Origin of the sequence: Rhodococcus sp. F64268 (assembly GCF_023015605.1) — a bacterium.
Classification (GTDB): domain Bacteria; phylum Actinomycetota; class Actinomycetes; order Mycobacteriales; family Mycobacteriaceae; genus Rhodococcus.
Window position 1 is genome coordinate 1 of the sequence record NZ_JALKAI010000020.1, and the last position, 46918, is coordinate 46918.

Sequence of the window (46918 nt, forward strand, 5' to 3'; positions counted from 1 at the left end):
ACACCAACTGAATCGACACGATCGAATCACCACCGAGCGCGAAGAACGACTCGTCCACACTCACCTTCTCCAAGTGCAGAACCTCCGCGAACACCTCCGCAATGATCTCCTCGACCTCACTACCGGCACCCCGATACTCACGCTCTTCGAACACCGGCTCCGGCAACGCATCACGATCCAACTTGCCCACCGGCGTCAACGGCACCTCATCGAGTACCACCACCGCAGACGGCACCATATGCGGCGGCAACGACCGAGCCACGAACTCCGTCAACCCCGCCACATCCACAGTCCGACCCGCCGCAGGCAACACATACGACACCAACACCGTCGCACCCGACGCGGTCGAACGACCGAGAGTGGTCGCCCAGTTCACGGTCTCGTGCGTGGAGAGCACGGCGTCGATCTCGCCGAGCTCGATACGGAAACCGCGCACCTTCACCTGGAAGTCGCTGCGCCCCACGAACTCGAGTTCGAGACGATCCTCGACAGCACGCCACCGCACCACATCACCGGTGCGGTACATGCGGTCGCCGGCTTCGCCGTACGGGTTCGGGACGAATCGTTCGGCGGTGAGAGCGTTGCGTCGGTGGTAACCACGCGCAAGGGCACGGCCCGCCACGTAGAGTTCACCCGCCATACCGGCCGCGACCGGCCGCAGACGTGAATCGAGCACCAGGGTGGTCATGCCCACGATGGGCTCACCGATCGTGATCGGGCGCTCCGGCACCATCTGCCCGAACGTCGACACGATCGTGGCCTCGGTGGGCCCGTACGCGTTGACGTAGGTCGTGCGCTTCGACCACTCCGACAGCAGTTCCGGCGTGGTGACATCGCCACCGACCGACAGCACCTCGAAGCTGTCGACGCCGTCGGACTCCATCGTCCCCAGCACCACCGGAGTGATGATCGTGTGCGTCACCCGTTCGGTGCGCAGCAACTCCGCGAGATCGGGGCCACCGATGATGGTGGACGGCACGATCACCAACGTGGCACCGAACGAGAAGGCAGCCATCCATTCGAGCACCGACGGATCGAAGCTCGGCGAGCAGATCTGCAGGAACCGCGACTCGGACGTCACGCCGTACAGGTCGGTGACCATGTCCTTCAAACCGGCCAGACCCGAGTGGGTGACGACGACGCCCTTCGGCTGCCCCGTCGAACCCGAGGTGTAGATCAGATAGGCGGGCTGGTGGACGTGAGTGGGGCGCACGCGATCCGTGTCGCTGATCGGTGTGGATGCACGAGCGTCGACCTCAGCGATGAAGTCGGGGTCGTCGACGAGTAGCCATTCCGCGTCGTCGGGCAGACCGGTGGCGTGCTGCGACGACGTGATACCCAGTGCTGCACCGGAATCGGACAGCATGTACCGCACGCGCTCGGCGGGGTACGTGGGATCCACCGGCACATGTGCGGCGCCGGTCTTCGCGACAGCCATGACGGTGACCGCCATGTCGTACGAACGCGGGAACGAGACGGCAACGAAGTCCTCGGCTCCGATTCCCCGATCGATGAGCGTCCGGGCGAGTCTCGACGACGCTTCGTCGATCTCCCGGTAGGTGATCGAACGTCCCTCGTAACGCACTGCGGTGGCGTCGGGATCCATCGTCACACCGAGAGTGAGGAAGTCCGCGAGGGTCTTCGGCTCGGTCAGGACGTCGTGCCCGCGCATGCTGGTGAGCTGCGCGAACTCCTCGTCGCCGAGTAGCGGCAGGTCGCCGACCGGTGTCGCTGTTCCGGCGAGGATGCCGTTCACGAGCCGGGTGAATCGCTCCGCGAACCGCTCGACCGTACCGTGGTCGAACAGTGCGCTCGCATACGAGAACTCAGCGGACAGTCCGCCCGGATCACCGCCGGCGTCGACGTGTTCACGCAGCGTCAGTCCGAGATCGAACTTCGCGATGTCGAGTTCGAACGGCACACCGGACACACTCAGCCCCGGCAGTTCGAGGGCGGTTTCCGGCATGTTCTCGAACGACAGCACCACCTGGAACAGTGGGTGTCGCGCGGTGGACCGCTCGGGTTCGAGTACGTCCACGAGCCGCTCGAACGGAATGTCGGCGTGCGCGAACGCGTCGAGGTCGGCGGTACGCACCCGCGACAGCAGGTCCTCGAAGGTCTCACCGGTATCGACATGGCTGCGCAACACCAGGGTGTTGACGAACATGCCGATCAGGTCGTCGAGCTCACGCTCGCCGCGACCCGCGATCGGCGTGCCGATCGTGATGTCGTCGGAATCGGACATGCGCGCGAGGAACACCGCCAACGCGGTGTGCAGGACCATGAACATGGTCGTTCCGGTCCGGCGGGCCAACGCAGCCAGTTCACGATGCGTGGACGCATCGAGCGCGAACTCGACCTTTCCTCCGGTGAACGACTGCACCGGAGGGCGCGGGCGATCCATCGGCAGGTTGAGCTCGTCCGGGACACCGGCGAGGGTGTCCTTCCAGAATTCTGCCTGAGCCGAGAGCACACTCTCCGGGTCGTCTTCGCTGCCGAGCACCTCGCGCTGCCAAATTGCGAAGTCCGCGTACTGCACGGGCAGCGGCGCCCAGGCCGGGGCCTCGCCCGCCGCGCGGGAAACGTAGGCGGTCATGACGTCGCGCGTGAGCGGTGCCATCGACCAGCCGTCGGAGCTGATGTGGTGCGCGACGAACGCGAGCACATGATCAGTAGCATTCTCCGCGTCGCTTCCGCTGTCGGTCAGTGCGAACAGCGCAACCCTCAACGGAATCTCGGACGTGACGTCGAAACCGGCCGACACGACCTCGCCGACACGCGCGAGGAGGTCGTCCTCGGTGACGACTTCGGCGACGACCTCGGGTGCGGCCTCGGCTGCGGGAACGATCAATTGGTAGGGACGCCCGTCGATCTCCGGGTAGATCGTGCGCAACACCTCGTGCCGCACCAGCACGTCCCGCACCGCATCCTGCAGCGCGGGCACATCGAGTTCACCGGTCAAACGCACAGCGACCGGAATGTTGTTGACCGACGAGTCGGTGTCGAAGCGGTTGAGGAACCACATGCGCTGCTGCGCGAGCGACAGCGGCACCATGTCCGGACGCGACTGCGGTACGAGTGGCGTCCTCGAGTCGGTGTCGGCATGCTGCTCCGCAGCGACAGCGAGCGCACCGACAGTCGGAGAGTCGAACACGATACGGACCGGTACGCGGGCACCCAACGCTGTGCCGATACGCGAGACCACCTGCGTTGCAAGCAACGAGTTGCCACCGAGTTCGAAGAAGTCGTCATCGACCCCCACCCTCGACACACCGAGCACGTCCGCGAACACACCCGCAACGATCTCCTCGACCGGTGTACGCGGCGCCCGGAACTCACGCACCTCGAATACCGGCTCCGGCAACGCCTTACGGTCGAGCTTGCCATTCACATTCAACGGCAACCCGTCGAGCACCATGAACGCAGCGGGCACCATGTACGACGGGAGGCGGGAGCCCAGCGCCGTCTTCAGCTCGGCCGTATCGAGTTCCACGCCCGCCACCGGCACCACATACGCCACCAACTGCGCACCGGTGCGCTCGTCCTCACGCGCGATCACCGCAACCTCGCGGATGTCGTCCTGCTCGCGCAACGCCGACTCGATCTCACCGAGCTCGATCCGGAAACCACGAACCTTCACCTGGAAATCGGTCCGCGACAAGTAATCCAGCTCACCCTGCGCCGTCCACCTCACCAGGTCGCCGGTGCGGTACAACCGCTCCCCCGCCCCGAACGGTGACGCCACGAAACGCTCCGCGGTCAGATCCACCCGACCGTGATAGCCCCGCGCCAACTGCGCACCCGCAAGATACAACTCACCCGGCACACCCACCGGCACCGGGTTCAGCCGCTCGTCGAGGACGAACGCCCGGGTGTTCCACTCGGGTACACCGATCGACACCGACGTACCGGACGGCGCGATCACCTCACCCGCGGTCACCGACACCGCAGCCTCGGTCGGGCCGTACAAGTTCACCAACCGCGCGGTGTTGTGCTCGACGAAACGCTCCGCCGTCGCCACCGGCAACGCCTCACCGATAGCGAGGATGCGGCGCAGCGACCCGGCCAACCGGCCGTCACCGTCGATCATCAGCGCCTCGAGCATCGACGGCACCACGTGCAACGTCGTCACCCCGTGCTCGGCGATCAATGCGTTCAGATACGCCGGATCCCGATGGCCTTCCGGCGAGGCGATCACCACGCGACCGCCCGACACGAGTGCCGACCAGAACTCCCACACCGACAGGTCGAACGTCGCGACCGTCTTGAGCAACACTGCATCGTCTGCACCGAGGCCGAAGTGTTCTCGCTTCCAGAGCATCTGGTTGACGATCGCCGCGTGCGGAACCGCCACCCCCTTCGGGCGACCGGTCGAACCGGACGTGAAGATCACATACGCGGTGTTCGACGAACGCAACGGCATAACGCGGTCCGCATCCGTCACCGGCTCCGTCGAGAACTCCGACAGATCGGCCGTATCTATCAGCACGGTGGAGACAGAGCTCTCCTCGGGCATGACGAATTCGTCGCGCTCGGTCGTCAGTACCACCGCGGGCGCAGCCGCTTCGACGATGAACGCGTTGCGCTCATCCGGTTGATCCGGATCCACCGGCACGTACACACCGCCCGCCTTGGCGACGGCATACATACCCACTAGTAGTTCGACCGAGCGGCGGATGGCCAGCACCACCGTCGACTCGGGCTCGACGCCCATCGAGATCAGTCGCCGGGCAAGCTGGTTGACACACGCGTCGAAGTCACCGTAGGTCAGCGAACCACCGTCGAACACGAGCGCTGTGGCGGCCGGATCCTCGCGTACCTGCCGGTCGAAAAGATCTACGAGGGTGGCGTCGCCGTCGACCCCGTACGCGGTGTCGTTCCACGACTCGAGGATCCGGGTCTTCTCGACCTGATCGAGCAGGGGCACATCACCGACCGGCATAGCCGCGTCGGCAACCACTGCTTCGAGCACCCGGGTGAGCCGATCGGTGAACTCTGCCACCGTCGACTCGTCGAACAGATCGGTCGCATAGGTGAAGAAACCGGTGATTCCTGCGGCTCGTCCGTCGACGTCGTATCGATCGGTGACGATCAGGTGCAGATCGAACTGCGAGATCGCCATATCTGCGTCGATCCCCGTGATCGTGAGCCCGGGCAGTTCGAGCGACGACTGGGCGAGATTCTGGAACGACAGACCCACCTGGAACAGCGGGTGCCTCGCGGTCGAACGCGCGGGGTTGAGCACCTCGACGAGACGCTCGAACGGAACGTCAGCGTTCGCGAACGCCCCGAGATCCGCCTCGCGGGTCTGCTCGAGGAGTTCAGCGAAGCCCGCTCGACCATCCACACGGGTGCGGAAGACCAGAGTATTCGCGAACATACCGATCAGGTCGTCGAGCTCACGTTCGGCCCGGCCCGCGATCGGAGTGCCGATCGCGATGTCGTCGCTCCCCGACATCCGCGCGAGGAACACTGCAAACGCTGTGTGCAGCACCATGAACAACGTCGTGTTGGTCTGACGGCCGAGATCGGTCAACCGCTGATGCAGATCGGCGTCGACAGTGAAATCGGCACGTGCACCGTGGAACGACTGCACTGCGGGACGCGGACGATCGGTCGGAAGATCCAACTGGTCGGGAAGACCGTCGAGAGCCTTTTTCCAGTAGTCCACCTGCTTGGACGCGAGCGAGCCGGGATCGTCCTCTGATCCGAGCACCGTTCGCTGCCACACTGCGTAATCCGCGTACTGCACCGGCAGCGGCTCCCACGTGGGGACATCTCCTTGGGAGCGCGCCACGTACGCCTGCATGAGGTCGCGGGTCAGCGGGCCCATCGACGATCCGTCCGCTGAGATGTGGTGGACGACGAACGCCAACACGTAGTCCGAATCTCCGACCTGGAAGAGCTTCGCAGCGAGCGGCACTTCGTCGGTGACGTCGAATGTGGTGGCTCCCACGGCGGTCACAGCGCCGATGATCTCGCGTTCGGCCACTCGTACCGGGCGCAGATCCGGAGTGACTTCGGTGGCGGGGACGATCTGCTGGACCGGGCCGTCGACGGACTCCGGATAGTAGGTGCGCAGCGATTCGTGACGTGTGACGACATCCGCTACCGCAGCCTGCAGCGCATCTACATCGAGATCGCCGCTCAGCCGAATGGCCATCGGCACGTTGTACGCAGCCGTGTCGGTGTCGAAACGGTTGAGGAACCACATGCGTTGCTGAGCGGGCGAGAGCGGGATCCGGTCGGGCCGGTGACCGGCTTCGAGCGGCACGCGGATCTCCGTGTCCTGCGACTCGGCCACCGCGGCGAGCGCTTCGACCGTCGGCGTTTCGAACAGGGCGCGCACCGGAACCTTCGTGCCGAGCGCAAAGCTCAACCGCGACGCCACCTGCGTCGCGAGCAGCGAGTTACCGCCGAGCTCGAAGAAGTCGTCGTCGAGACCCACTCGGTCGATTCCGAGTACCTCGGCGAACACCGCCGCCACCGATTCCTCCACCGGTGACACCGGGGCACGGAACTCACGAGCCTCGAACACCGGCTCCGGCAACGCCTTCCGATCCAACTTGCCGTTCGCATTCAATGGCAACGCCGGGAGAAGCACGAACGCCGACGGCACCATGTAGGACGGCAGCCCCACTGCCAGGGCAGCTTTCACATCGGCCACCGCGAGCACGACACCCGGCTCCGGCACCACGTACGCAACCAATTGCGCGCCGACCCGTCCGTCTTCACGAGCGACCACCGCCACGTCGCGGACACCGGCCACGTTGTGCAACGCCGACTCGATTTCACCGAGCTCGATCCGGAAGCCACGCACCTTCACCTGGAAGTCCGTGCGCCCCAGATAATCCAACGCACCGTCTGCCGTGAATCGGACCAGGTCGCCTGTGCGGTAGAGCCGCTCCCCCGACCCGAACGGCGACGCAACGAAACGGTCCGCGGTCAGATCCACCCGACCGTGGTAACCCCGCGCCAACTGCACACCCGCCAGATACAGCTCACCCGAGACACCCACCGGCACCGGATGCAGTCGATCATCGAGAACATAGACCCGGGTGTTCCACTCCGGTACACCGATTGACACCGACGTACCCGACGGCTCCACCACCTCACCGGCAGTCACCGACACCGCAGCCTCGGTCGGACCGTACAGGTTCACCAACCGCGCGTCATTGGACGCCACGAACCGCTGCGCCGTCGAAGGCGGCAACGCCTCACCGATCGCCAACACCTGACGCAGGGACGACGACAACTTCCCACTCGACTCGATCATCAATGCTTCGAGCATCGATGGCACCACGTGCAGCGTCGTCACACCCTGATCCACGATCAGGGCATTCAGGTATGCCGGATCACGGTGCCCTTCGGCGGAGGCGATCACCACGCGCCCACCGGAGACCAGTGCCGACCAGAACTCCCACACCGACAGGTCGAACGTCGCAACAGTCTTGAGCAGCACCGCATCGTCTGCTCCGAGACCGAAGTACTCGCGCTTCCACAGCATCTGGTTGACCACTGCGGCGTGCGGCACCGTCACACCCTTGGGCCGACCGGTCGAACCCGACGTGAAGATCACGTATGCGGCGTTCGACGAACGCAGCGGTGCGCGACGCTCCGCGTCGGCCACCGGCTCTGCGGAGAGCCCCGACAGGTCGACAGCATCGATCTCGACAACGGCGACAGGACGACCACCCGAGGCGCCGGTGAACCCGTCCCGGGTCGTCGTCAACAGCGCGACCGGTGCGGCGGTGTCGAGAATGTACGCGTTGCGCTCGGCCGGCTGAGCGGGATCGACGGGCACATAGGCACCGCCGGCCTTCGCTACGGCGTACATGCCCACGAGCAGTTCCACTGATCTGCGCATCGCCAGCACAGCCGTCGAATCAGGCCCGACTCCGAGCTCGATCAGGTGCCGCGCCAAGCGATTGACCCGGGCATCGAACTCGCCGTAGGTCAGCGATTCACCTTCGAACACCACCGCGGTCGCGTTTGGGTCGCGTCGGACCTGCACGTCGAACAGATCCGTCAACGTCGCGGACGAGGTGACCTCGTGCGCGGTATCGTTCCAGGTCTCGAGCGTCCGGATCTTCTCGGCCGGTTCGAGCAGCTCGATATCGCCGACCGGGATCGTCGGGTCCTCGACGACCGCTTCCAGGATCCGAACGAAACGGTGCGCGAAACCGTCGACCGTGGGCTCGTCGAACAGATCGGTTGCGTAGGTGAAGGTGGCGTCGATCTGCTCCGGCGCGCCGTCGTCGTCGTAGTGATCGAAGACGGTGAGCTGAAGATCAGTCTTGGCGAGCTGGAGTTCGAAGTCGGTGGACCTGACGGTCAGCCCGGGCAGTTCGAGCTCCGTGCGCGCCAGGTTCTGGAACGACAGACCCACCTGGAACAGCGGGTTGCGTGCAGTGGAACGGACCGGATTGAGTACCTCGACGAGACGCTCGAAGGGTACATCCGCGTTCGCGAACGCACCGAGGTCCGACTCGCGGGTCTGCTCGAGAAGCTCGTCGAAGCTTGTGCTGCCGTCCACTCGGGTGCGGAACACCAGGGTGTTGACGAACATGCCGATCAGGTCGTCGAGCTCACGCTCACCGCGACCGGCAATGGGCGTACCGATCGCGATGTCGTCCGTTCCCGACAGCCGGGCCAGCAACGTCGCGAATGCGGCATTGATCACCATGAACAGGGTGGCGTTCTTCGAACGCGCGAGGCCTTGCAGCCGGCCGTGGAGTTCGGGCGGGAGGCTGAACTGCAGGGATTCACCGCGGAAGCTCTGACTCGGCGGCCGGGGTCGATCCGAGGGCAGATCCAGCTGGTCGGGCAACCCGTCCAGCGCGCGTTTCCAATGGTCGACCTGCCTCGCGGCGAGCGACTCGGGGTCGTCCTCCGAGCCGAGGATCTCACGCTGCCAAAGCGCGTAGTCGGCGTACTGCACAGGGAGCGGATCCCACCCGGGGGCATCGCCCTGCGAACGCGCCGCGTAGGCCCGCATGAGGTCGCGGGTCAGTGGTCCGACCGATGCTCCGTCGGCCGACACGTGATGGACCACGAGCGCGAGAATATGTTCGTCCTCGCGCACCCGGAAAATACGGACGGCAACCGGAACTTGTTGCGTCACATCGAATGTGGTGGACATGAAGGCAACGATCTCGCGTTCGAGCTCGTCGTCGGTCACGTTCTGGATCGCGAGATCCGGCTCCACCCGATCCATCGGGATCACGACCTGGTGCGGTCCGTCCGGTGAGTCCGGGTACACCGTGCGCAACGACTCGTGGCGTGCGATCACGTCGAGAGCTGCGGCGTGCAGGGCTTCGACATCCAGTTCACCCAGCAGACGCACCGCGATCGGGATGTTGTCGACAGCAGACGACGCAGTGTCGAACTGATTGAGGAACCAGTAGCGCTGCTGAGCCAGGGACAACGGAATCTGCGCGGGCCGTTCGCTCGCCACCAGCGGACGCCGCGGCCCGCCCGCGTCTCCGTGCTCGAGACGAGCCGCGAGACACTCGACGGTCGACGCCTCGAACAGCAGACGCAGCGGCACCGTCGAGTCGAGCGCTGCACCGATTCGCGACACTACCTGGGTCGCGATGAGGGAGTTGCCGCCGAGAGCGAAGAAGTCGTCGTCGAGACCGATGCGGTCGACACCCAAAACTTCCGCGAACACACCTGCGACGATCTCTTCGAGCATCGTCGTGGGCGCTCGGAACTTCTTGACCTCGAAAACCGGATTCGGGAGGGCCTTGCGGTCGAGCTTCCCGGACGCACCGAGCGGCAGAGCGTCGAGCACAACGTAGGTGGCGGGCACCATGTATGCCGGTAGCAGCGACGACAGGTCCCTGCTGACCGCGGCATCATCGAAGGTCGACCCCGAAGCAGGCACGACATATGCGACGAGCTGTTCCTGACGGACCAGCACGACTGCCTGAAACACGTCGTCCCGCTCGAGCAGCGCCGATTCGATCTCACCGAGTTCGATGCGCAGACCACGCAGTTTGACCTGGAAGTCGGTGCGGCCGATGTATTCGAGTTCGCCGTCGGCCTGCCACCTGACGAGGTCGCCGGTCCGGTACAGCCGCTCTCCCGATCCGAGCGGCGATGCGATGAAGCGCTCGGCCGTGAGATCCGGTCTGCGGACGTAGCCTCGGGCCAGTTGGACGCCCGACAGATACAGCTCACCTGCAACGCCCAGCGGAACCGGTCGCAATCGATCGTCGAGGACGAACACCTTCGTGTTCCAGACCGGAGCGCCGATCGGCACAGAGACGGTGTCCGCGTCAGTGACCTCGTGATAGGTCACGTCGACGGCCGCCTCGGTCGGGCCGTAGAGGTTGTGGATTCCGACGGTGGGCAGCGTCGATCGCACGCGGGCGGCAAGGGTTGCAGGAAGCGCCTCACCGGATGCAAAGATGTATCGCAGCGCCGACAACTCCGAGACTGCGGGTTCGGCCGCGAATACCGCGAGCATCGATGGCACGAAGTGCGCCACCGACACCGACTTCTCGCGCATCGTCGACACCAGGTACCGAGGGTCCCGGTGACCATCGGGCACAGCGATCAGGAGACGAGCGCCGGTCTGCAAGGGCCAGAAGAACTCCCACACCGATACGTCGAACGTGAAGGGGGTCTTCTGGAACACGACGTCAGCGGGGCCGAGTTCGTATTCACCCTGCATCCAGTGCAGGCGGTTGACGATGGCCTCGTGGGTGACTGCCACACCCTTGGGGCGACCCGTCGACCCGGAGGTGAAGATCACGTAGGCCGTATCGGAGGCGCGTAGCCGGGCGGTACGTTCCGCGTCGGAAAGAGGCTCGGCTGTCTCACCGGACAGATCGAGCGTATCGATCAGTACGATCGGGGCAGAGCCTGGGGCCGGCGCTTCGAAGCCGTCACGCTCGGTGGTCAGCACCACCACGGGCGCCGCAGTCTCGAGAATGTAGGCGTTGCGGTCGGCAGGCTGATCGGGGTCGAGTGGCACGTACGCACCACCGGCCGTGGTGATCGCGTACATGCCGACCAGCAGATCGATCGAACGCCGGATCGCCAGACCTACATGGGCTTCCGGACCCACTCCGAGCGCAACCAGGTGACGTGCAAGACGATGGACACGGTCGGCGAACTGCGCATAGGTGAGCGTCTCGCCGTCGAATTCGAGAGCTATGGCATCCGGCGTGCGCAGTGCCTGAGCTTCGAACAGCTCGACCAGCGTCGACGAGGTGCCCGACGGGTGGTCCGTGTCGTTCCACTCCTCGACCATCCGGGTGCGCTCGTCGGCGTCGAGCAGGCAGACGTCACCGACCGCCACGGACGAATCGGTGACCACCGCGTCGAGGACCCGCACGAAGCGGTCGGCGACACCGGCGATGGTGAACTCGTCGAACAGGTCGGTCGCGTAGGTCAGACCCACCGAGTACGTTGCCGAACCTTCAGAATCCCGAGCCTCGGTGACGACGAACTGAAGGTCGAATTTGGCTGTGGTGGTGTCGATATCGACGCCCGACACCACGAGTTCGGGGAGTTCGACGCGCTCGGCCGCAAGATTCTGGAACGAGAGCATCACCTGGAACAACGGATGCCGCGCCGTCGAACGCTCCGGATTCAGCACCTCCACGAGACGCTCGAACGGCACATCAGCGTGCCCGAACGCATCCAGATCGCTACCCCGAACCCGGGAAAGCACCTCGTCGAACGACTCACCACCGTCGACGCGTGCCCGCAACACCAACGTGTTGACGAACATCCCCACCACGTCGTCGAGTGCGGCCTCACCGCGCCCCGCGACCGGCGTCCCGATCGCGACATCGTCGGTACCGGCCAACCGTGCCAACAGCACCGACAACGCAGCGTGCACGACCATGAACGGCGTCGCAGCGCGTTCACGTGCGAGACGCAGAATTCCGTCATGGGTGTGTGAGGCGATGGTGAACTCGTATTGGGCACCACCGTTGCTGGCGACGACGGGGCGCGGCCGGTCTGCCGGAAGATCCAGCTGCTCGGGGATACCGGCCAGCGTGTCGCGCCAGAACGCCACCTGCGACGAGAGCACCGAGTCCGGATCGTCCTCCGAACCCAACACCTCCCGCTGCCACAGTGCATAATCCGCGTACTGCACCGGCAACGACTCCCACGCGGGTTCGCCGCCTGCGGCGCGCACCGAATAGGCCGTGACGACGTCGCGCGTCAGCGGCCCCATCGAGAATCCGTCCGTGGCGATGTGGTGCACCACGAATACCAGTACATGCTCGGATGCCGAGAGCTCGAACAGCCGGACGCGGATCGGCACGGTCGTCGACACGTCGAAGCCTGCCGAGATGAGCGACCGCAGATGCGACACCAGATCGGACTCCGAGACCGCCATCGGCGACAGGTCAGGAGCGACCTCCGACACCGGCAGCACCCGCTGATACCCGACACCGTCGACATCCGGATACACCGTCCGCAACGACTCGTGCCGACCCAGCACATCCGACACCGCAGCCTGCAAGGCCGCCACATCCAACGACCCCGACAACCGGATCGCCACCGGAATGTTGTTCACCGCAGAATCCGGCTCGAACCGATTCAAGAACCACATCCGCTGCTGCGCCAACGACAACGGCACACGCTCCGGACGCACCTGCGCCACCAACGGCACACGTCCGTCACCACCGGCTCGTTCCACGCGGGCAGCGAGATCTTCGACACCGGACGCTTCGAACAAGGCGCGCACCGGAACGGTGGTCCCCAGTGCTGCGCCGAGGCGGGCCACCACCTGAGTGGCGATCAGCGAGTTGCCGCCGAGGGCGAAGAAATCGTCGTCGAGGCCCACCCGGTCGAGGTCCAACACGTCCGCGAAGACGCCTGAGACGATCTCTTCGATCGGTGTCGTGGGAGCACGGAAACGGCGGGTTTCGAAGATGGGCTCGGGAAGTGCCTTACGGTCGATCTTGCCTGAGGTGCCGAGCGGCATGGCATCGAGCACGACGAATGTCGTGGGGACCATGTACGCGGGCAACACCGAGGACAGTGCTTCCTGGGCGCGCGCGCTGTCGAACGTGTCGCCTTGCGCGGAAACGACATACGCGACCAACTGCTCGTGACGTACGTCGGCTGCCGCCTGGGTTGCGGGGGTGCGTTCGAGGAGCGCCGACTCGACCTCGCCCAGTTCGACGCGCAGACCGCGCAGTTTGACCTGGAAGTCGCTGCGGCCCAGGTATTCGAGTTCACCGGCCGATGTCCACCGGACGAGGTCGCCGGTGCGGTAGACGCGTGCGCCCTTCTGGAACGGTGAGGCCACGAAGCGTTCGGCGGTCAGATCCGGCCTACCGAAGTATCCGCGTGCCACCTGGATACCCGACAGATACAGTTCACCCACCACGCCCGCCGGAACGGGCGCGAGGCGCTCGTCGAGGACGTAGGCACCGGTGTTCCACACCGGCGCCCCCATCGGCACGGAGCCCGCGGTGAGATCACCCACCGGCCGCGCAGTGGCGTGCACGGTGGCCTCGGTGGGTCCGTACAGGTTGTGTAGTTCGGCATCGCTGACGCGCGCGAACTGCTCGGCAACCGACACCGGGAAGGCTTCACCGGCGACCAGGACGACGCGGAGGGACTCGCATTCCTCGCGCGACACAGCACCGGCGAACACCGCGAGCATCGACGGCACGAACGATGTCGCCGTCACGTGCCGCTCGCGAATCACCCGTGCGAGATACGCGGGGTCGCGGTGACCGTCGGGAGTGGCGATCACGAGTCGGGCACCGACCGCCGGAGCGCCGAACAGCTCCCACACCGACACGTCGAAGGTGAACGGCGTCTTCTGCAACACAACGTCGTCGGGGCCGAGGTCGTATTCGGAGGTCAGCCACAGCACCTGGTTGACCGCGGCAGCGTGGGAGACAGCGACACCCTTCGGGCGGCCCGTCGAGCCGGACGTGAACAACACATACGCCGCATTCGACGAGCGCAGCGGCGACAGGCGATCCGCATCCGTCAACGGCGCATCCGACAATCCCGACACATCGAGCGCGTCGAGTTCGACCGAAGCCACACCGTCGTCAGTGAACCCGTCGAGCGAGGTCGTCAGCACGACGATCGGAGCGGCGGCCTCGAGGATGTAGGCGTTGCGCTCGGCAGGCTGATCCGGATCCAACGGCACATACGCGCCACCGGCTGTGGCGATCGCATACATACCGACCAACAGATCCGAGGATCGACGCACCGCAAGGCCCACCGTCGACTCCGGTCGGACCCCCAACGAAACCAGATACCGCGCAAGACGATTCACACGGGAACCGAACTGCGCATACGTCAGCGTCTCGCCCTCGAACTCGAGCGCCACCGCGTCCGGAGACCGGCGCGCCTGCGCCTCGAACAGTTCCACCAACGTCGACGACTCGACTTCGTGTGCAGTGTCGTTCCACCGCTCCAGCACCAGAGACCGCTCATCAGCGTCGAGCAGATCGATGTCGCCCACCACGATCTGCCGATCTGCGACGACCGCCTCGAGTACCCGCACGAGACGATCGGCGAAAGCAGTCATCGTGGACGCGTCGAACAGGTCGGTCGCGTAGGTCAGGTCGACGAGGTAGCCGTCGGCAGCATCGTCCGACACGGTGACCTGCAGATCGAACTTGGCCACTGAGGTGTCGGCGTCGAGCGCAGACACGGTCAGAGCCGGGAGTTCGAGCGACTCGACGTCGAGGTTCTGGAACGCGAGCATCACCTGGAACAACGGATGCCGCGCCGTCGAACGCTCCGGATTCAGCACCTCCACGAGACGCTCGAACGGCACATCCGCGTGCCCGAACGCATCCAGATCACTACCGCGAACCCGGGAAAGCACCTCGTCGAACGACTCACCACCGTCGACGCGGGTCCGCAACACCAATGTGTTGACGAACATCCCCACCACGTCGTCGAGTGCGGCCTCACCGCGCCCCGCGACCGGCGTCCCGATCGTGACATCGTCGGTACCGGCCAACCGCGCCAGCAACACCGACAATGCAGCGTGCACGACCATGAAGTCGGTGGTACCGGTGCGACGCGCAAGGTCCGCAATATTCGCACGAAGGTCGGATCCGAATGTGAACTGCTGTGCCGCACCGCGATACGATTCCACCAGCGGGCGGGGCCGATCGGACGGCAGATCCAGCTGTTCCGGGGCGCCCGCGAGCGTGTCGCGCCAGAACGCCACCTGCGACGAGATCACCGAGTCCGGATCATCCTCCGAACCCAGCACCTCCCGCTGCCACAACGCATAATCCGCGTACTGCACCGGCAACGGCTCCCAGGCCGGCGCGTTGCCGGCCGAACGGGAGGCGTATGCCGTGACGACGTCGCGCGTCAGTGGACCCATCGAGAAGCCGTCGGCCGCAATGTGATGCAGAACGAGAACCAGCACGTGCTGGGTGTCCGACAGTTCGAACAGCCGGACGCGGACCGGCACCGAAGAGGTGACGTCGAAGCCCGCCGAGACGAGTTCGGTGATCTTCTCGACCACGTCCGACGGGTCGACCGCCACCGGCGACAGGTCAGGAGCGACCTCCGACACCGGCAGCACCCGCTGATACCCGACACCGTCGACATCCGGATACACCGTCCGCAACGACTCGTGCCGTCCCAGCACATCCGACACCGCAGCCTGCAATGCCGCCACATCCAACGACCCCGACAACCGGATCGCCACCGGAATGTTGTTCACCGCAGAATCCGGCTCGAACCGATTCAAGAACCACATCCGCTGCTGCGCCAACGACAACGGCACACGCTCCGGACGCACCTGCGCCACCAACGGCGCACGCCCGTCACCACCCGCGGCGATCGCGGTGTCGATGAGGGAGGACAGTTCGGCTGCGGTGGGCGCGTCGAAGAATTCGCGGACGTCGATGCGCACCTTGTGATCGGCGTTGATGCGCGCCACCACGCGAGTCGCGCTCAGGGAGTTACCACCGAGCTCGAAGAAATCGTCGTCCACACCGAATTTCTCGACACCGAGCACCTGCTCGAAAGCCGCGACCACGGCGCGCTCGGTCGGCGTACTCGGTGCGCGGTATTCGCGTGCGAGAGAGCTGAAGTCGGGCTCGGGAAGAGCCTTGCGGTCGAGCTTTCCGCTTGCACCGAGCGGGAATTCGTCCATCTCGACGAACAGCGACGGCACCATGTAGTCGGGCAGCCGGTGACGTACTGCATCGGCGAGCTCGGTCCGCTCGATGTGGCTGCCGTCGGTGACCAGGTAGGCGACGAGGTGATCTCCGAGGCCGGGGTCGGAATGCACGACCACCACCGACTGCCGCACACCCGGATGATCGAGCAGAGCGGATTCGATCTCGCCGAGTTCGATACGGAGTCCGCGCAGTTTGACCTGGAAGTCTGTCCGGCCGATGTAGACGAGTCGGCCTGCGTCGTCGAGTACGACAAGGTCGCCGGTGCGGTACATCCGGTCGCCGGGTTCGCCGAAGGGATCAGCGACGAACCGGTCGGAGGTGAGGTCGGGGCGACGGAGGTAGCCGCGTGCAAGCTGTACACCCGCGAGATACAACTCTCCCTCGACACCCGCGGGTACAGGCCGCAGGCCTTCGTCGAGTACGTACAGACCGGTGTCGGCCACCGCGTCACCGATCGGCACGACGGTGTTGTCGGCAGCGGTCGCGAAGTAGGTGACGTCGACCGCGGCCTCGGTCGGGCCGTAGAGATTGTGCAGACCCGCGGAGCTGATCTCGTAGAAGCGGGCGACTGTCTGTGGCGGCAGAGCTTCACCGGATGCGAAAACGTAGCGCAGGGTGGTCACCGATGCCGCGGTGGGTTCGGCGAGGTAGACGGAGAGCATCGACGGCACGAAGTGTGCGATGGTCACGCCCCGGTCGATCATCGTCCGGGCGAGGTAGGCGGGGTCGCGATGCCCGTCCGGGATCGCGATGCAGAGCGTGGCGCCCACCTGGAGGGGCCAGAAGAACTCCCACACCGACACGTCGAACGTGAACGGCGTCTTCTGCAGTACGACGTCGTCGGCGCGCATCACGTATTCGGACTGGCGCCACGCGATGTTCGCGGTGATCGCACGATGTTCGACCGCCACGCCCTTCGGCCGGCCGGTCGAACCCGAGGTGAAGATGACGTAGGCGAGGTGGTCGGCGGTCAACGCGCCGGTCCGCTCGTCTTCCCCGATCGGACCGTCGGCGTAGCCGGACACGTCGAGGGTGTCGATCTCGACGACCGGCACGGTTCCGGGTAGGTCGACGGCATCGCGCGCGGTGGTGACCACCGCGACCGGTTCGGCGATCTCGAGCACATAGGCGCTGCGGTCGGCGGGGTGATCCGGGTCGAGGGGGACATACGCACCGCCGGCCTTGACGATGGCGTACATACCGATGAGCAGGTCGAAGGATCGGCGGATCGACAGACCGACCCGGGTGTCCGGACCGACACCGAGCTCGATGAGGTGACGTGCAAGGCGGTTGGCGCGCGCATCGAACTCTCGATAGGTGAGGGTCTCGCCCTCGAACTCGAGCGCTGTGGCATCAGGGGTTGCCGCGACCTGCGCGTCGAACCGCGCAACGAGCGTGTGCGGATCGGCTGTCACGGGGGCAGATGCGTCGTCGCCGAGGACCTCGGATGCATCGGCGAGCAAGGTGTCGACGACTCCCGGCAGGCCGGCACCCCCCAGGAGTCCCGGCGCCACGTTGGACAGCACGACGGGAAGAAGCGCATCGAAGCCGAGCACACCGCCCATTGCACCGTCGAGAGTGGTGATCTCCTGCTGCAGCCCGGCATAGGTGAGCTGCGTGTCACCATCGGAGAGCGCGATGCGGTCGGGGTCGACGTCCACAACTGCGGCGAGCAACCGGGGAAGATCCTCGATCGTCAGCGCCGGCTTGCCCGCCATACCACCCGTCATCTACGTCATCCTCCTGAAAATAGCCTGCGACCGGCGTATCACCGCGCGCTCCGCTGTTCGACGCCGTCCGGGGACGGTACGCCCCCGGACGTCCGAACGACAGTCGATCCTCCATTATCCCGAACCGACCGACAGGCGGCTAATCCGTGCCCGTGACCGCCTCCGCAGAAGCAATCACGTCGCGGATCAACCGACCGAAACCGTCCGCGCCGAGTTGCGGCAGCATCCCCGGGACGAGCCCGTTGAGTACTACCGAGACCAGTGCTTCGGCGGTGAGTGCACCGCCCGTCGTCGACGCCATCGTCTCGAGCCGCTGCGCGAACTCTCCGAACGTGACGTCGCGGTCGCCGTGGCCGAACGCGACGGCATCCGGTGCGGCCGCAGCCGCACTGGCCACCAGATCCGGCAGGTCGGCGACCGTCCGGGCCTTCCGCGGGCGGACGGCGCGTGCGCGTTCGTCGTCGCTGCGTAGATCGATGGAGCGCAGCACGACCTGCGGGTCGTCGGTCACGACGTCGAGAACGCGGCGGAACCGTTCGATGAACACCTCGATCGTGCTGCGGTCGAACAGCGCAGTCGCGTAGGTGAACGTCACGTCCATGTCGCCCAGGAGGCCGCCGTCGGTGAACCGTTCGACGACGGTGCACTGCAGATCGAACTTCGCCTGATCTGCACCGGTCTCGAGCGGCTGCACGGCGAGCCCCGGAAGCTCGAGGACACCGGTGTCGATGTTCTGGAAGGTGAGCATCACCTGGAACAGCGGAGTGTGTGCGCTGGTGCGACGCACCCCCAAGGTGTCCACGAGCCGCTCGAATGGGACATCGGCGTTGCCGAATGCCGCCAAGTCCTTTTCCTTCGCCTGCCCGAGCAGGTCGGCGAACGTCGAGCCGCCCGCGACTCGGGTGCGCAACACGAGGGTGTTGACGAACATGCCCACGAGGTCGTCGAGTGCCTCTTCCCCGCGGCCCGCGGTCGGGGTACCGACCATGATGTCCTCGGATCCGGACAGTCGCGACATCAACACCGCGAAGGCCGCATGCATCACCATGAACACGGTGGCGCCCTGATCACGCGCCGTCTTCTCGACACGTTGCGCGAGCGCCTCCCCCACGGCGAACGTGATCGACTCGCCGTCGGTCGACTGACGCGCAGGCCGCGGCCGGTCGGTGGGCAGGGCGAGCACCTCGGGCGCACCGGAGAGTTCGCCGGTCCAGTACGCGAGCTGGCGCGCGAGTTCACTGTCCGGATCCGTTTCGTCGCCGAGTACCGACGACTGCCACAGCGTGTAATCGGCGTACTGGACGTCCAGCGGAGCCCAGTCCGGCGTCGTTCCTTCCACACGCGCGAGGTACGCGACCATGACGTCGCGGATCAGCGGGCGCATCGAATAGCCGTCCGCACTGATGTGGTGGGCGACGACAGCGAGCACATGCTCGCCGTCATCGGCGACCCTGAACAGCGCGACCCGCACGGGCGGGGTCTGTGCGGTGACGTCGAAACCGGTGCCGAGCACCTCGGTGAGTCGTCCGACGAGATCACCGGCCGACACCGCGATCGGTTCGAGGTCGGGCATCGCCTCCGCGACGGGGAGCACGACCTGGACCGGACCGTCCTCGGTGTCGGGGTACACCGTGCGCAACACCTCGTGCCGGGCGACGACGTCTGCGACCGCGGCGCGGAGCACGTCCGTGTCGAGGGCGCCGGTGAGCCGCACCGCGACCGGGATGTTGTAGACACCCGACTCGGGGTCGACCCTGTTGAGGGTCCACATGCGTTGCTGTGCCAGCGACAGCGGGATCCGATCGGGCCTGGGCCCCGCAACGAGCGCGGCCCGTGCACCGCGTCCGACGGACGGCTGGATGTGCGCCGCGAGTGCCACGATCGTCGAGGCCTCGAACACGGTGCGCACCGCGACACGAGTGTCGAGGGCCGCGCCGAGCCGAGCGCATAGCTGCGTCGCCAGCAGCGAGTTGCCACCCAGTTCGAAGAAGTCGTCGTCCAGTCCCACTCGTTCGATACCGAGCAGTTCCGCCACGGTCGCTGCGACGACTTCCTCGACCGGTGTAGTCGGCGCCCGGAAGGTACCCGCTTCGAGTTCAGGTTCGGGCAGTGCCGCACGGTCGAGCTTGCCGTTGGTGTTGAGCGGCAGGGCATCGAGCACGACGAACGCGGACGGCACCATGTACGACGGCAGGCGCGCCCCGAGCCGCACCCTGAGGTCGTCGACGTCGACATCCTCGTTCGACGGCACGACGTACGCGACGAGACGATCGCCGACGTGGGCGCCGCTGCGCACGAGCACCGCGACGTCGCGCACTGTATCGAGGTCGCGGAGAACTGCTTCGATCTCGCCCAGTTCGATGCGGTAGCCCCGGACCTTGACCTGGAAGTCTGCACGCTCGAGGTATTCGAGGTGGCCTTCGCGGTTCCAGCGCACGATATCGCCGGTGCGGTACATGCGGGCACGGCCGAACGGATCGGCGACGAACCGGTCCGCGGTGAGGTCGGCGCGGTCGTGATAGCCGCGTGCGAGCTGGATGCCCGCGAGGTACAGCTCACCGGCGACGCCCGGCGGGACCGGCCGTAGCCGGTCGTCGAGAACGTACACGGCGGTGTTCCACTCGGGCACACCGATGGGCACCGTTACGGTGTCGTCGTCGCACACTTCGTGGACGGTGACGGAGACCGCTGCCTCGGTCGGCCCGTACAGGTTGAACAGGGCCGCCTCGTTCGATGCGCGGAACTGCTGGGCGACGGGTGCCGGAAGCGCCTCACCGATGGCGAGCACCCGTCGCAACGACGGCGATACTTCGTCGTGTGCGACGGTCATGAGCATCGACAGCATCGACGGCACCGTGTGCAGGGTCGTCACACGCTGCTCGCGCAGCAGAGTCAACAGATAGTCGGGGTCGCGGTGACCGTCCGCCGTCGCGACCACGAGACGCGCCCCCGAGGTGAGGGCCGACCAGAACTCCCACACCGACAGGTCGAACGTCGCGATGGTCTTGAGCAGCACCGCGTCGTCCGGCCCGAGATCGAACGCCGAACGTTTCCACTCGAGCTGGTTGACGATCGCAGCGTGCGGCACCGCGACACCCTTCGGCCGTCCGGTCGAGCCGGACGTGAAGATCACATAGGCGGTGTTGTGTGCCCGCAGCGGCGACGTGCGGTCGCGGTCGGTGATCGGCGCGTCGGAATAGTCCGACAGATCGAGGTCGTCGAGCACCACCTCGGGCACACCGGGATGCTCGACCCGGTCTGCCGCCGTGGTGACGACCGCTGCGGGAGCCGCGGTACCGAGGATGTACGAGTTGCGTTCGGACGGCTGGTCCGGGTCGACGGGCACGTAGGCGGCGCCGGTCTTGGCGATCGCGTACATGCCGATGAGCAGTTCGGGTGAGCGGCGGACGGCGAGCGCCACGCGGTCTTCCGGCCCGACTCCGAGACCGATCAGGTACCGAGCGAGACGATTGACGGCCGTGTCGAATTCGGTGTACGTCCACTGTGCGCTCTCGTACACGAGTGCCACTGCGCCGCCGTCACGCCGGACCTGCTCGTCGAACATCTCGACAAGCGTGCGCGAACCGTCGAGGTCGTGATCGGTGTCGTTCCATGTGGTGAGCACGTCGTCGCGCTCGCCGGGGAGCAGCACCGCATGATCACCGAGCGGGGCGTCGGGTGCCTGCAGGACGGCACCGAGGAGCTGTTCGAACCTGGCTGCCACACCGCGGGCGGTGACATCGTCGAACAGATCGGTGGCGTAGGTGAGAATCGCGTCGATACCCGCGGCCGCACCGTCGTCGTCATAGCGGTCGGCGACGATCAGATGCAGGTCGAACTGGGCCGTTCCGCCCTCGAGATCGAGCGGAGCCACCGAGAGTCCGGGCAGCTGCAACTCCGTCCCGGCTTGGTTCTGGAATGAGAATCCCACCTGGAACAACGGGTGCCGGGCCGTCGACCGCGCCGGGTTGAGCACCTCGACGAGCCGCTCGAACGGCACGTCGGCGTGTGCGAACGCCTGCAGGTCCGTCTCGCGTGCCGCTGCGAGCAGATCGGCGAACGATGCTCCCGCGTCGACCTCGAGCCGGAGCACGAGGGTGTTGACGAACATGCCGATGATGTCCTCGACGGCCTGCTCGTTGCGACCCGCGATAGGGGTGCCCACCGCGATGTCCGAGGTTCCGGACAGTCGTGCGAGCAGCGCTGCGAACACCGCGTGCACCGCCATGAACACGGTCGCGTTCTGGCTGCGGGCGAGGTCTCGGAGCGCTGCGTGCGCCTCGGCGCCGACGACGAACTCGATGCGGTCACCTCGGAAGGTCTGCTGCGCAGGCCGAGGGCGGTCGAGCGGCAGATCCAGCTGGTCGGGCAGATCGACGAGGGCGTCGCGCCAATAGTCGAGCTGCTGTGCCGCAATCGATTCCGGGTCATCCTCCGAGCCGAGGACCTGTCGCTGCCACAGCGCGTAGTCGGCGTATTGCACCTGCAGCGGGGCCCACACCGGATCGGTGCCTGCGGTATGCGCCGCGTACGCAGTGACGAGGTCGCGCACGAGCGGGACCATCGACGAGCCGTCGGCACTGATGTGGTGCACCACGACCGCCAGCACGTACTGATCGTCGGCGATGCGCAGCAGCCGCATGAGCACCGGCACTTCGGTGGTCACGTCGAAGGTCGTCGCGGCGATCTCCCGCAAGCGCGTCTCGAGGTCGCCCGCGGTGACGTCCATCGGGGTGAGATCGACGGGCACCTGCGAGGCCGGGAGAATCTTCTGCGCGGGACCGTCGCCGGTCTCGGGATACTCGGTGCGCAGCGACTCGTGCCGCGCCACCAGGTCGGCGACCGCGGACTGCAGTGCTGCAACGTCCAGCTCACCGGTCAACCGCAAAGCAAACGGAATGTTGTACGCCGTCGACTCCGGATCGAACCGGTTCAAGAACCACATCCGCTGCTGCGCCAACGACAACGGTACCCGCACCGGACGCGGCCCCGCCACGAGCGGAACCCGCCCACCACGACCCGACTCCTGCTCCACCCGCGCAGCCAACGCCGACACCGTCGACGCCTCGAACAACGCACGCACCGGAACCTGCGCATCCAACGCCGCACCGAGCCGCGACACCACCTGCGTCGCAATCAGCGAATTACCACCGAGAGCAAAGAAATCATCATCCGCGCCCACCCGCTCCACACCGAGCACATCAGCGAACACACCCGCCACGATCTCCTCGATCGGCGTGGACGGCGCACGGAACTCACGCGTCTCGAACACCGGCTCCGGCAACGCACGACGATCCAACTTGCCATTGACCGTCAACGGAATCGAATCGATCACCACGAACGCAGACGGCACCATGTACTCGGGCACCACCGCACCCACACCGTCACGCAACACATCCAGCTCGACCGAAACACCTTCGGCAGGAACCACATACGCAACGATCCGCGCAGCACCGGGCGCATCCTCACGCACGATCACCGCAGCCTGCGCCACCTGAACCTGCGCCAACACCGCCGCCTCGACCTCACCGAGCTCGATACGGAAACCACGGATCTTCACCTGGTCATCAGCACGCCCCAGATACTCGAGATCGCCCGAGACAACCCAACGCGCCACATCACCGGTGCGATACAACAACGCACCGTCCGACGAGAACGGATCGGCCACGAACCGCGTCGACGACAACTCGGACCGGCGCAGATAACCACGCGCGAGCTGACCACCGCCGACGTACATCTCACCCGCGACACCCACCGGCACCGGCTGAAGCCGCCTGTCCAGCACATACACACGCAAGCCCGCGATCGGCACGCCGACCACACTGGCAGACCCCACCTCGGCGAGCTCAGCACCGATCTCCCGATACGACACATGCACCGTCGTCTCGGTGATCCCGTACATATTGACCAAACGCGGCGACGTGTCGCCGTACCGCTCGAACCACCCCGCCAACCGCCGCGGCTCGAGTGCCTCACCACCGAAAATCACATACCGCAGCGCGAAATCCGCACCATCGGACGCCACACGATCGGCCTCGGCAAGCTGATAGAACGCCGACGGCGTCTGGTTCAACACCGTCACCCGCTCACGAACCAGCAACTCCCGGAACGCTTCCGGCGACCTCGACGTGAAGTAGTCGACCACCACCAAGGTCCCGCCGTACAACAACGGACCCCAGAGTTCCCACACGGAGAAGTCGAACGCATAGCTGTGGAACATCGTCCACACATCCGACGAACCGAACCCGTACACCGACTCGGTGTTGACCATCAACCGCACCGCGTTGCGATGCGGAATCAACACACCCTTCGGCCGGCCCGTCGAACCCGACGTGTAGATCACATAGGCGAGGTTCGTCGAACCCAACGTCGCTCGACGCTCCGCGTCGAGGATCGGCGCATCGTCCACACCGGACAGATCGACCCGGTCGAGTTCGATGATCAGAACACCGCTCGGGAACGAGACATCCTCACCGGAATGCGTCACGACCGCGACAGGCTGCGCATCCGACACCAGGAACTCGATGCGCTCGGCAGGCGAGTTCGGGTCGACCGGCAGATAACCACCACCGGCTTCGAGCACCGCAAGCAGCGCCACCACCAGATCGACCGACCGCGGCAGCGTCACCGCCACCAACGACTCCGGCCCCACCCCGACATCGATCAGATGCCGCGCCAGACGACGCACCCGCGAACCGAGTTCGCGATAGGACACCGACTCGTCACCGAACCGCACCGCCACCGCATCACCACGTGCAGCAACCTGCGCCTCGAACATGTCCACCAGCGTCACATCCGCCGGCGCCACATCATCACCCAGCGAATTCCACCGCGACACGACGAGTTCACGCTCGAAATCATCAAGAATCCCGATGTCACCGACTACAACCGCCGAATCCTCCACCACCGCCCGCAGAATCCGCAGCAACTGCTCCGCGAACGCAGCGACGCGCAGGTCGTCGAACAGATCGGTGGCGTAGGTGATCGCGAAATCCATTCCACCTGCGCCGTTGTCGGCAACTATCGATCCTGCACCGACCGAGTCGGCGAAGGTGAACTGCAAGTCGAACTTCGCTATGGGGGCTTCGTATTCGAACGCGCTCGCGGTGATCCCATCGAGTTCGAAATCCACTGCGCCCGTGTTCTGGAACGTCAGGGCCACCTGGAACAGCGGATGCCTCGCCTGCGACCGTTCGGGGTCGATGATCTCCACGAGCCGTTCGAACGGAACGTCGGCGTGCGCGAAAGCGTCGAGGTCGGTCTCGCGGACCTGGGCGAGCAGTTGCTCGAACGGCACGTCGTTCTCGAAGGTGGTGCGCAGCACCAGGGTGTTGACGAACATGCCGACCAGGTCGTCGAGCGCTGCCTCGCCGCGACCGGCGATCGGTGTGCCGATCGCGATGTCGTCGGTGTCCGACAGCCTCGACAACAGCACGCTCAGGGCCGCGTGGATCACCATGAACAACGAGGTGTTGTGCTCGCGCGCGAGCGTGTGGAGGCGTGCATGCAGCGTGGGGTCGATCCGGAAACTGCTGGTCCGGCCCTCACCGGTGGCAGTCTCGGGCCGCAACCGGTCCGAGGGAAGATCCAGCTGATCCGGAATTCCGGCGAGCTGCGAGGTCCAGTACTCGATCTGCTTCGAGAGGACCGATTCGGGGTCGTCCTCGGAGCCGAGCACGTCGCGTTGCCACAGGGAGTAGTCGGGGTACTGCACTGTGAGCGGCGACCAGGCAGGCGGCTCGCCGTACGTCCGCGATGCGTAGGCCACCATGATGTCGCGTGCGAGCGGACGCAGCGAGAATCCGTCGGATGCGATGTGGTGCACCACGAGGAACAGCACGTGGTCGCGTGGGCCGAGTTCGAACAACACCACTCGCATCGGGACCTCGACCGTGACGTCGAATCCCGTTGCGGTGAGTTGCTCGGCTCGCACGAGCAGCGACGCGTCGTCGACGCTCTCGGTTGTCAACTCCACAGCATGCGCGGCGAGCACGGACTGATGCCCGACACCGTCGACGTCCGGATAGATCGTGCGGAGCGATTCGTGACGCTCGACGACGTCGCCGAGCGCGGCGGACAACGCTTCTACGTCGAGGGTGCCGGTCAGTCGGACACCGACCGGAATGTTGTTCACCGCAGAAGCGGTGTCGAACCGGTTGAGGAACCACATGCGCTGCTGAGCAGGAGACAGCGGAATCAGCTCCGGGCGGGAACGGCGGACAAGCTCGGGCCGGGTCGCGGTTTCGTCGCCATGCTCGACGCGCAGCGCGAGCGCTTCGACGGTCGGTGCGTCGAAAAGCGCGCGCACGGGTATCCGTGTGCCCAGCGCTTCACCGAGGCGAGCGACCACCTGCGTCGCCACGAGCGAGTTACCGCCGAGCGCGAAGAAATCGTCGTCACGGCCCACTCGGGGAATCCCGAGTACCTGCGCGAAAATTCCCGCGACGATCTCCTCCACAGGAGTGCGCGGTGGCATGAACTCGCGGACCTCGAAAGTCGGGGCGGGCAGCGCATTTCGATCGATCTTGCCGCTGGCGTTGAGCGGGAACGCGTCGAGGACCACAATCGCCGACGGGACCATGTAGGACGGCAGCACCTGCGCGAGTTCGGTCTTCATGTCGAGTGGGTCGACGGTGGTCCCGGACGTAGGCATCACGTACGCCACGAGCTGCGGACCGGCGCCCGGGTCATCGCGGACGATCGTTACGGCCTGCCGCACCCCGCTCACTCCGACGAGGGCCGACTCGACCTCGCCGAGCTCGATCCGGAGGCCGCGCAGCTTGACCTGTCGATCGGTACGGCCGAGATATTCGAGTTCCAGCGTGTCGATCGACGGAGAGCCGGGCTCCCCGGACGTAGCCGGGACCCATTTGACGAGGTCGCCGGTCCGGTACATGCGCGCACCGACCGTCGAACGTGGATCTGCCACGAATCGCTCCGCGGTCAGATCCGCTCGGCCATGGTAGCCGCGGGCGAGCTGAGCACCGGTGAGATAGAGCTCTCCTGCCACGCCGACCGGAACCGGGCGCAGTCGCGAGTCGAGCACGAGCACATCGGTGTTCCACACTGGGCGACCGATCGGCACGACCCGATCCTCACTCGCCCCTGCGGTCCGGAATACGGTTTGCACTGTCGCTTCGGTCGGCCCGTAGACGTTGTGCACGGGCGCATCACCGAGTTCCGCGAACCTCGCGGTGCTGTTGGCCGAAAGCGCCTCGCCGCCGCAGAACACATGGTTCAGCGAGGCCGCCGCTGTCTGCTCGAGGTGTTCGAGGACCGCGTCGAAGACAGTGGGCACGAACTGCACCACGGTGGTGGCGGTATTGGCGATCTCCGCCGCCAGTCGAGCAGGATCACGGTGGAGATCCGGGGATCCCACGACGATGGAGGCACCGGTGTGCAGCGGAAGGAATACTTCCCAGACCGACGCGTCGAAGGTCACGGGAGTCTTGAGCAGGACTGCGTCGGACTCCGTGAACGCAAACCGGTCCTGCATCCACAGCATCTGGTTGACCACCGCAGCGTGGGTCACGCCGACCCCCTTGGGCCTGCCGGTGGATCCTGACGTGTACAGCACGTACGCGAGGTTCTCGGCACGCAGCGGTGCGATGCGGTCGGCGTCGGTCAGCGGCGTGTCGTCGAATCCGGAGAGGTCGAGTGCATCGACGTCGCACGTGGCAGCCGACGTCTCGGCGCCTGCAGATGCCGCAGCCCCAGCGGTGAGGAGCAGCGACGGTGCCGAGGACTCGAGAATGTATTCGATGCGTTCGGAAGGCTGGTCGGGATCGACCGGTACATACGCACCGCCTGCGGCGATCACCGCGTGTATGGCGATGACCAGGTCGACCGAACGGCTCAGCGCGACCCCCACACGGACATCGGGACCGACGCCGCAGTCGACGAGGTAGCGAGCGAGTCGGTTGACGTCGCGCCCGAACTCCCGATATGTCCGCGGTGCGCCGAGCGCGTCGGTGCCCGGGATCAGCGCCTGAGCATCCGGAGTTCGTGCCACCTGCCGGTCGACCAGGACGGGCAGCGTGACCGCGGAGTCGATGCGGTGTTCGGGTCCGTGGGATGCGGACTCGACCGCCGCGAGTTCGTTGCCGGTGAGCAGCGGAAGGTCGCCTACCGGCAATGCCGGTGTGCGCGTGACCGCCTCGAGCAACGCGAGGAAACGCTCGCCCATGCCAGCGACGGTCGGGGAATCGAACAAATCTGTGGCATAGGAGAATTCGACCGAGTATCCGCCGTTCGAGCTGTCGAGTGGGACGTCGAGAACGGTCACGACGAGATCGAACTTCGACATGCCGCTGTCGAGCGGAATGTTGGACACGGTCATGCCCGGTAGTTCGAGCGACACCTGGCCGACATTCTGGAATGCGAGCATCACCTGGAACAACGGATTGTGGGCCTGGCTGCGGACGGGCGCGAGCACATCGACGAGCCGCTCGAACGGGATCTCGGCGTGCGCGAAAGCGCCCAGATCCGACTCACGCACGTGCGCGAGGAGTTCGCCGAAGGTTTCCGCCGGGTCGACATGTGTGCGCAGTACGAGGGTGTTGACGAACATACCGATCAGGCCGTCGAGGGCCTGTTCACCGCGACCGGCCACCGGGGTACCGATCGTGATGTCGTCGGAAGCTCCGAGTCGTGCAAGAAGGACCGCGAGCACGGCGTGGACCACCATGAATTCTGTGGTGCGCTGCTCGTGTGCCAACCTGTCGATCGCGGCTCGCAGATCGGCACCGATCTCGAATCGGTGCACCGCCCCCGCGTTGGTGGCCACCGCCGGGCGAGGCCGGTCGGTGGGCAGTTCGAGGCTCGCGGGTACTCCGTCGAGCGCGTCGATCCAATACCGGATCTGCTGGGAGATCAGCGAGTCCGGATCGTCTTCGGACCCGAGGATTTCGCGTTGCCACAGCGTGTAGTCGGCGTACTGCACCTCCAGCGGTTCCCAAGCCGGATCGTCCCCGGTCGAGCGTGCCGCGTAGGCGATCATGATGTCTCGCGTGAGCGGAACCATCGAGAACCCGTCCGCTGCGATGTGGTGCAGGACCGCCACCAGCAGATGCTCATCCGGTCCGAGCTCGAGGAGGCAGACAGCGAAAGGAACTTCGTGCGCCACGTCGAACGCGATACCGGCAAGCCCACGCAGCGCGTCGGGGACGTCGGCTTCGGTCGTGGGAACGCTCTCCAGCGCGATGGCGACGTCGCCCGGTGCGAGGATCTTCTGGTAGCCGTAACCGTCGACATCCGGGTAGATGGTGCGCAGCGATTCGTGTCGCGCGACGACGTCCCGCAGTGCCTCCTCGAGCGCTGGCACATCGAGTTTGCCCGACAACCGCACCGCAACCGGGATGTTGTTCACCGAGGAGTCGGGGTCGAACCGGTTGAGGAACCACATTCGTTGCTGCGCCAGCGACAGGGGTACCCGGGCCGGGCGATCCTGTGCGATCAACGGGATCCGGTCCGCCTCGGCGGAGCCGGACTCGGCAGCAACGGCGAGTGACTCGACGGTCGACGCCTCGAAGATCGTGCGCAGCGGCAGGCGATGACCGACAGCTTCACCGATCCGCGAGACCACCTGCGTCGCAATCAACGAGTTACCTCCGAGAGCGAAGAAGTCGTCGTCGAGTCCGACTCGATCGAGCCCAAGCACCTCAGCGATGACCGTGGCCACGATCTGCTCGACGGGTGTGCTCGGGGCCCGGAACTCCTTGACCTCGAAAACGGGCTCCGGCAGGGCTTTACGATCGAGCTTGCCCGCCGGGCTCAGCGGGAGCCGGTCGAGTACGACATACGCGGTAGGCACCATGTACGCGGGCAACCGAGTCGTCAGAGACCGCGAGATCGCCGCAGTATCGAGCGCAGCGTCGGGCCGACCGACGAGATATGCGACGAGTTGCTCGCCCGAACGCGGATCCGATCGCACCAGGACCACAGCGTGGGTGACGTCCCCGGTTTCCACCAGGGCGGCTTCGATCTCACCCAGCTCGATCCGCAGTCCCCGCAGCTTCACCTGGAAATCGGTGCGACCGATGTACTCGAGTTCCCCAGAACGCCGACCCCACTTGACGAGGTCACCGGTTCGGTACAGCCGCTCCCCCTCCACATACGGCGAGGCGACGAAACGTTCGGCGGTCAGATCCGGGCGCGTCACGTATCCCCGCGCCAACTGAACGCCCGACAGGTACAGCTCGCCCGCGACACCCACTGGAACCGGTTGGAGCCGGCCGTCGAGTACGTAGACGCCGGTGTTCCACACCGGGACACCGATCGGAACGGACACCGAGTCGGCCCGGGTGACCTCGTGGTAGGTCACATCGACCGCAGCCTCGGTGGGTCCGTACAGATTATGCAGGCGCACCTGGGGCAATGCCGTGCGCAGGCGATCCGCAACCGCCGCCGAGAGCGCCTCGCCGGAGGCGAACACGGCCCGCAGTGCCGAGACCTCCTCGACTCCGGAGGCCGCCACGAACACGGCGAGCATCGACGGCACGAAATGCGCCACCGACACCGAAGTCTCGATCATCGTCCGCACCAGGTAATCCGGGTCGCGATGACCGTCGGGGGCGGCGATCACGAGGCGGGCGCCCACCTGGAGCGGCCAGAAGAATTCCCACACCGACACGTCGAATGTGAACGGCGTCTTCTGCAGAACGACGTCGTCGACGCCGAGCCCATACTGGTCCTGCATCCACAGAAGGCGGTTCACGATCGAGGCGTGCGAGATTGCGACGCCCTTCGGTCGGCCCGTCGACCCCGACGTGAACAACACGTACGCCGCATTCGACGAACGCAACGGCGCCGAACGGTCTGCGTCCGTCACCGCCGCATCGGAGAACTCCGACGCATCGAGTACGTCGAGTTCGACCGAAGGCACACGATCGTCGCCGAACGCGTCGCGAGAGGTCGTCAACACGACGATCGGAGCAGCGGTGTCGAGAATGTACCCGTTGCGATCGGCAGGCTGATCCGGATCCAATGGCACATACGCGCCACCGGCCTTGACGATCGCATACATCCCGACGAGCAGATCCAACGATCTGCGCATCGCCAGACCCACCGTCGACTCGGGCCCCACACCCACCGAAATCAAATAACGCGCAACACGATTCACGCGAGAATCGAACTCTGCGAACGTCAACGACCGACCCTCGAACTCGAGCGCCACCGCACCCGGAGTCCGGCGCACCTGCGCCTCGAACAGATCCACCAACGTAGACGACGACTCGACCTCGCGCGCGGTGTCGTTCCACCGTTCCAGCACCAGAGACCGCTCATCACCATCGAGCAGATCGATGTCACCGACCCGCACGGCCGGATCCGCGACGACCGCTTCGAGCACCCGCACGAAACGATCGGCGAAGCCCTGAGCGGTTGCGGCATCGAACAGATCGGTCGCGTACGTGAACGCGGCTCCGAGTCCGTTGGGCGTACCGTCGCCGTCGAACGCCTCGGTCAGGGTGAGTTGCAGATCGAACTTCGCGACGGCCGAGTCGATGTCGACAACGTCGAGGGTCAGTCCCCGCAGGTCGATACGCGACGCACGAAGGTTCTCGAACGAGAGCATCACCTGGAACAACGGGTGCCGCGCAGTCGAGCGCTCCGGATTCAGGACCTCGACGAGACGCTCGAAGGGCACATCCGCGTGCCCGAACGCACCGAGCGCACTGTCGCGGGCCCGAGCGAGATGGTGGATGAACTCGTCGGCCGGGTCGACCTCGGTGCGCAGCACGAGGGTGTTGACGAACATGCCGATCAGGTCGTCGAGTGCCTGCTCACCACGGCCGGCCACGGGGGTACCGATTGCAATGTCGTCCTGTCCGGACAGACGCGACAACATCACCGACAGGGCAGCGTGCACCACCATGAACAGCGACGCATTACGCGTGCGCGCGAGATCGACCAGGTCTCGGTGCAATTCGGGATCGATCCGGAACTCCACCGTCGCCCCGGCGTACGACTGCTGACTCGGCCGCGGCCGGTCCGCAGGAAGGTCGAGCTGGTCGGGGATTCCTGCCAGGGTACGACGCCAGTAGTCGAGCTGACGCGAGATCAGCGACTGCTCGTCATTCTCGGAGCCGAGGATCTCCCGCTGCCACAGCGTGTAGTCGGTGTACTGAACGGGCAACGGCGCCCACGAGGGCTCTTCCCACTCGGTCCGCGCCGTGTACGCAACCATGATGTCGCGCGCCATCGGACCGATCGACCAGCCGTCGGCAGAGATGTGGTGCACCACAACGACGAGGACATGCTCCAAGTCGCCGAGTTCGAAGAGCTCGGCCCGGATCGGGACATCGGAGGTCACATCGAGGCCCGTGGAGGCCAGGCGACGAACGGCCTCGGGCAGTTCGTCGGCCGCGATCACGGTCGGAGTCAGGTCGGGAACAACTTCAGCGGCGGCCCGAACGACCTGGTTCGGCCCCTCGGGCGAGTCCGGGAAGACGGTACGCAGCGACTCGTGACGGTCGATGACATCCATGATCGACACCTGCAGGGCAGCGACGTCGAGTTCGCCGCGCAACCGCAGCGCCATCGGCAGGTTGTAGGTCGCCGATTGCGTGTCGAAGCGATTGAGGAACCACATGCGCTGCTGCGCGAGCGAGAGCGGAACCCGTTCGGGCCGAGGCATCTTCGCCAGCGCGATACGCGCACCGCGGCCGGCTTCTTGCTCGACCCGCACGGCCAGTGCAGCGACGGTGGTGGACTCGAACAGAGCCCGCACCGGAACCTGAGCGTCGAGCGCGACTCCGAGTCGCGAGACCACCTGCGTCGCGAGCAAGGAGTTACCGCCGAGTTCGAAGAAGTCGTCGTCGAGCCCGACGACCTGCAGGCCGAGGACGTCGGCGAACACCGTTGCGACGGTCTCTTCGATCGGGGTGGTCGGCGCCCGGAACTCGCGGTAGGTGATGACGAGTTCCGGTTCCGGCAGTGCCCGCCGGTCGAGCTTCCCGATCGGAGTGAGGGGAACCTCGTCCAGAACGATGATCTGGGCCGGAACCATGTAGGAGGGCAGCGAGAGACCCACGTGGCGTGCGAGGTCCACAGTGTCGACACCGGTGGCGTCGACACCGGGAGCGGCATGCACGTACGACACCAGAGCCGTTTGACCCGAGGGCATTTCGTGGCCGACGGTGGCCGCGAAGTCCACCAGGTCGTGGGTCAGCAATGCCGCATCGATCTCACCGAGTTCGATGCGGTAGCCGCGGACCTTGACCTGGAAATCGGATCGGCCGGTGAAGACCAGCCGATCGTCATCGTTCCAGCGCACGACGTCGCCGGTGCGGTACATACGATCGCCGAGATCGCCGAACGGGTTCGCGACGAAACGATCTGCCGTGAGCGACCCGCGACGATGATAACCGCGAGCAAGCGCGTGCCCCGCCAGATACAGCTCGCCCGACACGCCGGCAGGCACCGGCCGCAGACGTCGATCGAGTACATAGGCGACCACTCCCGCGACAGGAGTGCCAACGGTGATCGGGCCGTCGACCGTCAGCTCAGCGCGGGTGGACACGATTGTCGTCTCGGTCGGTCCGTAGGCATTGAAGAAACGGCGACCCGGCGCCCAGCGGGCGACGAGATCCGCGGTGGAAGCGTCACCACCGACATTGAGGGTGCGGAGCGACTCCAGACCGGCCGGGTCGACCGATCCGAGTACCGCCGGGGTGATGACGGCGTGGGTGACCTTCGTGGCCTCGATGAGCGCGCGAAGCTCACTGCCGCCGTAGATCGTGGGCGGAGTGACGACGAGTTCGGCGCCCGTGGCTCCCGTGAGCGTCCAGTCGAGCACCGACGGGTCGAAGCTCGGCGAACAGATATGGAGGATCCGCGAATCCGCGGTGACCTCGTAGAGTTCGACGGACTCACGGACGAGTCCGGACAGCCCGGTGTGGGTGACCGCGACGCCCTTCGGTCTACCCGTTGAACCCGAGGTGTAGATGACGTACGCGGTGTGGTCCGGACGGAGCGTGCGGATCCGGTCAGCGTCCTCGACGGGAGCACTGGAGAGGGCAGCGCATTCTGCGACGAACGCATCGCTGCCGAGATCGATCCAGTCGACGACAGCGGGGAGCATGCTCATTCGCTCGGCCGTCGTCAGACCCGCCAGGGCTCCCGAGTCGTCGAGCATGTGGGCGATACGCTCGGCCGGATGTTCGGGATCGACGGGTAGATACGCTGCACCGGTCTTGGCCACCGACCAGACACCGAGAAGCATTTCCCAGGAGCGTGGAAATGCCAGCGCCACAATTTCTTCCGGTCCGGCACCTCTGGCGATCAGGTAGCGTGCGATCCGACTCGACATGTCGTCGAGCTCGCGGTAGGTGATCGCCGTACCGCCGTCGCGCACCGCGATGCGGTCCGGATGCAGGCGGCCCCCTTCGACCAGGAGGTCGACAAGGGTGACGTGATCGGTGACGGCGGCGCCGTGGGTCGCGACCAGTCGGTCGACCTCACCGGGAGACAAGATCTCGAGGTCACCCACGGGGGTTGTGGGGTCGGTGACGACACCGTCGAGAATGCGAACGAATCGCTCACCGAACGTGGCGACGGTGGCCTCGTCGAACAGGTCGGTGGCGAACTCGAAGACCGCTCCGAGCCCCGCCGGTCGCCCCGCATCGTCGAGCCGCTCGGTGACCCAGAGCTGGATGTCGAATTTCGAGATGGGCATGTCGAGTTCGGTGCCCACAGCATGGACGCCGGCAAACGACACGTCACGCGCGTGCGCCGGTTCGAGCGACAGCGCTGCTTGGAAGAGCGGGTGCCGCGCGGTGGATCGGGTGGGGTTGAGTACCTCGACGAGCCGCTCGAACGGAACATCGGCGTTCGAGAACGCGGTGAGGTCCGTGCCGCGGACGTCACCGAGGAACTCTTCGAACGAGGAGCCGGGATCGATCCGGCTGCGCAACACGAGGGTGTTGACGAACATGCCGATCAGGTCGTCGAGTTCCTTCTCGCCACGACCCGCGACAGCGGTTCCGATCGCGATATCACCGGATCCGCTCAGCCGGGAAAGCAACACCGCGTAGGCGGCGTGCACGACCATGAACAGTGATGCGTGGTGAGTACGTGCGAGATCAACGAGGCGCCTGTGGGTTTCGGCGTCGATGTCGAACCTGTGCTTGGATCCGCCGTAGCTTGCGACCGCGGGCCGCGGACGATCGGACGGAAGGTCGAGTTGATCGGGGAGCCCGTCGAGCTCCTCGACCCAGTAGGCGATCTGCTTTGCAGCAGCCGATTCCGAGTCGGATTCGACGCCGAGTGCGTCACGTTGCCATATCGCGTAGTCGGCGTACTGGATCGGCAGTGGCGCCCACTGCGGCGCGTGCCCCTCCGCGCGCGCCGAGTAGGCAGTGACGACATCACGAGCGAACGGACCGAACGACGATCCGTCGGACGCGATGTGGTGCAACACCATCGCGAGGACGTAGGTCCCCGACGGGACACTGCTGTCGGGCGCGATCCGGTACAGGGCCACCCGGAAAGGAACATCGGTCGTGACGTCGAAACCACGGCCTGCCATCTCCAGGACGGCAACCTCGAGCCCGGCTTCGTCGACCTCCAACGGTTCGAGGACCGAGGTGATCTGATCGGCGGGCAGGATCACCTGCCGGGGTTCACCGTCGACCTCGGGGTAGACGGTCCGCAGCGTCTCGTGTCGATGCACTACGTCGGCGAAACCGTCGGACAGCGCGCGCGGGTCCACATCACCGGTGAGGCGGACAGTGAACGGCAGGTTGTATGCCGCGGTCGTGGTGTCGAACCGGTTGATGAACCAGATGCGCTGCTGCGCGGTCGACAGAGGCAGGACCTCGGGCCGTGGGCGCGCCACCAACGCGCTCCGCGCACCCGATCCGATCTGCTTCGCGACCCGGGTGGCGAGACCCACCACGGTGGAGGCTTCGAACAGCGCGCGCACCGGAATCCGGGTATCGAGGGCGGCACCGATTCGGGAGACGACCTGGGTGGCAACGAGAGAGTTTCCGCCCAGTTCGAAGAAGTCGTCGTCGAGACCCACCCGTTCGACACCGAGGACCTCGCCGAACGCAGCGGACACCGCCCGTTCCGCAGGGGTCCGGGGTTCACGGAAGGTGCGGCTACTACTGAAGACCGGCTGCGGCAACGCTTTACGATCGAGCTTGCCGCTGGTGTTGAGCGGCAGTTCCTCGAGCACCATCAGCGACGCCGGAACCATGTACGACGGCAATGCGCGCTCTGCGTGATCTGCGAGGTCGGCGACCTCGATCGTCGCTGCCGGGATGGGCACCACATACCCGACGAGTTGATCCCCGGTGGGCGTCTGCACCACGAGCACGACGGCTTGCGAGACGGCGTCGTGGGAGAGCAGAACCGCTTCGATCTCACCGAGTTCGATGCGCTGACCGCGGAACTTCACCTGGAAGTCGGTGCGCCCGATGTAGTCGAGGAGACCGTGGTCTCCCTCGGGCGACACCCAGCGCACCAGGTCGCCGGTTCGGTACATCCGGTCGCCCGGCGCCCCGAAGGGATCGGCAAGGAACCGATCGGAGGTCAGGTCCGGCCGGTCGAGGTACCCGCGGGCGAGCTGAACGCCGGTGAGATAAAGCTCTCCCGGGCGCCCCACCGGGACGGGACGGAGACGGCGGTCGAGGACGTAGGCACGGCTGTTCCACTGCGGAATACCGATCGGCACACTGTGCACGTCGCCCGGTCCGGCGCGATGATAGGTGATCGAGACCGCGGCTTCCGTCGGCCCGTAGAGGTTGTGCAGGTCTGCAGAGCACAACCGGGCGAAGTCGGCAGCCGTCTCCGAGGGCAACGCCTCGCCGATGACGAAGACATGGCGCAGCGTGTCGCAACTGCCTTCGGGGGCATTGGCCACGAACACGGTGAGCATCGAGGGTACGAAGTCGGTGAGCGTCACCCGGTGCTCGGCGATCTTGTTCGCGACATAGACGGGGTCGCGGTGCCCCTCGGGGGTTGCGATCACGAGAGTCGCGCCCACACGCAACGGCATGAAGAAGCCCCACAATGACACGTCGAACGTGGTTGCGGTCTTCTGCAGGTAGACGTCGGTGGAGACCACGTCGTACTGGTCGTTCATCCACTGGATCTGGTTGTCGATCGCAGCCTGTCCGACTGCGACGCCCTTGGGGCGGCCCGTGGATCCGGACGTGAAGATCACGTACGCGGTGGTGTCGGGTCGCACGGGTCCGAGACGTTCCGAGTCGGTGAGCGGACCACCGTCGCGCGAACGATGGTCGAACGTGTCGATCTCGACTATCGGCGCTGCGTCGGGGAGCCCGGCGCGGTCGCGCGAGGTGGTGAGTACTGCCACCGGTTTCGCGGTGTCGAGAATGTACTCGGTGCGGTCGGCGGGGTGGTCGGGGTCGAGCGGTACCCACGCGCCGCCCGCTTCGAGGATGGCGTACATGCCGACCAGGAGCTCGAGGGACCGGCGAACGGACAGACCGACGAGCGATTCCGGGCCGACGCCACGGTCGATGAGCTCGCGCGCAAGCGAGTTGGCCCGCTGCGCGAACTCGCCGTAGGTCAGTGACTCGCCCTCGTAGACCAGCGCCGTCGCATCGGGAGTCGCGGCAACTCGGTCCCGGAACTCGGCGAGCAGTGTGCGCTGCTGGGTCGGGTGAGCGGTGCGGTTCCAATCGACCACGACACGGTCGAGTTCGGTGTTTCCGGCGAGCGGGATGTCCCAGACGAGCCGATCGGCGTCGGACGCGACGAATCGGTCGAAGAACTCGACGAATCGCGCATGGTTGGCACGTGCCTGTTCGGGCGCGTAGAGGTTGGGATTGGACTCGAAGTCGATGTGAACGCGGTTGCCGCCGCTCTTGTAGACGTTGACTCCGAGGTCTTCGATGAGACCGGTCGACAGGATGTTGATGTGTCCGACCATGTCGCCGAGGCGAATTTCGTTCTCGAACAGCATGATGTTGACCCACGGACCGAAGAACGTCGACTGCGCCCCGGCCGAATTGTCACGATCGCGGACGATGTCCTCGTGCCGGTATCGCTGGTGCCTCAAGGCTCCGGACACTGCGGCACCCGAGGCGGCGATCAGATCGTGGACGGTGGTGTCGTCGGTGACATCCAGCCGCAGCGGAACAACGTTCGAGACCATGCTGCCGGACCGGCGCAACACCGCGGTCGTCCTCGCGGCGACAGGCAGGCTCAGCACGACATCGGTACGACCCGTCATCTGCGCGACGTACGCCGCGAACGCGGCCACGACGGCCGTCGCGAGACTTGCCCCCTCACGCTCGGCGAGTACGTCGACGTGACGTTCGGTGTCGTCGGTCAGCGCGGCGCTGTCGATGCGGCTGACGGGGGCCGGCGCTGCCGTGCGGTCGGCCAGACTCGACGGTTCGTCGATACCCTCGATCTGCCCCGCCCAGTACTCGCGATCGTCGGCGAACCGTTTCGAGTCGCGGTAGTCCATCTCGACGTCGTAGACCTTGCGCAGGTCCGACGCCCGGTTCGGGCTGGCCTCGATCCCTTCCACGGCCGCGGTGTACAACTCCGCGATCCGGGTCATGAAGGTCGCGGCAGCGAACCCGTCGAGTGCGAGATGGTGGACGCGGTTGTACCAGAAGTAACGGGTCTCGTCGATGCGGAGCACCGTTGCGGATATGAGCCGATCACGGAGTACGTCGACAGGCCGACTGCGGTCCTCGCGCATCCACGTGAGCGCAGCCTGACGAGGATCTTCTTCGCCACGCAGATCCACGTATCCGAGCGGGGCGTCCAATGCGGGATCGACGAGCTGATAGGGATGCGCGTCCACCTCGATGAAGCGGAGGAACCCGGACCCGGTTTCGAGGGCAGCACGGGCACTGGAATCGCGAAGTACGTCGAGATCGAGATCCCCATCGAGTTCGACATACTGGGCAATATTGGCTGGCACCGTCGGGTCGACGTGCTGGGCGAACCACATACCCAGCTGTGCCGGCGAGAGGGGAAACGCACCGGGCGGCACCGCTGCCGCACTCGTCCTCTTCGTTTCCGAGCCGCCGATACCCAGCGAGTCCAAACCCCAACCTTCCTCTCACCGTCGGACGACGACCGACCTGCGCACCGACCTGCGGAGCACATCACCGTACCCCGCGTATATCTGCAGATCAGGTGAGGATCGTTACGGCGAGCCCGGCAGCGGGATGCCCCACTGGCCCGACGACACAGCCCACAAACCCTACCGACCGGCAACAACCGTTCGAGACAGGTTACTCGCCGGTCATCTCAGGCGCCCTTCGCATACACACCGGCCCAATCTACAGGGTTCGGACCAGCACACGAGCGGTCGCGCGCCGGACACGAGGTCGCCGCCGAAACGATGAGAGAAGGATCACCACACGACTGCGATGATCACGTTGAGGATGCCGAGTCCACCCGCGGTATGCGCGAGCACAGCGGTCGAGCCGGGGGTCTGCTTCTCCTTCTTCACACCGATGATCGCGACGGCGAGGATGACCAGTGCGATCACCAGCTTGATGCCGATCTTCATGTGGTTGACGTCTGCATCGTTCGCCTCGTTGAGACCCACGAGAGCGAGACCCGTCACCACCTGAAGGATCGCACCGTGCAGCATGCCCATCACGACACGCGGCTCCTTGATGACCGCGAGCCACGAGCCGATGATTCCGGCGAGGCCGATGAAGTGCAGGATCAGAAAAATATCGATGGCGACGTCCATGGCCGCAATCCGAACATTTCAGGCGCTACCTGTCCAGTAAGGCAGCACTCACGACGTGGTGTACTTCACCCCTGATCGCGGTACCACTCGAGGAGTTCCGGAACGTCGATCGCGGTTCGCTCGACGGTCGCCGCGGTGTCGGCTCCCTGCAGGATCCGTTTGATCGGAACCTCGAGTTTCTTACCGGTTCGGGTATGCGGCACGCCTGGTGCGGCGAGGATCTCGTCCGGTACATGTCGGGGCGAGACCCGAGCCCGGAGTTCACCCCGGATCCGCTCGCGAAGAGCCTCGTCGAGGGTCACCCCGTCGGCGAGGACAACGAACAGGGGCATCCAGTATTCGCCGTCGGGCCGCTCGACTCCCAGCGCGAGCGCCTCGACTATCTCCGGTAAGGCTTCGACCACCTGATAGATGTCGGCCGTACCGATCCGGACCCCGTGCCGATTCAGCGTCGCATCGGAACGCCCGTGCATCAGGGCAGAGCCGCGCTCGGTGATGGAGATCCAATCTCCGTGCCGCCACACACCCGGGTAGACGGAGAAGTACGCCTCGCGGAGCCTGGTGCCATCAGAATCGTTCCAGAACCGAACCGGCATCGACGGCATCGGCGCGGTGACCACGAGCTCGCCCACCTCGCCGCGCACGGGACGGCCCGCGGCGTCGAAGGCATCGACGGCGACGCCGAGGCACGGCACCGACAGCTCCCCCGGCCACACCGGCACGGTCCGGACCGATCCGATGAACGCCGACACCACGTCGGTGCCGCCGGTGATGGACATGACCTGGACCCGCTCACCCGCGTTCTCGCCCAGCCACAGCGAGGATGTCGGCGGCAATGTCGAGCCGGTGACACCGACCCCGCGGAGAGCGGAGAGGTCGTGTTCTCGACGCGGGACGATGCCCGCTTTCATGCACGCAAGGACGTAGCCGGGGCTCGTCCCGAAGACGGTGACGTGTTCGTCGGCCGCGATCCGCCACAGCCGGTCGACGTCCGGGTAGGACGGTGCTCCGTCGTAACAGACGATCGTGGCGCCGACCTGTAGTCCCGCCGCGAGGAAGTTCCACATCATCCAGCTCGGGCTCGTGTACCAGAAGAATGTGTCGCGGTGACCGATGTCGAGATGCAGCGACAGTGCCTTGAGATGCTCGAGCAGCACTCCCCCGTGCCCGTGCACGATGCCCTTGGGCAGGCCTGTGGTGCCGGACGAGAACACCGTCCACAGCGGGTGGTCGAACGGCACCGGGACGGGCTCGAGTTCATGTTCGCCTGCGGTTGCCTCTTCCCAGGTGAGAATGCCCGGGTCGAGCAAGGTGTCGCCGGAGGTCTCGCTGCGGGCGACGAGCACCGTCATCTCGAGGCCGGACATGTGTTCACGCAACCACGCGACCTCGGCGACCCGATCATGTCGACGGCCGTTGTACCGGTAGCCGTCCGCGGTGACGAGGACCTTCGGTTCGAGCTGGCCGAGCCGATCGAGCGCGCCGGGGGCGGCGTAGTCCTGCCCGCAGGCGGACCACACGGCACCGATTGCTGCGGTGGCAAGCAGTGCAACGATCGCCTCGGGAATGTTGGGTAGATAGCCGACGACCCGGTCGCCTGCTGTGACCCCGCACTCACGGAGTGTGGTTGCGAGGGCGGCGGTCTCCCGGTGCAATTGTGCCCAGCTCGTCTCTCGACGCTGTCCGTCCTCGTCGATGTGGACGATCGCCGGGCGATCCTCGCGAGCATTGCGGAAGACGTACGCAGCGTAGTTCAGTCGGGCCCCGGGAAACCACACTGCTCCGGGCATCGTGGCATCGGCGAGTGCACGTCCGGGGTCGGTGCCCCCGCGGATGTCGAACCAGTCCCACACGGCCTGCCAGAACTCGCAGGAATGGTCGATCGACCACTGCCAGAGTGTGTCGTAGTCCGGCAGCTGCACGGCGTGTCGTCGTTCGACGAAGCGGCCGAATGCCGTCACCCTGGCTTCCGCGGAGTCCACCTCGGTGGGCACCCACTGTGGCCGGATCATCACCGTCACCTCCGTTCCGGCTCGACCTCGGTACGATCCGATCGGTAATCGTTGGCGCGGGCCTCCACCGATCGGTGAAGGATCTGTTCGGCGTGACGTAGCACGGGCGCGTCCACCATCTGTCCCTCGAACCGGAATGCGCCTCGCGACTCGGGTACGGCCGCGAGGACTCTGCGAGCCCACTCGACAGACTCACTGCTCGGCGCATATGCGGCGCGGATGACGCCCACCTGATCGGGGTGGATCGCGACCTTCGCATCGAAACCGACGGCGGCCGCATCGAGAGTCTCGCTGCGGAGTCCGGAATGGTCCCCGATGTCGGGATGGGCAGCGTCCAGTGCCCAGCGGCCGTACGCCTTGGCCGCGAGCAACACCGAGGACCTGACATGCTTTGCGACGTCGCGGTAGGTGCCGTCCGCGTGCCGGATGCTCTGTCCGCCGAGCGCGACGGCAAGCCCCTCTGCACCCCACATGACACCGATGGTGCCCATCGCCAGAGCGATCTCGGCGACCGCGAGTACGCCGCGTGGCGAATCGACGAGCGCGACCACCTCGAGCGGGGCAAGCGCCGTTACCTGCTCTGGTGATTCGCATCGTGCGAGCATCACCCGGGTGTACGGGGTGTCGGCGAGGGCGCGAAGGTCGCGGTGATGCTCGTCGGTGCCGGACGGACCGACTCGGATGACCGTGCGCGCCGGATCGAGCGACCGGTCGAGAAGGGACCGGCGAGCGTAGTCCTTGTCGGCGGGTGCAACCGAGTCGTCGAGATCCAGGACGACGACATCTGCGGTCGCGGCGGCCTTGCCGTAGCGCTCGGGCCGATCTGCCGGGCAGAACAACCACGCCGGTCCCGGAATCACGCTCATGTGGTCGACCTCCTCGTGCACGGTTCGTCCACTTCCGATCATCCCGCGCCCGGCCTGTCCGGTCACCGTTTCGTCGCGAGTGATGGAACGACCGATGGCCCCGCCCGAAAGGGCGAGGCCATCGGCTCGATGTTGTCAGGAGTAGTGGCTCAACTCTTCGCCCTGGTCATCGATGTGTAGAGCAGAGTCAGGACGACTGCGGCCGCGATACTGATGATCCACCGGATCCAGTCGATTCCGCCGGTGTCCGTGTTGCCTTCGGATGCGATCATGCCCCAGACCCAGTAACCGATCAAGGCACCGACGATGCCGATGATGATGGTGATGATCCAACCCATGGCCTGCTTGCCCGGGATCACGAGTCGGGCCAGCACACCGATGACCGCACCGAAGATGATGGTGCCGATGATTTCTCCCATCGGGAGCTCCTCTCGTAAACGATCTTGCCGCGACGAACTGTATGCCAGTTTGTTCTCCCCGGGTGGTTCTACGAGTGAAATTCCGGAAATCGTCCACCGAACGTTGCGCGGCCGGAGTCCGTTCACGATGCGTGGACGATCACTCCACGCAGGTTCTTGCCGTCGCGCAGGTCCTGGTAGCCCTGATTGACTTCTTCGAGGGTGTATCGGGTGGTGATCAACTCGTCGAGTTTCAGTTGTCCCGCGTCGTAGAGGCGCAGCAGCCGCACGATGTCGTACTGCGGGTTGGCGGATCCGAACAGCGAGCCCTTGATGGTTTTCTGGAACAGTGTCAGATCGGTGCCCGACACGTGGACGGTCAGCTTCTCGGGGTTCGCCAAGCCGGTGATCACGACGGTGCCGCCCTTGCCGATGACCGCCGTCGCCGCTGACACGACTTCCTCGTCGACCGTGCCCACCAGGATCAGCGCAGCGTCGGCACCCTGTCCCCAACTCAACTCGTTGACCTTTTCCGCAGCTTCCGCCGCGGTCGCGAACGCGTGGGTGGCTCCGAATTTCAGCGCCGCGTCGCGCTTCATCTCGACGGGGTCGACCACCACGACGTACTTCGCTCCTGCATGGACCGCGCCTTGGACGGCATTGATCCCCAGACCGCCGATGCCGTAGATGACGACGATGTCGCCGGCACGCACGTCACCCGAATACACCGCAGTGCCCCACCCGGACGGCACACCGCAACCGACGAGCACTGCCGTCTCGAGTGGGAGCCAATCGTCGACCTTGACCACCGAGTGCTGCGAGATCGTAGCCCGCTCGGCGAACGTACCCAGCATGCACATGGCACCGAAATCGGTTCCGCCCGAATGGAAGCGAAAGGATCCGTCCGGCATGCATCCCTCGAGGATGGTGGCACCCATATCGCACAGGTTCTGACGACCCGTGGAACAGTATCGGCACGTTCCGCAGTTGGGAATGAAGCTGCACACCACGTGGTCTCCGGGCTTGACCTTGGTGACGCCGGGTCCGACCTCCTCGATGATGCCGGATCCTTCGTGACCGCCGACGATCGGATAGCGCGGGGGGAGGTCTCCATCGGTCAGATGCAGATCGGAGTGGCACAGGCCCGCAGCGGTGTACTTGATCAGGACCTCGCCTGGGCCGGGCCCGTCGAGTTCGAGCTCCATCAGTTCGAACGGCTTGCCCGCTTCGAGCAGTACTGCGGCCTTCGTCTTCATCTCGTCCTCCGTTGTCTCGCTGTTGTTTCAGTGCATATGCGGTCAGAGCCTGTGGATTCAGAGCACAATGTTCACGGCTTCGGTCTGCGTGTAGAGATCGAGTGCGCTCGCGCCGAGTTCCGTCCGCTCACGTTCGGCTGCGTTCGTTCATCGTGGGCCACGGGCCGCGATCGAACGCGGAGCGGGCCGCGCGCACAGCACGGTCGATGTCCTCCGCGCCGCCGTGAGCGACGTCCACGAGCTTCTCGCCGGTAGCGGGATCGTGGGTAGCGGAAAGGAACTCTCGGACACGCGGGGCGACGGTGTACTCGGCTACGGCAGACATACGCACCTCCAGAAGTAGTGTGACACGAGTCACATATCCGGAGGGGTGTCTTCGAACTGTCCAAGGTTTGGACACTCGCCAGGGCACGCCAGGCGTCAGAAGATGCCGAGTGCCTTTTGATCCTGCTGTACAGCGTGGTGCGACTGATGCCGAGCCGCGCCGCGGCATGAACCTTGTACCCGCCGCTGTCGCGCTCCCCCGGGCGCCCGATGCACGTGCTCGCGGTCTGCACGTCGACACAGATCCCGCCGTCCTCGCGGACCTGCCCACAGACCCCGAGATCACGGCGTATCTGGACCGGCTCGACTACGTCGTCCAGCAACTGCACACTGCGCGGTGCGGCGCACAGAGTCGTGGTCACAGGTGAAGAGCAATGTAACCAGGACCAATAGCAGGAGCCGTCGTCGGTAGCCGCTGTACCGCCGGGCAATTCAGTCGTCCTCCCAGACCAGCGCATCACTTCAATCAGGGCAGGATCGCGCTCGTCGATGACCCGTAAACGAATCAGACCAGCCACCGACTCGGGCATCCACATCGGGGGGTTCCGGCAGCCGATCTGCTACCTAGATGTAATTCCCAGACACCCGATGGCGGCGCCGCGGCCTTGGTGGGCGGCAGACCCTCCGATCGGCGATCAGGCACGGTCGCTCGGGGTGTACCGGAGGACATTGGAGTCCTGCGCCTCGAAGCCGAGCCGGCGGTAGAGGCGATTGGCCGCCTCCCGCGAGGCACGCGAGGTCAGGTCGACCGTCCGCGCGCCGAGTTCGGCTGCCCGGTCCAGCGCGGCGCGGGTCAGCTCGGCACCGGCCTGCTGCCCCCGTGCTTCGGCGTCGACCACCACGTCTTCGATCCAGCCCGGACTCCGGTCGGGATGGGGAAGACCACCAGGGTCAGGGTGCCGACGACGCGACCGTCCAGCCGGGCGACGAAGAGTGTGTTCGCCGGGCACCCGACGACGTTGCGGAGTGTTTCGACCTCACCGGTGCGGCGGAGCTCGACAGTTGGGAATCAGACGCGCGAAGGCGGCGGAGATCTCCTCGGTGACGTCGCTGACCTGCTCGATTTCCACAGTCATGGGTTCTCCTCAGTAAATTGCGGATGACGCCGCGTCGGATTCGGATTCCGGGGAGCGGCCCGGCGGACGCACGATATCGATGCAGCGAACCCGCGTTGACCGTGGCCCCGAGCGGCACCCGGGGGACCTCTTCTACTTGAACCTCCTTGCGGCCGGATGGATCCGCACCGCACGACATACCGAGCTTTGGCAAGGTCCCGAAGAACAGCGGCAACACCCGAAGCCCGCTCCTGGCGCAGACGCCCCCGGGGCCAGGATCAGTTCTCACCCAGGCCCAGTTCTTCGGCACGAACGAACTTGGTGTACTGCGCGGCCACACGCTGAGGAAAGGTGCCCAGTGTATCGGGGGAGATGTCGTCGAGGGGCCGACGCCCGGACAGCTCGGCCATGTACCGGCCGTACACCATCAGGCACACCGACATCCGGCCGGTCGCGACATCACCGGTCCAGCAGGTGGTGCCGGGCACGTTCTGCGGAGCCGAAGCGTCTTCGATCAAGTCCGGATAGTTCTCGAGCGTGATCTCGGCGAACTCGTCTCGCAGGGTCAGTGCACCCTCGTCACTACCGGTGCGGTAGACGGTCGAATTGAGCATGGCGACTCGATCGGTGCCGGTGCCCTTGAACACGGCGCGGGTGCGGGCCGGATGGGAGGCGAAGTGCAACCATCCTGCCGGCCCGTAGACCGCAGCGTCGGAGTAGTACGCGGGTTCACTGTCGAGGAACCCGACGGCGCGGCCGAGGACCTTGTCGACATCGATCGACAGAGTGGCGATCTGTTCGGTGGCGGTGGCCGGGAACCGATCGAGCAGAACTTGCTGCTGCTGCACGGCACGCACGGTGGTGTCGGTGGCCCACGTTGTGTCCGGGTCCTCGTCGTCGGTGACCGTCTCGTCAACTTGGGTGTAAATCACGAACGTTCCCCGCGCAGTGAATGTCCTGACCGTGTGAGTCTCTCCGGGAAGATAGGACTTCTCGTGCCGGTACGTGCTGGCGAGAGTTCCTGGGACTTGTGGTAATGCGACCGAGGTTTCCGGCCCCAGGGACAGACCATCGGTGACGTCATACCGACTGAGAAGGGTGTCGTGGAGGACCTGCGTGGCGCTGCCGGCGTTCTGTTCGGTGGGAAAACGCCACACCGCAATGCCGAGTTGCCGGGAGTGGTCGGGGGTGCGGCGGAAGCTGTGGAAACCACTGATGAGCCCGAACGGTTCGATTGCCTCCTTCGCATCGTAACGCAGGAAACCATCGGTACCGTCGACGGTGACCCCGACACCGTTGACAGTGGTCAAGGCAGGGTCGATGGCGTGAGGGTGGATGACGTACTCGGCGAGACGCTGGCCTTCCACGGCGGGACCGTAGTCCCCGGCCAGTAGACCCTCGGCGGCGTAGTCCCGCGGTTCGGTCCTATACT

At 65.7% G+C, this 46918-nt stretch carries 10 protein-coding genes and 1 pseudogene; 1 reads left to right on the forward strand and 10 read right to left on the reverse strand.

Features of this window, described 5'->3' with window-relative positions; genetic code table 11:
* The 8 genes and pseudogenes from MWU77_RS24180 to MWU77_RS24215 form a co-directional block, all read right to left on the reverse strand.
* On the reverse strand, positions 1-17881 hold a 17881-nt coding region (locus tag MWU77_RS24180), incomplete at its 3' end, for a non-ribosomal peptide synthase/polyketide synthase (RefSeq protein ID WP_247274998.1).
* A gap of 139 nt (positions 17882-18020) precedes the next feature.
* Positions 18021-38915 (reverse strand): non-ribosomal peptide synthase/polyketide synthase, encoded by a 20895-nt coding sequence (locus MWU77_RS24185; RefSeq protein ID WP_247274999.1) that lies wholly within the window; start codon positions 38913-38915, stop codon positions 18021-18023.
* Between the two features lie 312 nt (positions 38916-39227).
* Positions 39228-39575 (reverse strand): hypothetical protein, encoded by a 348-nt coding sequence (locus tag MWU77_RS24190; RefSeq protein WP_169689915.1) that lies wholly within the window; start codon positions 39573-39575, stop codon positions 39228-39230.
* A gap of 65 nt (positions 39576-39640) precedes the next feature.
* Positions 39641-41587, reverse strand: a complete 1947-nt coding sequence (locus MWU77_RS24195; protein WP_247275000.1) for an acetoacetate--CoA ligase — start codon at positions 41585-41587, stop codon at positions 39641-39643.
* A gap of 5 nt (positions 41588-41592) precedes the next feature.
* Positions 41593-42453 carry a CoA ester lyase gene (locus tag MWU77_RS24200; RefSeq protein WP_169689917.1) on the reverse strand — a complete coding sequence of 287 codons (861 nt, stop codon included), beginning with the start codon at positions 42451-42453 and terminating at the stop codon, positions 41593-41595.
* A 149-nt stretch (positions 42454-42602) separates the two neighbouring features.
* Complete coding sequence (locus tag MWU77_RS24205) at positions 42603-42872, reverse strand: GlsB/YeaQ/YmgE family stress response membrane protein (RefSeq protein ID WP_169689918.1); 270 nt, start codon at positions 42870-42872, stop codon at positions 42603-42605.
* Between the two features lie 122 nt (positions 42873-42994).
* A complete protein-coding gene (locus MWU77_RS24210; RefSeq protein WP_169689919.1) occupies positions 42995-44107 on the reverse strand; it encodes an NDMA-dependent alcohol dehydrogenase in 1113 nt (370 codons plus the stop codon).
* Between the two features lie 133 nt (positions 44108-44240).
* A pseudogene (locus tag MWU77_RS24215) lies at positions 44241-44432 on the reverse strand (aldehyde dehydrogenase family protein); the annotation flags it as partial.
* Positions 44433-44598: 166 nt separating this feature from the next.
* Here MWU77_RS24215 and MWU77_RS24220 point away from each other — a divergent pair.
* Positions 44599-44799: a hypothetical protein gene (locus MWU77_RS24220; protein ID WP_247275001.1), complete on the forward strand. Its 201-nt coding sequence runs from the start codon at positions 44599-44601 to the stop codon at positions 44797-44799.
* Between the two features lie 267 nt (positions 44800-45066).
* On the opposite strand, the gene MWU77_RS24225 is transcribed toward MWU77_RS24220, so the two are convergent.
* Together MWU77_RS24225 and MWU77_RS24230 are read right to left on the reverse strand one after the other, a co-directional pair.
* Positions 45067-45381: an N-acetyltransferase gene (locus tag MWU77_RS24225; RefSeq protein WP_247275002.1), complete on the reverse strand. Its 315-nt coding sequence runs from the start codon at positions 45379-45381 to the stop codon at positions 45067-45069.
* Between the two features lie 383 nt (positions 45382-45764).
* Positions 45765-46918: hypothetical protein (locus MWU77_RS24230; protein ID WP_247275003.1), on the reverse strand; the 1154-nt coding region annotated here is incomplete at its 5' end.

What these genes read in the sequence shown, in the direction of transcription:
- MWU77_RS24210 (WP_169689919.1), bottom strand. Translation starts at nt 44,107, where the DNA reads ATGAAGACGAAGGCCGCAGTACTGCTCGAAGCGGGCAAGCCGTTCGAA.
- MWU77_RS24220 (WP_247275001.1), top strand. Translation starts at nt 44,599, where the DNA reads ATGAACCTTGTACCCGCCGCTGTCGCGCTCCCCCGGGCGCCCGATGCA.
- MWU77_RS24195 (WP_247275000.1), bottom strand. Translation starts at nt 41,587, where the DNA reads ATGATCCGGCCACAGTGGGTGCCCACCGAGGTGGACTCCGCGGAAGCC.
- MWU77_RS24205 (WP_169689918.1), bottom strand. Translation starts at nt 42,872, where the DNA reads ATGGGAGAAATCATCGGCACCATCATCTTCGGTGCGGTCATCGGTGTG.
- MWU77_RS24200 (WP_169689917.1), bottom strand. Translation starts at nt 42,453, where the DNA reads ATGAGCGTGATTCCGGGACCGGCGTGGTTGTTCTGCCCGGCAGATCGG.
- MWU77_RS24190 (WP_169689915.1), bottom strand. Translation starts at nt 39,575, where the DNA reads ATGGACGTCGCCATCGATATTTTTCTGATCCTGCACTTCATCGGCCTC.